The organism is Allobosea sp. 10L417, assembly GCF_056395485.1.
Map to the genome: position 1 here is coordinate 56,208 of NZ_JBFTJP010000015.1, position 44,780 is coordinate 100,987.

Annotated in this window: 42 protein-coding genes and 1 tRNA gene (1 of these 43 only partly in view); 14 read left to right on the forward strand and 29 right to left on the reverse strand. The window is 66.9% G+C overall.

The window, feature by feature from the left end:
• Nucleotides 1-73 carry the 3' portion of a D-cysteine desulfhydrase family protein gene (locus AC1DE3_RS25890; RefSeq protein ID WP_476780742.1) on the forward strand. Its footprint begins 899 nt before the window's first position, so the window shows 73 of its 972 coding nt (coding positions 900-972); the start codon falls outside the window, past its left edge; the stop codon is at nucleotides 71-73.
• A 31-nt stretch (nucleotides 74-104) separates the two neighbouring features.
• Here AC1DE3_RS25890 and AC1DE3_RS25895 read toward each other — a convergent pair whose 3' ends face one another.
• The 10 genes from AC1DE3_RS25895 to AC1DE3_RS25940 all read right to left on the reverse strand — a co-directional run bounded on the left by AC1DE3_RS25895 (nucleotide 105) and on the right by AC1DE3_RS25940 (nucleotide 9,310).
• Nucleotides 105-440, reverse strand: coding sequence for a cytochrome C oxidase subunit IV family protein (locus AC1DE3_RS25895; RefSeq protein WP_476780630.1), 336 nt, complete (start codon nucleotides 438-440; stop codon nucleotides 105-107).
• A gap of 9 nt (nucleotides 441-449) precedes the next feature.
• The gene (locus AC1DE3_RS25900) at nucleotides 450-1,172 is read right to left on the reverse strand and encodes a heme-copper oxidase subunit III family protein (protein WP_476780631.1); all 723 of its coding nucleotides are present in this window, start codon (nucleotides 1,170-1,172) and stop codon (nucleotides 450-452) included.
• Between the two features lie 36 nt (nucleotides 1,173-1,208).
• Nucleotides 1,209-1,925: a cytochrome c oxidase subunit 3 gene (locus AC1DE3_RS25905; protein WP_476780632.1), complete on the reverse strand. Its 717-nt coding sequence runs from the start codon at nucleotides 1,923-1,925 to the stop codon at nucleotides 1,209-1,211.
• Between the two features lie 12 nt (nucleotides 1,926-1,937).
• Nucleotides 1,938-3,698: a cbb3-type cytochrome c oxidase subunit I gene (locus AC1DE3_RS25910; RefSeq protein ID WP_476852890.1), complete on the reverse strand. Its 1,761-nt coding sequence runs from the start codon at nucleotides 3,696-3,698 to the stop codon at nucleotides 1,938-1,940.
• Between the two features lie 63 nt (nucleotides 3,699-3,761).
• Nucleotides 3,762-4,577, reverse strand: a complete 816-nt coding sequence (locus tag AC1DE3_RS25915) for a cytochrome c oxidase subunit II (RefSeq protein ID WP_476780634.1) — start codon at nucleotides 4,575-4,577, stop codon at nucleotides 3,762-3,764.
• A 439-nt stretch (nucleotides 4,578-5,016) separates the two neighbouring features.
• Nucleotides 5,017-5,349, reverse strand: a complete 333-nt coding sequence (locus AC1DE3_RS25920; protein ID WP_476780635.1) for a c-type cytochrome — start codon at nucleotides 5,347-5,349, stop codon at nucleotides 5,017-5,019.
• Nucleotides 5,350-5,674: 325 nt separating this feature from the next.
• Nucleotides 5,675-6,475 (reverse strand): amino acid ABC transporter ATP-binding protein, encoded by an 801-nt coding sequence (locus AC1DE3_RS25925; protein ID WP_441509679.1) that lies wholly within the window; start codon nucleotides 6,473-6,475, stop codon nucleotides 5,675-5,677.
• A complete protein-coding gene (locus AC1DE3_RS25930) occupies nucleotides 6,472-7,383 on the reverse strand; it encodes an amino acid ABC transporter permease (RefSeq protein WP_476780636.1) in 912 nt (303 codons plus the stop codon). The genes AC1DE3_RS25925 and AC1DE3_RS25930 overlap by 4 nt, the downstream gene beginning before the upstream one ends.
• A 13-nt stretch (nucleotides 7,384-7,396) precedes the next feature.
• Nucleotides 7,397-8,242, reverse strand: coding sequence for an ABC transporter substrate-binding protein (locus tag AC1DE3_RS25935; RefSeq protein WP_476780743.1), 846 nt, complete (start codon nucleotides 8,240-8,242; stop codon nucleotides 7,397-7,399).
• Between the two features lie 93 nt (nucleotides 8,243-8,335).
• Nucleotides 8,336-9,310, reverse strand: a complete 975-nt coding sequence (locus AC1DE3_RS25940; RefSeq protein ID WP_476780637.1) for a substrate-binding domain-containing protein — start codon at nucleotides 9,308-9,310, stop codon at nucleotides 8,336-8,338.
• Between the two features lie 97 nt (nucleotides 9,311-9,407).
• Here AC1DE3_RS25940 and AC1DE3_RS25945 point away from each other — a divergent pair, with 97 nt between their 5' ends.
• Nucleotides 9,408-10,739 (forward strand): aminotransferase-like domain-containing protein, encoded by a 1,332-nt coding sequence (locus AC1DE3_RS25945; protein WP_476852891.1) that lies wholly within the window; start codon nucleotides 9,408-9,410, stop codon nucleotides 10,737-10,739.
• Nucleotides 10,740-10,866: 127 nt separating this feature from the next.
• On the opposite strand, the gene AC1DE3_RS25950 is transcribed toward AC1DE3_RS25945, so the two are convergent.
• On the reverse strand, nucleotides 10,867-11,472 hold the full coding sequence (locus AC1DE3_RS25950; RefSeq protein WP_476780639.1) for an FMN-dependent NADH-azoreductase: 606 nt from the start codon (nucleotides 11,470-11,472) through the stop codon (nucleotides 10,867-10,869).
• Nucleotides 11,473-11,584: 112 nt separating this feature from the next.
• Between AC1DE3_RS25950 and AC1DE3_RS25955 the strand changes: the two genes are divergently transcribed.
• Both AC1DE3_RS25955 and AC1DE3_RS25960 read left to right on the forward strand, forming a co-directional pair.
• The gene (locus AC1DE3_RS25955; RefSeq protein ID WP_476780640.1) at nucleotides 11,585-12,577 is read left to right on the forward strand and encodes a LysR family transcriptional regulator; all 993 of its coding nucleotides are present in this window, start codon (nucleotides 11,585-11,587) and stop codon (nucleotides 12,575-12,577) included.
• Between the two features lie 180 nt (nucleotides 12,578-12,757).
• Nucleotides 12,758-13,366 carry a glutathione S-transferase family protein gene (locus AC1DE3_RS25960; protein WP_476780641.1) on the forward strand — a complete coding sequence of 203 codons (609 nt, stop codon included), beginning with the start codon at nucleotides 12,758-12,760 and terminating at the stop codon, nucleotides 13,364-13,366.
• Between the two features lie 125 nt (nucleotides 13,367-13,491).
• On the opposite strand, the gene AC1DE3_RS25965 is transcribed toward AC1DE3_RS25960, so the two are convergent.
• From AC1DE3_RS25965 to AC1DE3_RS25975, 3 genes are all read right to left on the reverse strand, one after another.
• On the reverse strand, nucleotides 13,492-15,246 hold the full coding sequence (locus tag AC1DE3_RS25965) for a peptidoglycan L,D-endopeptidase MepK (protein ID WP_476852892.1): 1,755 nt from the start codon (nucleotides 15,244-15,246) through the stop codon (nucleotides 13,492-13,494).
• Between the two features lie 235 nt (nucleotides 15,247-15,481).
• Nucleotides 15,482-17,398 (reverse strand): L,D-transpeptidase family protein, encoded by a 1,917-nt coding sequence (locus AC1DE3_RS25970; protein ID WP_476852893.1) that lies wholly within the window; start codon nucleotides 17,396-17,398, stop codon nucleotides 15,482-15,484.
• Between the two features lie 221 nt (nucleotides 17,399-17,619).
• Nucleotides 17,620-19,116 (reverse strand): sigma-54-dependent transcriptional regulator, encoded by a 1,497-nt coding sequence (locus AC1DE3_RS25975; RefSeq protein ID WP_441509670.1) that lies wholly within the window; start codon nucleotides 19,114-19,116, stop codon nucleotides 17,620-17,622.
• A 188-nt stretch (nucleotides 19,117-19,304) separates the two neighbouring features.
• Here AC1DE3_RS25975 and AC1DE3_RS25980 point away from each other — a divergent pair, with 188 nt between their 5' ends.
• Nucleotides 19,305-21,158: a M3 family oligoendopeptidase gene (locus tag AC1DE3_RS25980; protein WP_476780644.1), complete on the forward strand. Its 1,854-nt coding sequence runs from the start codon at nucleotides 19,305-19,307 to the stop codon at nucleotides 21,156-21,158.
• Between the two features lie 116 nt (nucleotides 21,159-21,274).
• Here AC1DE3_RS25980 and AC1DE3_RS25985 read toward each other — a convergent pair whose 3' ends face one another.
• Nucleotides 21,275-22,807, reverse strand: a complete 1,533-nt coding sequence (locus AC1DE3_RS25985; protein WP_476780645.1) for an outer membrane beta-barrel protein — start codon at nucleotides 22,805-22,807, stop codon at nucleotides 21,275-21,277.
• 258 nt (nucleotides 22,808-23,065) lie between these two features.
• Between AC1DE3_RS25985 and AC1DE3_RS25990 the strand changes: the two genes are divergently transcribed.
• The 6 genes from AC1DE3_RS25990 to AC1DE3_RS26015 all read left to right on the forward strand — a co-directional run bounded on the left by AC1DE3_RS25990 (nucleotide 23,066) and on the right by AC1DE3_RS26015 (nucleotide 30,151).
• Nucleotides 23,066-24,040: a KpsF/GutQ family sugar-phosphate isomerase gene (locus AC1DE3_RS25990; protein WP_476780646.1), complete on the forward strand. Its 975-nt coding sequence runs from the start codon at nucleotides 23,066-23,068 to the stop codon at nucleotides 24,038-24,040.
• Between the two features lie 200 nt (nucleotides 24,041-24,240).
• On the forward strand, nucleotides 24,241-24,687 hold the full coding sequence (locus tag AC1DE3_RS25995; protein WP_441509666.1) for a MerR family transcriptional regulator: 447 nt from the start codon (nucleotides 24,241-24,243) through the stop codon (nucleotides 24,685-24,687).
• Nucleotides 24,688-24,964: 277 nt separating this feature from the next.
• Complete coding sequence (locus tag AC1DE3_RS26000; protein WP_476852894.1) at nucleotides 24,965-28,339, forward strand: helicase-related protein; 3,375 nt, start codon at nucleotides 24,965-24,967, stop codon at nucleotides 28,337-28,339.
• Nucleotides 28,340-28,363: 24 nt separating this feature from the next.
• The gene (locus AC1DE3_RS26005) at nucleotides 28,364-28,672 is read left to right on the forward strand and encodes an RNA-binding S4 domain-containing protein (RefSeq protein WP_476852895.1); all 309 of its coding nucleotides are present in this window, start codon (nucleotides 28,364-28,366) and stop codon (nucleotides 28,670-28,672) included.
• 169 nt (nucleotides 28,673-28,841) lie between these two features.
• Nucleotides 28,842-29,177 (forward strand): ferredoxin FdxA, encoded by a 336-nt coding sequence (gene fdxA / locus AC1DE3_RS26010; protein ID WP_441509663.1) that lies wholly within the window; start codon nucleotides 28,842-28,844, stop codon nucleotides 29,175-29,177.
• Nucleotides 29,178-29,551: 374 nt separating this feature from the next.
• Nucleotides 29,552-30,151 (forward strand): CarD family transcriptional regulator, encoded by a 600-nt coding sequence (locus AC1DE3_RS26015; RefSeq protein WP_441509662.1) that lies wholly within the window; start codon nucleotides 29,552-29,554, stop codon nucleotides 30,149-30,151.
• 193 nt (nucleotides 30,152-30,344) lie between these two features.
• Here AC1DE3_RS26015 and AC1DE3_RS26020 read toward each other — a convergent pair whose 3' ends face one another.
• The 3 genes from AC1DE3_RS26020 to AC1DE3_RS26030 form a co-directional block, all read right to left on the reverse strand.
• Nucleotides 30,345-31,214: a dienelactone hydrolase family protein gene (locus AC1DE3_RS26020; protein WP_476852896.1), complete on the reverse strand. Its 870-nt coding sequence runs from the start codon at nucleotides 31,212-31,214 to the stop codon at nucleotides 30,345-30,347.
• Between the two features lie 94 nt (nucleotides 31,215-31,308).
• Nucleotides 31,309-32,787 carry a M48 family metalloprotease gene (locus AC1DE3_RS26025; RefSeq protein WP_476780649.1) on the reverse strand — a complete coding sequence of 493 codons (1,479 nt, stop codon included), beginning with the start codon at nucleotides 32,785-32,787 and terminating at the stop codon, nucleotides 31,309-31,311.
• A gap of 4 nt (nucleotides 32,788-32,791) precedes the next feature.
• The gene (locus AC1DE3_RS26030) at nucleotides 32,792-33,562 is read right to left on the reverse strand and encodes a hypothetical protein (RefSeq protein ID WP_476852897.1); all 771 of its coding nucleotides are present in this window, start codon (nucleotides 33,560-33,562) and stop codon (nucleotides 32,792-32,794) included.
• Between the two features lie 28 nt (nucleotides 33,563-33,590).
• Here AC1DE3_RS26030 and AC1DE3_RS26035 point away from each other — a divergent pair.
• Together AC1DE3_RS26035 and AC1DE3_RS26040 are read left to right on the forward strand one after the other, a co-directional pair.
• Nucleotides 33,591-33,667, forward strand: a tRNA-Arg gene (locus AC1DE3_RS26035).
• Nucleotides 33,668-33,952: 285 nt separating this feature from the next.
• A complete protein-coding gene (locus AC1DE3_RS26040; protein WP_476780651.1) occupies nucleotides 33,953-34,189 on the forward strand; it encodes a hypothetical protein in 237 nt (78 codons plus the stop codon).
• A gap of 9 nt (nucleotides 34,190-34,198) precedes the next feature.
• Here the strand turns inward: AC1DE3_RS26040 and AC1DE3_RS26045 are convergent, their stop codons facing one another.
• Both AC1DE3_RS26045 and AC1DE3_RS26050 read right to left on the reverse strand, forming a co-directional pair.
• Nucleotides 34,199-34,435: a hypothetical protein gene (locus AC1DE3_RS26045; RefSeq protein WP_441509657.1), complete on the reverse strand. Its 237-nt coding sequence runs from the start codon at nucleotides 34,433-34,435 to the stop codon at nucleotides 34,199-34,201.
• A 115-nt stretch (nucleotides 34,436-34,550) separates the two neighbouring features.
• Nucleotides 34,551-34,760 (reverse strand): cold-shock protein, encoded by a 210-nt coding sequence (locus AC1DE3_RS26050; protein WP_038358045.1) that lies wholly within the window; start codon nucleotides 34,758-34,760, stop codon nucleotides 34,551-34,553.
• Nucleotides 34,761-35,162: 402 nt separating this feature from the next.
• Here AC1DE3_RS26050 and AC1DE3_RS26055 point away from each other — a divergent pair, with 402 nt between their 5' ends.
• Nucleotides 35,163-35,750, forward strand: a complete 588-nt coding sequence (locus AC1DE3_RS26055) for a hypothetical protein (RefSeq protein WP_476780652.1) — start codon at nucleotides 35,163-35,165, stop codon at nucleotides 35,748-35,750.
• A gap of 115 nt (nucleotides 35,751-35,865) precedes the next feature.
• On the opposite strand, the gene AC1DE3_RS26060 is transcribed toward AC1DE3_RS26055, so the two are convergent.
• The 9 genes from AC1DE3_RS26060 to proB form a co-directional block, all read right to left on the reverse strand.
• Nucleotides 35,866-36,375 carry an RNA pyrophosphohydrolase gene (locus tag AC1DE3_RS26060; protein ID WP_476780653.1) on the reverse strand — a complete coding sequence of 170 codons (510 nt, stop codon included), beginning with the start codon at nucleotides 36,373-36,375 and terminating at the stop codon, nucleotides 35,866-35,868.
• Nucleotides 36,372-37,541, reverse strand: a complete 1,170-nt coding sequence (locus AC1DE3_RS26065) for a divergent polysaccharide deacetylase family protein (protein ID WP_476780654.1) — start codon at nucleotides 37,539-37,541, stop codon at nucleotides 36,372-36,374. Before AC1DE3_RS26065 ends, AC1DE3_RS26060 begins: the two co-directional genes overlap by 4 nt.
• Before the next feature lie 159 nt (nucleotides 37,542-37,700).
• The gene (locus AC1DE3_RS26070; RefSeq protein ID WP_476780744.1) at nucleotides 37,701-39,086 is read right to left on the reverse strand and encodes a S41 family peptidase; all 1,386 of its coding nucleotides are present in this window, start codon (nucleotides 39,084-39,086) and stop codon (nucleotides 37,701-37,703) included.
• On the reverse strand, nucleotides 39,086-40,447 hold the full coding sequence (locus AC1DE3_RS26075; RefSeq protein WP_476852898.1) for a murein hydrolase activator EnvC family protein: 1,362 nt from the start codon (nucleotides 40,445-40,447) through the stop codon (nucleotides 39,086-39,088). The genes AC1DE3_RS26070 and AC1DE3_RS26075 overlap by 1 nt, the downstream gene beginning before the upstream one ends.
• Nucleotides 40,444-40,923 carry a 23S rRNA (pseudouridine(1915)-N(3))-methyltransferase RlmH gene (rlmH, locus tag AC1DE3_RS26080; RefSeq protein ID WP_476780656.1) on the reverse strand — a complete coding sequence of 160 codons (480 nt, stop codon included), beginning with the start codon at nucleotides 40,921-40,923 and terminating at the stop codon, nucleotides 40,444-40,446. Before rlmH ends, AC1DE3_RS26075 begins: the two co-directional genes overlap by 4 nt.
• Before the next feature lie 12 nt (nucleotides 40,924-40,935).
• Nucleotides 40,936-41,292, reverse strand: a complete 357-nt coding sequence (gene rsfS, locus AC1DE3_RS26085; RefSeq protein ID WP_441510107.1) for a ribosome silencing factor — start codon at nucleotides 41,290-41,292, stop codon at nucleotides 40,936-40,938.
• A 124-nt stretch (nucleotides 41,293-41,416) separates the two neighbouring features.
• On the reverse strand, nucleotides 41,417-42,028 hold the full coding sequence (locus tag AC1DE3_RS26090; protein ID WP_476780657.1) for a nicotinate-nucleotide adenylyltransferase: 612 nt from the start codon (nucleotides 42,026-42,028) through the stop codon (nucleotides 41,417-41,419).
• 14 nt (nucleotides 42,029-42,042) lie between these two features.
• Nucleotides 42,043-43,284 carry a glutamate-5-semialdehyde dehydrogenase gene (locus AC1DE3_RS26095; RefSeq protein ID WP_476780745.1) on the reverse strand — a complete coding sequence of 414 codons (1,242 nt, stop codon included), beginning with the start codon at nucleotides 43,282-43,284 and terminating at the stop codon, nucleotides 42,043-42,045.
• A 112-nt stretch (nucleotides 43,285-43,396) separates the two neighbouring features.
• Entirely contained in the window at nucleotides 43,397-44,521 is a 1,125-nt protein-coding gene (proB, locus tag AC1DE3_RS26100) for a glutamate 5-kinase (protein ID WP_441509649.1), read from the reverse strand.
• Nucleotides 44,522-44,780: the final 259 nt, after the last annotated feature.

Here is a 44,780-nt window from a genome sequence, read left to right on the forward strand (position 1 = left end):
CGAGACCGTCGTTTTCTGGCACACGGGCGGTGCGCCCGGTCTCTTTGCCTATCCGGAGGTGTTTCAGCGGTAGAGACATCCAGGCCGGGTTCGGGAACTTCGCGTCACGAGCCAGCCGCGAAGAAGGTCAGCCGGCTGAAGAGCGTGTAGTGCGACTCGAACATCATGATGCCGACGAAGATGATGAGCGCCAGCGGCGGGGTGAGGATCGCATAGGTCAGCGCCAGCCGCTCCCAGGCCATATGCATGAAGACCGCGACGATCAGGCCGGCTTTCAACATCATGAAGAGAAGGATCAGCGACCAGCGCAGGTAGCCGACGAGGCCGAAATAATCGACCAGGTAGGAGCAGGTGCTGAGGATGAACAGCCAGACCCAGACCACGAGGTAGAGCCTGATCGGGTGCTGTTGCGCGTCGTTGTGAGCTGCAGGCTGTGCCATGTCGCCACCTCACCAGAGATAGAACAGCGCGAAGATGAAAACCCAGACGAGATCGACGAAGTGCCAGTAGAGGCCGGTGATCTCGACGATCTCGTAACGACCCTTCCGGCTCGTGAAGAAGCCGTGCCGACCCTGGTCGAAATCGCCGCGCCAGACCTTGCGGGCGATGATGAGGAGGAAGATCACGCCGATCGTGACATGAGTGCCGTGGAAGCCGGTGATCATGAAGAAGCTGGAGCCGAACTGGTCGGCGCCCCAGGGGTTCCCCCATGGGCGCACGCCTTCCCGGATAAGCTTCGTCCATTCGAAGGCCTGCATGCCGACGAAGGTCGCGCCGAGCAGAGCGGTCGCGAGCATCAGGATCGCCGTCTTCCTGCGGTCGCGGCGATAGCCGAAATTGACCGCCATCGCCATCGTGCCGCTGCTGCTGATCAGGACGAAGGTCATGATCGCGATCAGGATCAGCGGAAGGTGGTGGCCGCCGATCTCGAGCGCGAAGACCTCGCTCGGATTGGGCCAGGGCACCACCGTCGATATTCGGACCGTCATGTAGGAGATGAGGAAGGTGCCGAAGATGAACGTGTCGCTGAGGAGGAAGATCCACATCATGGCCTTCCCCCAGGAGACGTTCTTGAAGGCCCGCTGATCGGACGACCAATCGGCCGCGATACCGCGCCAGCCGGTGGGGCGGGCGATGTCCGTGTTTACGGCAGTCGGCGCAATCTCATTCATCGGCCCCTCCTCGATGGGAGCTCATGAGGCCAGGCTCTAGGTCAGCAATCCCCGGCAGATCTCGATGAGGTCGTCGGTCCAGCGCATCAGCAGGCTGAACAGGACGAGCCAGACCAGCAGCAGGAAATGCCAATAGATGGCGCAGAGCTCGACGCTGAGGGTCAGCTCACGCGGAATCTTCGGTGCAAGGTCCTTCGGCGTAGCGAAGGCGCTGACGGAGGTTCGGCCAAGCGCGACGAGCCCGCCGAGCACATGCGCTCCGTGAATGGCTGTGACCAGATAGAAGAAGGCGCTGGCGGGGTTGGTCGCGGCGAAATAGCCGGAGACGACAAGCTCACGCCATGCCAGTGCCTGCGTCGAGAGGAAGGCGAGCGAGCAGACGCCCGCGGCGAGAAGGCTGGAGCGGAGCGGGCCCGGCTCGTCGCAACGCGCGGCGACCACCGCCATGTGCAGGGCGATGCTCGCCAGGATCAGCAGCCCGGTGCTGAACCAGAGCACGGTCGGCATCGGCAGCGCGCGCCAATCCGCCATGCTCATGCGCATCGAATAGGCGCTGATGAGAAGCGCGAAGAGCGAGCTGGCGACGACGAGGAAGGTGCCGAGGCCGAGCTTCGCCGTCATGGGCGAGGTCGGCTCGGCCGCGTCGCCGATCACGCCGACCTCGAGCCAGGGCTTTGCCGTCAGGCGTTGACGCGAGAGCCACCAGCCGGCGAAGGCTGCCACGACGACGATGAAGCTGAGGACCACGCCCATGGCGACATCTCCTCACGCGGCCCGCGGATCCGGCGGCTGGTTCTGCGGCAGGAAATCCTCCGCCGCACCGGGCACGCTGTAGTCATAGGGCCAGCGGTAGACCACGGGCAGGGTCTTGCCCCAGTTGCCATGGGCGGGCGGCGTCTGCGGCGTCTGCCATTCCAGCGTGGTCGCGCGCCAGGGGTTGCCGCCGGCGGGCCGGCCGTGCCGGAGGCTCCAGATGAGATTGAACAGGAAGACGAGCTGGGTGGCGCCGACGATCAGCGCGACGACCGTGATGAATTCGTTCAGCGTTGCCGCCGACGACGGAACGAGGGCTATCCCGCCGATCTCGTGATAGCGCCGCGGCACGCCCATCAATCCGATATAGTGCATCGGGAAGAAGATCAGATAGGCCCCGAGGAAGGTGACCCAGAAATGGAGCTTTCCGAGCCGATCGTCGAGCATGCGCCCGGTAACCTTCGGATACCAATGGTAGATCGCTCCGAAGATCACCAGGATCGGCGCGACGCCCATCACCATATGGAAATGGGCCACGACGAACATCGTGTCGGAGAGCGGCACGTCGACGACGACATTGCCGAGGAACAGGCCGGTGAGCCCGCCATTCACGAAGGTGACGATGAAGCCGAGCGCGAACAGCATCGGGACGGTGAAGTGTATATCGCCCTGCCAGAGGGTCAGCACCCAGTTGTAGACCTTGATCGCGGTGGGGATCGCGATGATCAGCGTCGTGGTGGCGAAGAAGAACCCGAAGGCGGGATACATGCCGCTGACATACATATGGTGCGCCCAGACGACGAAGCTGAGCGCGCCGATCGCGATCAGCGCCCAGACCATCATGCGATAGCCGAAGATGTTCTTGCGCGCATGGGTGCTGATCAGGTCGGAGACGATGCCGAAGGCCGGCAGCGCCACGATGTAGACCTCCGGGTGCCCGAAGAACCAGAACAGGTGCTGGAATAGCAGTGGGCTGCCGCCCTTGTAGGCCAGCGGCTCGCCCATCGCGATGATGGCCGGCATGAAGAAGCTGGTGCCGATCAGCCGGTCGAGCAGCATCATCACGGCGCCGACGAAGAGCGCGGGAAAGGCGAGCAGCGCCATGACGGTCGCCGTGAAGATGCCCCAGATCGTCAATGGCATGCGCATCAGCGTCATGCCCCGGGCGCGCCCTTGCAGCACCGTCACGACGTAGTTCAGCCCACCCATGGTGAAACCGATGATGAAGAGGATCAGCGATGACAGCATCACGATGATGCCCCATTGCTGGCCGGGCGTGTTGGCGAGGATCGCCTGCGGCGGGTAGAGGGTCCATCCGGCTCCGGTCGGGCCGCCCGGCAGGAAGAAGCCGCCGAGGAGCACGAGCACGGCGAGGAAATAGATCCAGAAACTCAGCATGTTCACATAGGGGAACACCATGTCCCGCGCGCCGAGCATCAGCGGGATGAGATAGTTGCCGAAGCCGCCGAGGAAGAGGGCGGTCAGCAGATAGATCACCATGATCATCCCGTGCATGGTGATGAGCTGGTAGTAGCGATCGGGGTCGATGAAGGGCAGCGCGCCGGGGAAGCCGAGCTGCAGCCGCATCAGCCAGGACAGGACCAGCGCGACCAGCCCGATCGCCAGCGCCACGCTCGAATACTGGATGGCGATGACCTTGGCATCCTGGGAGAAGACGTATTTCGTGATCCAGCTCCTCGGATGATAGAGCTCGACATCGTCGATCTCGGCCGCCGGTAGCGGTTCGGGGACGCCGTGCATCACGTCGACCATCGGGCCATCTCCCACGCCTCGCAGGACGAAATCCCCGTTCGGAGCTCGCCCCCTCGCTCATCCCTAGTTTTTCGCCTGCGTCCTCGTTGAGCTCTGGAGTTGGGCGAAGGTTTTCTGCTGCTGCAACCAGTCGCGGTACTGGCTCTCGGGCTCGACCACGACGCCGCCGCGCATGAAGGTGTGGCCGGTGCTGCACAGCTCGGAGCACAGCGCCTCGAAGGTGCCCGCGCGTGTCGGCGTGAGCCAGTAATAGGTCACTGTGCCCGGGATCATGTCCATCTTGGCCCGGAATTCCGGGACGTAGAAATCATGCACCACGTCGAGCGAGCGCAGCAGCAGCTTGACCGGCTTGTCGAGCTGCAGGTGGAGCTGATCGCCCTGAATGACGATGTCGTCCTGCCCGCGCGGGTCTTTCGGATCGATGCCGAGCGGGTTCTCGGGCGTGACTTGGGCGATGTCGGTGGCGCCGAGCTGGCCGTCCGCGCCCGGGAGCCGATAGGCCCATTGCCATTGCTGGCCGACGACCTCGACGACGGAAGCGTCCTTCGGCACCGTGACGAACCGGTGCCAGACGACGAGGCCGGGCGCCAGCATCGCTGCGACGCCAATTCCCGTGCCGATCGCGAGCCACCATTCCAGTCGCTTGTTCTCCGGCTCGTAGGCGGCGCGGCGGCCTTCGCGATGGCGGAACCGGAAGACGCAATAGGCCATGAACAGCACGACCGCGGTGAAGACCGCGCCGGTGATCCAGAACGTGATGATCATGGTGTCGTCGATATAGCGCCAGTTGGAGGCGATCGGCGTCCACCACCACGGACTCAGGAAGTGGAAGACCACCGAGCCGATCACGACCAGAGCCAGGACGACCGCGATACCCATCCCTTTTCATCCTTGCCGAGGGCGGCGATGAACAGGAGCAAGGCAACGCTGCGGCGCAGGAAAATGCGCCGCAGCGCTAGGCAGACGAACTCATCTTCGACATCGAAACAACGCTGCAGCCCGCGGCCGGCCGGATCCTCTGCTCGAAACGAACGAGGCCGATACGATCGGGGGTGGAGCAAGGCATCTGCCGGGCGCGAACGCCGCCGAGCGGAGTGGAAGGCTCAGCCTTGTGCTTCCTGCTCGCCATCGCCGAACCCTCGGCCCGCCTCGGCAATCACGCGCCGCCAGCGGGGGCATACACTTCGGACCGGGTCACGGGGCAGTCAAGTCTCCGGCCAAAAGTCATCATCATGTTGTCGCCCTGCGTGCGGGAGTTGTCAATCGACACTGCACCGCAGAACAGCTTGGTCGCAGCCGAAACCGGGAGGGGAACCGGCTATTTTTTCTTTCCGTCAGCATCGAATTGCTTGAGGAACGCGACGACGTCGTCGATTTCCTGGTCGGACTTGAGGCCCGGGAACGTCATCTTGGTGCCTGGGATCTTGGCCTGCGGTGCCTTGATGTAATCCCGGAATGTCGGCTCGTCCCAGACGATGCCGGAGTTCTTGTTGGCGGGGGAATAGCTGTAGCCCTCGATCGAGCCCGAGTGGCGGCCGAAAAGGCCATTCAGCTTTGGCCCGACGGCGTTCCTCGCGGTCTCGCCGATCTGGTGACAGGCCCGGCATCTCAGGAAGATCTTCTCGCCTGCGGCGGTGTCGCCGGCCGCCATGGCTGAATGAGGCCATACGGCCAGTATCGACAATGCTATCACGGCCCTGCATGCCATCGGACACACTCCTCAAGAAACAGAGGTGATCCTTCCGTCAGACCCGTCGACCGCGCCGCATTCGCGGTATGTTTATACTGCCAATACTTGATCGCTCCAAATCGCCTGAGAGACCGTCTGGAAACTCCGGCCCTCATCCCGAGGAGCCGCGTGAGCAGCGTCTCGAAGGATGAGGGCTCGGGGGATTCTCAAACGGTCTCTGAGGGCGTTTTGTCGGCGAGCTTTTCCGGCGTTGGCGCTGTCGTCAGCGCTCCTGCGGCGTCACGCCTCAAACCGCTTCGCGAATGAAGCGGCTCAGGAACAAGCGCGTGCGGCTATGCTTGGGAGAGGCGAGCACCTCGCCCGGCGGCCCCTGTTCGACGACGACACCGCCATCCATGAAGACGACACGGTCGGCCGCCTCGCGCGCGAAGCCGATCTCATGGGTGACGACGATCATCGTCAGCCCCTGTCTGGCGAGATCGCGCATCGTCGCCAGCACTTCGCCGACGAGCTCGGGGTCGAGCGCGGAAGTCGGCTCGTCGAACAGCATCAGCTTCGGACGGATGGCGAGCGCCCGCGCGATGGCGACGCGCTGCTGCTGGCCGCCCGAGAGCTGGCGCGGATAGGCATGCGCCTTCTCGGTCAGGCCGATGCGGCCGAGCAGCTCCATGGCGTAGTCGGTCGCCTCCTTGCGGCTGTGACCGTGGACGCCGACGGGCGCCTCGATGATGTTCTCCAGCGCCGTCATATGCGGGTAGAGGTTGAACTGCTGGAAGACCATGCCGATCTGGCGGCGCTGCGCCGCGATCGCCCGGTTCGACAGCTTGATCAGGCGCTCGCCGGAGAGCCGGTAGCCGATCTGCTCGCCGGTGACCATGATCGAGCCGCGATCGATCGCCTCGAGATGGTTGATGCAGCGCAGGAAGGTCGACTTGCCCGAGCCTGACGGTCCGAGGATCACCACGACCTCTCCGGGCGCGACATCGAGGTCGATGCCCTTCAGCACCTCGTTGGCGCCGAAGGATTTGTGGACGTTGCGGGCGCTGACCAGCGGCGCGGCCCCGGCCTTGATAGCGTCGCGGCTCATGGCGTCGGCTCCGCGATGACGGGTTTGGCCTGCGTCGCGCCGCGCTCGCCGCGGGCGTAGTAGCGCTCGATGAAGCCCTGGCCGATATTCAGCACCGAGGTAATCGCGAGATACCAGATCACCGCCACCATCAGCATGGGGATGACCTCGAAGGTGCGGTTGTAGACCGCCTGCACGGAATAGAGCAGATCGGCCATGGCGATGACGCTGACCAGCGAGGTCGCCTTGATCATGCTGATGAGCTGGTTGCCGGTGGGCGGCACGATCGAGCGCATCGCCTGCGGGATGATGACGCGGCGCAGCGCCCGCCCCCGCGTCATGCCGAAGGCGTCGGTCGCCTCGACCTGTCCCTTGTCGACGGAGATCAGGCCGCCTCGGATGATTTCGGCCATATAGGCGGCCTCGTTCAGCGAAAGCCCGGCGATCGCCGCCGTCATCGGCGTGATCAGGTCATTGGTGTGCCAGCTGACGAGCGTCGGCCCGAAGGGGATGGCGATCGAGATCTCGGGGAACAGCGTCGAGAGGTTGTACCAGAAGATGAGCTGCACCAGCAGAGGCGTACCGCGGAAGAACCAGATGTAGAGACCGGCGACGCCGCTGAACAAGCGGTCCTCCGACAACCGGGCGATGGCCAGCGCCAGCCCGATGGCGACGCCGATCACCATGGCGACGACCGTCAGCCCGAGCGTCACCGAGAGCCCGCGCAGGATCGACTCCGCGGTGAACCATTGCGCCACCACCGGCCAGCCGAAATTAGGATTCCAGGCGACGATCCAGGCGAAGTTGGCTGCGACGGCGAGCACGAAGGCCCAGAGCAGCCAGCGTCCCCACTCGACCGGGCGGTGCGCCTTGGCGACGTCGCGTAGCGCCAGTTCGCGCTCGGGCGTCGCCTGCGTTGCGTTGCTCATTCTGTGCTCGGGCTCAGTTCGCCGACCGGTTGATGCCGGGTTCGTCGATCATGTTGTTCTCGATCCCCCATTTCTTGAAGATCGCGGCATAGGTGCCGTTGGCCTTCAGCGCCTTGATGCCGCCGACCAGAACCTCGCCGAGCGGCGAGCCCTTCGGCACGACGGCGCCCTGGAACAGATCCTGGAAGCCGTTCGCCTTGCCGATAGCCGCCAGCTCGAGATCGCCCTTCGCCTGCTGTACAAAGTAGGTGAGCGGCGCCTGCGACGAGAAGAACGCATCGGCTCGGCGCGAGCGCACCGAGAGGATCGAGGTCGGCTGATCGGTGAAGGACATCACCTCCAGCGCCGGCTTGCCATCGGCAGCGCATTTCTCGGCCTGTGCCTTGATGACCTTCTCGGCCGAGCCGGCGGACATCACGGCGATCTTCTTGCCGCAGCTGTCCTCAAGGCTGTTGATGGCCTTCGGATTGCCCTTCTGCACGGCGAAGACCACGTATTCGCGGACATAGTCGACGAAGTCGTTCGCCTCCTGGCGCGACTTGAAGTCGCCGATCGGGCCCATGGCGAACTGGAAGCGGCCGGCGGCGATGCCGCTCAATGACGAGGCGAGGCCGTTGACCGTGGCATGCTCGATCTTGACGCCGAGAAGTTCCCCGAGCGCCTCGGAGAGATCGGCGCTGGCGCCGATCATCTTGTTGGTGTCGGTGACGATCTCGTAGGGGGGGAAGGAGCCGTTGTTGACCGAGATCATCTTGCCGGCGCTGCGGATCGTCTCCGGCAGCTTGGCGCGCAGGGCCTCGTCGACCTTCTGCTTCGGGATCTGGATCGACTGATCCTGCGCCTGCGCCGCGCCCTGCATGAGCGCAACGGAAAACGCGACGGCACCGGCAAGTTTCACGATCGTCTTCATGGCGGCATTCCCCTGTTCGTTATTTCTCAAATTGGTTCGCGCTCAGGCAGCCTGTTCGGCCCCAGCGCCGGCGGCCGGGAACAGCGTCTCCGGCGTCAGGTCGGTCTCGGCGAGTTCCTGGATCCGCAGCTGTTCCAGGAACGCCGTCACCATCGCCCGGTTCGGGCCGAGGCCGCTCGCATTCCACTCGGCCGGGAGATCATGCCCGCTGCGCACGAGCTCGTCGATCAGCCATGGGCTGGTGTCGGCATAGCGGCGGCGCTTCTCCAGCCAGACGCGCAGGCTCTCGTCGAGCAGGTCGCTGAGGGCCTGCGGCAGCCAGGGCTCGCGCCCCACAAGCTCCGGCTTGAGCCCGATGATGTGCATGCCGGGCACGAAGCCGACCTTGCGGAAATAATCGACCTCAGCCGCCCGGACATCCGGCAGCAGGGCGCGGAATGCCGAGCCCGGCGCGAAGAAACCGTTGGGCATGAATGGCATCAACACGGCGTCGATCTCGCCGGCGGCGAGCAGGTCGAGCAGCGGCGGCTGGCCGGGCAGCGCCTCGATCCGGCCCGGCCGCGCATAACGGCCGATGCGATCGGTGACCGGATGGCCCGCCGCGAGGCGGCTGACGGCCCAGAACGCATCCTCGATGCCGATCCCGGCCTCGGCCAGCGCAGCGCGCGTCCAGGTGTTGCCGGAATCCTGCCAGCCGGCGATGCCGATGCGCTTGCCGCGCAGATCCTCGAAGCGCGTCAGCGGGCTCTTCGCCGCCGTGACGACGCAGCGATGCCGGAAGCCGCGCATGATGAAGTTCGGAATGCCGAAGACGCCGGTCTCGCCCCGCGCTTTCCCGGTCGTGTAGCGGCTGAACGAAATCTCGGAGGCGTCGAAGCGGGTATCGCTGGCGAAATCGTCCGGCAGCGCCGCAAGCCGCTCGATCTTGAGCTCGAATTGGTCGGAGGCGACGTCGCCGAGCAGCAGCGGCGTGATGAAGTCCCAGTCCCGCAGGGCCAGCCGGATGACAGGTTTCAACGCATACCTCGTTCCAAGCCTTGAATATCCGGCAGATTAAATGTTCACTTGGTCTGATCAATCGATATTACGTTCCTGAACATTAATTTCAGAATCGATGAGCACCGAACCCGACGCGACCTGGCTGGCGAGCCGCTTGACGCAACACACCGCACGCGGGATCGCGCTGGAGGTCAGCGCGCTGATCCGCTCGGGCGCACTGCCCGTGGGCACGAGGATGCCGACCGTGCGCGACCTCGCCTTCACCCTCGGCGTCAGCCCCGGCACGATCTCGGAAGCCTGGAGCGAGCTGAAGCGCCAGAAGATCGTCTCGGGGCGCGGCCGCGGCGGCGCCTGGGTCAGCGGCGACAGCGCCACGCCCCGCCCGGCCCGCATGGGCAGCGTCGCCCATTTCGGTCCCGATGTCCTTGACCTCTCGCTCGCCATCCCGGATGCCAGCCTGCTGCCGCCGCTGCGCGCGGCCCTGGCGCATGCGGCCGAAACCGAGAACCTCAACAGCTACGAGCGCACGCCGATCCTGCCGGCGCTGCGGCAGGCCGTACTGCCGCAATGGCCCTATGCCCCCGATGCCTTCCTCGCCACCAATGGCGGCTACAACGCGGTCTATTCGGTGCTGCACGCGACCGTGCTGCCGGGCGCGTGCGTCGCGATCGAGGATCCCACGGCGATGCGCCTCCTCGATATCATCGAGGATCTCGGTGCCGAGCTCCTGCCGATCGGCTGCGATGCGGAGGGGCCGCTGCCCGACCAGCTCGCGGCCGCGCTGTCGCGGCGTCCCGCCGCCTTCATGTTCCAGCCGCGCACCCATTCCGTCACTGGGCGGCATGTCAGTGCGCGACGCCTGCAGGAACTGGCGACGGTGCTAGCCGGCAGCGATACCCTGGTGATCGAGGATGACGGTGTCGGCGACGTCTCCATCCACCCGCCGATCAGCCTGGGCGCGACCATGCCGGAGCGGGTCGTCCATATCCGCTCCTTCTCGAAATCGCTTGCCCCCGACCTGCGGATCGCTGTGCTTTCGGCCCCGGACAAGGTCATCCGCCAGATCCAGTCCTATCGCAGCTTCTCCTCCGGCTGGACGAGCCGGTTGCTGCAGGCCGCCACCGCCTGGCTGCTCGACGATGCGGCGACGACGCAAAGCGTCGCCAATGCGCGCCAGATCTATGCGGAGCGCCGGCGGACCTTCCTGGGACATTTGGCGGAACACGGCATCGCGATGCCGGAGACGGATGGGCTGTGTATCTGGATTCCGGTCGAATCCGAGCAATATGCGCTGGTGACGCTCGCTGCTCATGGCATCGCGGTCCTGCCCGGCAGCAAGTGCTCTCTACAGCCGACCGAGCATGTCCGGCTGGCGACGGCGGTTTTGGCGCAAGGGCATGAGCGGGTCGCCGCCGCCGTGGCGCGCGCCGCGCGTCGCGGCGACTGATCCTGTTGCTACGCCGAGCCGCCGCGCTTCCGTCAGCCCATCTTCGGTGGCGCTTGGAGTGGACGATGTAGACGACAGAAAGCCCCGCATCGGGCAACCGATGCGGGGCTTTCTGCGAACGACGTCCTCAGGCGACGAGAGCGAGTTCGGCGTTGGCGTTGCGGATCGCCTCCTCGCGCGCCTCGGCGCCATAGCCCAGCTTCTCGGCCCGAATGAAGGTGACCTCGGTGATGCCGGCGAAGCCGAGCATGGTGCGCAGATGCGGCTCCTGCGAGTCCATCGCCTGGGCCGGGCCGCTGCTGTAGAGGCCGCCGCGGCTCTCGACGATGATGGCGCGCTTGCCCTTGAGCAGGCCCTCGGGGCCGGCTTCGCTGTAACGGAAGGTGACGCCGGCGCGCAGCACGTAGTCGAACCAGCTCTTCAGCGTCGACGGAATGCCGAAATTATACATCGGCGCGCCGATGACGATGGTGTCGGCGGCCTTCAGCTCCTCGACCAGCGCGTTGGAGAGGGCGAGCGCCTCGCGCTGCGCCGCGGTCTCCGTGATGCCGGCGCGTACGGCCGCAGTGGTCTCGGCATTCAGATGCGGGATGGGGTTGGCGTCGAGGTCGCGCTCGACGACATGCACGCCGGGGTTCTGGGCACGCAGCCGGGAGACGGTGCTCTGAACCAGCTGCCTGGAGACCGAATCGGCGCCCGAAGCGCTGCTGTTGAGGACGAGAACGGTAGCCATGATGGAACTTCCTGTTCGGAGGGGTGATTTCGATCACCGCAAGATAGTGGTTCACGGATCGCACCAGAACTCGCATAATCGGCACCAAGCTGTTGCAGCCTGAGGAACACCTATGTCGGAGCTCGATGACATCCGCAGCTTCATCGCCGTGGTCGAGGCCGGTGGTTTCGGCCGGGCGGCGCAGAGCCTCGGCTTGGCGAAGTCGATCGTCAGCCGCCGAGTCAGCCGGCTGGAGGAGGAGCTCGGCACGCGCCTGCTCAGCCGCACCACGCGCGGCGTGAGTGCGACCGAGGCGGGGCTGGAATTCAAGGCGCGCAGCGAGCGCATCCTGGCCGAGCTCGACGAGGCGCGCGAGGCGGTGGCGCAGCAGGCTGGCGGGGTCGCCGGGCGGCTGCGACTCTCGATGCCGCTGACCTTCGGCAACAAGCATGTCGCGCCGCTTCTGGGCGAGCTGGCCCAGAGGTATACGCGGCTCGAGATCGACGTGCAGGCGAGCGACCGCTATGTCGATCTGATCGGCGAGCGCTTCGATGCTGCGATCCGCATCGGCTCGCTGAAGGATTCGAGCCTGATCGCCCGGCGGCTTGCGCCGGTCCATGCCACGGTGATCGGCAGCCCGGCCTATCTCGCGCGGCGCGGGCGCCCCGTCATTCCCGCCGATCTCAATGACCATGACTGTCTGCTCTATAGCGGCACCAACGATCAGGACTGGGTGTTCCGCACCGGCAAGCGCTGGATCACGGTGCGGCCGCCGGGGCGCATGAGCTCCGACAATGGCGACACGCTGTTGTCCTGGGCTGTCGCGGGGCTGGGGCTTGCCGTTCTGCCGACCTTCATCGCCTCCGATGCGATCCGCTCCGGTGCGGTCGAGCCGATCCTGCTCGACTATCCCATGCCGACGCGCGCGCTCTATGTGGTCCGTCCGCCGGGAGCCTATGTCCCCGGCAAGGTCAGGGTGCTGATCGACCTCTTGGTCGAGCGCTTCGGCGGCACGCCCTATTGGGATCCCTGCCAGATGGAGGCGCATGAGCGCGGGATCAGGCTGGATGAACCGCTGAGCGATCAGCTCATGCCGGCCAAGAAGCCCGAGCATCAAGCAGCGTGATCCGGCGCATCACGCGAATTCGCGTGGTTTCTTTCGCGCGTCTGGGCACTGTTGCGCGGCCCTAGAGCATTTTCGAGCGAAGTGGACACCGGTTCGCGTGAAGAAAATGCGATAAAACAAAGACATAGAGCATTTCCGCGATTCCGAGAAGCGCGGAAATGCTCTCGTCAGGAGGAAACGATGCTGCTGGTCGGAATGCTCGATAGCCCCTATGTCCGCCGCGCGGCGATCACCGGCACGCTGCTGGAGGTGCCGTTCGAGCATCGCTCGGTCTCTGTGTTCCGGCATATGGACGCTTTCCGGGCGATCAACCCGCTGATCAAGGCGCCGACGCTCGTCACCGACGACGGCATCGCCATCAGCGAATCCCTGCTGATCATCCAGCATTTCGAGGATGTCGCCGGCCGCTCGCTGCGGCCGATCGAAGGCGTGGCGCGCCGGCGCGACCTCGCGCTCACCGGCATCGGCATCGTCGCGGCCGACAAGGCGGTCTCGGTCGAATACGAGCGCAAGCGGCCTGAGGCGCAGCGCTACGCACCCTGGCAGGAGCGCATCGTCAGCCAACTGCATGTTGCGCTCGACCTGCTCGACAAAGCGGCGAAGGAGGGCGAGCTGACGGCCGGACCGGAACTACTGCCGAGCGACATCGCCGCTGCGATCGCCTGGGGCTTCTGCCGCTTCGTCATCCCGGAATTCGTGCCGGAAGAGCGCTGGCCGGCGCTCTCGGAGCAGGCGGGCGCCTGCGAGGCGCTCGACGTCTTCAAGGCCTGGCCGATCGACCGGGAGTAGCCGAACTGCCAGGCGTCATTCTCGGGCGACCGCAGGGAGACCCGAGAATCTCGAGCCGAAAGGGGCTTCGGGTTCATGGCACGAGATGCGCGGGTCGAGCCCGAGCATCACGGGCAAGCGAGTGCTCAGTTCTGCACGAAGCTCGTCGGCAGCGGGCGCACCGCCGGGCCGCTGAAGGCGCCGGGCTTCGGCGCGCCGGAATCGGCATGGCTGAAGCCGAGCGCGGCGGCGGGGCTCGGGCCGGCGATCGGAGCGGCGGAGGACCCCGTGGTCCTGGCGCGCGCGGTTGCGACATTCACCGGCTTGCCTGCGGAAACGCTGGTGCGCGTGACCGTCGCGAACAGCGAGTTCAGGCCGGAGCGGTCCATGTCCGCGGGTTCCTCAGGCTCGGCCGCGACGGGGACTGAGCGTTGGCTGGCCGGAACGAAGGTGACGCCGCCTTCACGTGGCCGGACGGGGGGCAGAGCGGCCGTCACGAGGCGGCCCTCGGGCGCTGCAGCCGAAGCCTGTTCCGGGGCGCCGGTGCCGCGCAGGCTGGCGATGGCGGAGTCGGCCAGCGCCGTCGGCCGGATCGGCGGCAATGGCGCGTTGATCGGGCTGCCGGCCGGGCTGCCGGCAAGGGCGGAAGTGGTTGCCGCGACCACCTCGTCGGGCCGCCGCGGCGGCAGCGAGGCGAGGATGAGACGCGGCTCGGCCGCGGCGCCCGATTGCGGCGCGAAGGCGAGCGCGCCGCCGGTCGCGGGCAGGGCCGCGACCTGGACCGGATCGTCTCCCGGCAGGGAGAGACCGCGTGGCCGCGCCAGAGGCAGCGGCGCATCCATGAACTGCGGCCTGCTCTCAGGCGCGCGCTGCTGCGGCGCGGGCAGGATGGTTGGTTCCGGAGCTGGAGCGGGGGCGGGGGCGGCCGGCGCGGGAGGCGGCGCTGCAGCTGCCTGCGGAGCGAGCCGCTCGGAGCGTTCGCGCGCGAGCGTCCGCGTCGTCGGCTCCGGTGCCATGGCGACGGCGAAACGGCCGCCATCGCCCGAGTTGCTGTCGGCATAGCCGGGGCTGGCATAAGCGATGACGGCCGGCTGTTGGCGCGGCGCGGCGCGGCGGCCACCGCGGGCCGGCCGGGCATCGGCCTCCTCATCGTCGCCGCCGAAGAGCGAYGCCCAGAGGCTCTTGCCGCCGGAGGCCGCGACCGCGCCCTCGTCGGCATCGGCGACCGCATAGCCGCCCACTGACCCGCCGCTGGAGAGGACCTCTGCCTTGGCGAGTTCGTAGCCAGCAAGGGGTTGGCCGTCGGCCGGGATATGGACCGTCTTCTCGTCCGGGAAGAGGCGCACGAGCTGGTCGCGCGTCATGCGTGGCCAGGAGCGGACCGAACCGACATCGAGATGGACGAAGGGGGTATGGGCGTTGGGGTAGAAGCCGACGCCGCCGCGCTGGAGCCGCATGCCGATCTCGCGGATGCGCGCCGTGGGAACGTCGGGCAGGTAGAAGTCCATCGCCTTGCCGAGCATGTGCTGGCTGTGCTTGGCCACCGCGCGCGAGCGCCGCCGCAGCATGGCGTTGGTGTTGGGCGAGCGATAGGCGGAGACGACGTGGAAGGGCTGGTCGGAACCGAGCTGGCGCTGCACCTCCCAGACCACGTCGAACAGGCGCGGATCCATGCGTATCGGCTCGTCGCTGCGCCAGTCGCGCAGGGCCCAGTTCAGCTTCTCCAGCGCCGAGGAATCGTAACGGCCATCACGCTTGAAGGTGATGGTCGTCTCTTCCTTGGTGTGCATGTGCCGGATGGTGATGGTGCGGGTGTCGCCGTTGGCGATGGCGTCCTGCGTGCTGCGGACGGCCAGGAACGAAGCGGCGCAGGCCAGGCCGAGGGACAGGACGCGCCGCATGGCTGGCTTAAGGCCGGACGGCAACCATCCTGCAAGCTTGGCGTTGATCCTGCCCAATCTGTCTGACCCGTCTCGGTGCCCCCGCCGAAGCGGTACGATGAACGTGAACGAACAGTTGCGGAGAAGCGTTAACGGCTCGTTAGCGAGCCGACAATCACTGCGTCGGAAATTGCTGTGACGAGTTGGCTAAAGACGGATCATGGCAAAAAGGTGCCCGCCTTGCGGCGGGCCCATTTCAGCCACGTTGTTCGAGCGCCTGGCGAACGAGCCGGTGGAAGCCGTAGACATCGTCGAACCGGGTGATCCTGCCGTCCGCGCCGACGACGATGGTGTTGTAGACGAGGTGGATCGGCAGCGGCTGCGGCAGGTTGATTCGCCGCTCACCCGAGCCGATCAGCCGCTTCAGCCGCTCATGCGTCCATTCAGGGCCAAGCACCTGATCCGCCAGCGCGAAGGGGTTCTCGACGCGCACGCAGCCATGGCTGAGCGCCCGCCGCTCGCCGGCGAAGAGCCGGCGGTTCGGCGTGTCGTGCAGATAGACGGCGTGCTCGTTCGGGAACATGAACTTGATCCAGCCGAGCGCGTTGCGCTCGCCCGGCGGCTGGCGCACCGAAATGCCGCCGCCCTTGGTGCGGGTGACGACATAGCCGCGCTTGGCCGCATAATCGGGATCGGCGGCGAGGCCCGGCAGGAATTCCTTCTTCAGGATCGAGGGCGGCACATACCAGGACGGGTTGACGATGACGTGGTCCATCTTGTGCGAGAAGATGGGCGTCGCCGATTCCGGCTTGCCGATAATGGTGCGGGCCTCGTGCACCACCTTGCCGGAGCGGATCACGCGGACGCGCATCTCCGGCACGTTGACCATGATGTGGTCTGTGCCGAGATCGGGCGGCAGCCAGCGCCAGCGCTCCATCTGGGCGACGATATCCTCCTCGCCGCGGGCGGCGGCGGGCTTGCCCAGCGCCGCGAGCGTGCGCTCGCTCAGGATGCCGTTGGCGGGGAGCCCGGCCTTCTTCTGGAAATCGGCCAGCGCCAGCGAGGTCGAGCGGTCGAAGACCTGATCCTCGTTCGGCCCGAGGCCGAGGCGAGCCCGCACCAGCGGGACGCGCTCGTCGCGCATGCCGAGCTTGAGCGGCGGCCCGGCGGGAATGCGCACCAGCGGCGTGTCGTCGAGATGCTCGCGCATCTCCGCGAGCTTGGCCTTGAGGCGCTGATAGCCCTCATGCGGCGGGTTGTAGGCGGCGAGCACCGCGCCGGCGTCGGTCGCACCGGCGAGCTCGGAGAGCACCTCGGTGGCCGAGGGCAGGTAGAGGGTCGGCGTGATCAGCTTCGAGAGGCGGCGCGGATCGATGCGGCCGCCGCGCGCATCGCGGGCATAGAGCACGGCGAGCGCCGAGAGGCGGATATCGGCCTCGGCAAGCTTGGCCTTGTCGCTCGCCTCGAAGACCGGAAGCGGATAGTCGGTGGGCCGCAGGCCGTCCTCGGAGGCGCGGCCGAGCTGCGCGGCGATGCGCTTGCCCGCCTCGTTCCAGCCCTTTCCGTCGATCCAGAACGGCTTGTTCTCATTGGCCTGATAGGCGGCGATGATCTCGTTGCGCTCGCGCTCGGACAGCCGCGGGACCGCAACCGCGTCCTGAAGGTGCTCGGCCACGGCCGCCGCGAATTCCAGGCCCGGCGGAACCGTGATCACGACCTGCGGCATCTCGGGCGGCGGCACCAGCGGCTCGACGCTCTGCAGAGGGCCGGTCTGCGGAGCAGGCGGCGGCGCCGGCTCGACGGCCTTCGAGGCCGGGACAAGCGCCGGATCGGCCGCCGGCATCTCGATTGCCGGAATGTCGAGCGTGACCGGCTCGTCCTCCGCGTCCGCGGGCGCAGTGGCGTCGAACTTGGCCGGATCGCGCAAGCGGCTGCCGGCCGAGACCGTGCCGGTGACGATCTCCGGCTCCGAGGCGGCGCCGGAATGGGCGGTCGCGGCAGGTGAGGAGGCCGGGTGCTCCGAATCGAGCAGCTTCAGCTCCGGCTGCTCGGGCAGCGGAACGCCGAGCGTGGCGTCGATCTGGATCGGCGTTTCGGCACGGAGCGGGAGGCATCCCATCATGATGGCCAAGGCGGATGCCGAGGTCAGTTTCGCCCAATGGCGAGGACGCATGGTCACTTTCCCGATCGCTGTCGAAGTCGCGCCATTCCTGCGTGACTCGGTTGGTTGATACAAGATGCGGCGGCGCAACAGGCCGCTGCATTCGGCAGGAGCCGGCCCCGCCCGCCGGGCCGAACCGGCCTGAGCGGTAAATCCGCCTCCAACTTTCTTAAGAGAACGCTTAAGCCGGCCGGATTGCTCCGCGATCTGGTCGGCGCGTGCTCTTGCGCGGCTCAGGCCGCGTCGGTTTCATCGGCGCCGTTCTCGTTCTCGATCAGCCCGTATTCCTTGAGCTTGCGGTAGAGCGTCGAGCGGCCGATGCCGAGCTTGCGCGAGACCTCGGACATGTGCCCGCGGTAATGCGCTAGCGCGAAAGTGATGATCTCGCGCTCGAGCTCGTCGAGCTTGCGCATGTCGGAGCCGGCGACAAGGTCGAGGGCGTTGGGGTCGCGCACCGGCATCTGGATGATGCGCGGCGGCGGCTCGCCCTGCGCTTCGCCGCGGGCGATAGGGGCCGGCGCCGGCGGAATGCTGACGTCGTAGCCTTCCATCTGCGCGGCGATCTGTGGGAACTCGCTGACTCCGAGCTCGTCGCCATCGGCGAGGACAACGGCCCGGAACACCGCGTTTTCGAGCTGCCGGACATTGCCCGGCCAGTCATAGCTGCTGATCAGGGCGACGGCTTCCGATGTGATGCCGCTGAGCTTGCGCCCCTCTTCTGCGGCGAAGCGGGCAAGGAAGCCGCGCGCCAGATCGGCAATGTCCTCGCGGCGCTGTCGCAGCGGCGGCAGCGTGATCGGGAAGACGTTGAGGCGGTAATAGAGATCCTCGCGGAACTCGCCACGCTTCACCTGGTCCAGCAGGCTCTTGTTGGTGGCGGAGATCAGCCGGATGTCGACGCGGACCGATTTCTTGCCGCCGACCGGATCGACCTCGCCCTCCTGGATGGCGCGCAGCAGCTTCACCTGCGCGTCGAGCGGCAATTCACCGACCTCGTCGAGGAAGAGCGTGCCGCCATTGGCCTCGACGAATTTGCCGAGATGGCGCTCGGTCGCGCCGGTGAAGGCGCCCTTTTCGTGGCCGAACAGGATCGACTCGACGAGATTATGCGGGATCGCGCCGCAATTCACGGTGACGAAGGGCTTGCCCCGGCGGTCGCTGGAGCCTTGGATGGCGCGGGCCAGGACTTCCTTGCCAACGCCGGATTCGCCTTCGATCAGCACGGGAATGTTGGACTTCGCCGCGCGCTCGGAGAGCCTGACGACGCGCCCCATATCGGGGCTCTTGGTCGCGAGATCGCGGAAACCCAGCGTGTTCAAGGCGCGGTGCTTGATATGGCGCAGCTCGTGTTCGAGCGCGCCGAGCTTGAGGACGTTCTTGAGCGAGACCTGCAGACGCTCGGCGCCAACCGGCTTCACCACGAAATCGGCCGCGCCGGCGCGCATCGCCGCAACCACGGTCTCGATCGAGCCGTTCGCGGTCTGGACGATGACGGGGGTCTCGATGCCGCGCTCGCGCAGATTGGCGAGCACGCCCATGCCGTCGAGGCCCGGCATCTGCAAGTCGAGCACGATGGCATCGACCCGTTCGCCGTCCGGCCCGCCGAAGAGGGAGACAGCCGCCTTGCCGTCCTCGGCCACGATCACCTCATAGCCGAAGCGCTTCAGCATCGCGTCGAGCAGGCGGCGTTGGACGGGATCGTCGTCGACGACGAGGACGGTGGCGGTCATGACACCTCGAAAGACGATGCAGTATGAAAGAAATGCTTTGTGCCGACGGAATCACCTGTTCCGTTCTGGGGCATCGTCGGCCAGAAGGGTTAAGCGGGATTTAAACCGCGGCACGCACCGGCGTTGATCCGTGGGCAGAGCCCGGCCTATGGAGTAAGCCCAAGTCAGTGCGGCAAGGTGTCGAGCGAATGAGCTTCCAAGAGACGATCTGGCAAACGGTCCGGCGCTCCGGTGCCAAGGCGGGCGCGGCCAAGCCGGCGAGCACGCCCGGCGATCTGCCGGAATGGGATCTGAGCCACCTCTATCCGGGTGTCGGTTCGCCCGAGCTCAAGAGCGATCTCGAACGGGCGCTCGCCGAGGCACAGGCCCTTGCCGAGCATTATCGCGGCAAGCTCGCGGACCTCGCCGCCCAGTCGGACGGCAGCGAGAAGCTCGCGGAAGCGGTCAAGCGCTATGAGGGCTTGAGTGATTTGCTCGGGCGCATCGGCGCCTATGCCGGCCTCGTCTATTCCGGCGACACCACCGACCCGCAGCGCGCCAAGTTCTATGGCGACACGCAGGACAAGGTGAACGCGGCGATCACCGAACTGCTGTTCTTCGAGCTCGAGCTCAACCGCATCGCGCCCGAGGTGATGGCGAAGGTCGCGGGCGAGGCCCCCCTGTCGCACTGGAAGCCCTGGCTCGACGACCTCGCCAAAGACAAGCCGCATCAGCTCGACGACCAGATCGAGGCGCTGTTCCACGAGAAGTCGATGACGGGCGCGGCCGCCTGGAACCGGCTTTTCGACGAGACGATCGCTTCGCTGCGCTTCGATATCGACGGCGAGGAGCTGACGCTCGAACTGACGCTGAACAAGCTTCAGGACAGCGACGGCGATGTCCGCCGCAAGGCGGCGGAGGCGCTGAGCACTGTCTTCCGCAAGGAGCTGCGCACCTTCGCGCTGATCACCAACACCCTGGCGAAGGACAAGGAAATCTCCGACCGCTGGCGCAAGTTCGAGGATGTCGCGGATTCCCGCCATCTCGCCAACAGAGTCGAGCGCGAGGTCGTGGATGCTCTCGTTTCCGCCGTGCGCGAGGCCTATCCGCGCCTGTCGCACCGCTATTATCGCCTGAAGGCCAAATGGTTCGGCCGCGACGCGCTGGATTTCTGGGATCGCAACGCGCCGCTGCCGCAGGTCGAGCAACGCACCATCCCCTGGACCGAAGCGCGCGACACCGTGCTCTCGGCCTATGGCGCCTTCTCGCCGAAGATGGCGGATATCGCCAGGCGCTTCTTCGACGAGCGCTGGATCGACGCCCCGCCGCGCCCCGGCAAGGCGCCTGGCGCCTTCGCGCACCCTACGGTGCCATCAGCGCATCCCTATGTGCTGCTCAACTACCAGGGCAAGCCGCGCGACGTGATGACGCTGGCGCATGAGCTCGGCCATGGCGTGCATCAGGTGCTGGCGGCGCCGAACGGGGCGCTGATGGCGCCGACGCCGCTCACCCTGGCCGAGACGGCCAGCGTCTTCGGCGAGATGCTGACCTTCCGCCGGCTGCTCGACATGACCACCGACCGCCAGCAGCGCAAGGCGATGCTGGCCGCCAAGGTCGAGGACATGATCAACACGGTCGTGCGCCAGATCGCCTTCTACTCCTTCGAGCGGAAGGTCCATCAGGCCCGCCGCGAGGGCGAGCTGACGCCGGAAGCGCTGTGCGAGATCTGGATGAGCGTGCAGGCGGAGAGCCTCGGCCCGGCGATCCGGCTGACGGCGGGCTACGAGCCGTATTGGTGCTACATCCCGCACTTCATCCATTCGCCCTTCTACGTCTACGCCTACGCCTTCGGGGACTGCCTGGTGAACTCGCTCTACGGCGTCTACCAGAACGCCGCGGAAGGCTTCCAGGAGCGCTATTTCGCGCTGCTCTCGGCCGGCGGCAGCAAGCCCTATGGCGAGCTGCTCGCGCCATTCGGGCTGGATGCGAAGGATCCGGGCTTCTGGCAGATCGGCCTGAGGATGATCGAGGGCATGATCATCGAGCTCGAAGGGATGGAGTGAGGCGGAACGTCATTCCCGGGCGAAGCGAAGCGCAGACCCGGGAATCTCCCGCAGGAACGGCGCTGGCACCGCTGGTCGTGAGATGCTCGGATCAGGCCCGAGCATGACGACGCCGGTCAGAACTGCATCCTGAGCCCGACCATCGAGACGTTCGCGGTGTAGTCGTTGCCTGGCTGCGTCGAGTTCAGGCGCTCGTGGGTGAAGCTGGCGCGGATCGCGAAGGTGCGGGTCAGCTTGTACTCGATCCGCGCGCCGACACTCATCTGGTTCTCGCGCAGGTTCTGCCCCTCATAGTCGGTGCGGACGAAGCCGGTGAAGCCGGTGACCGTGAGGTTGCGGCGCAGAGCGTGTGCGATTTCGAGCCCCACCCCGCGCACCGTCGTGCCCGAGGAACCGGCAACGGTGGTATCGCCGAGCGTGGCTGAGCCGCGCAGCGTCACGGTCGTGAGCGGGGTCGGCGACCACAGCACCGCCGCATCGCCGACGAAGCCGCGCAGATTCTTCAGGCGCGGGTCCTCGTAGCTGCGGTTCTGGTAGCCGCCTGAGATCTCGCCGGTGAGCTGCCGGCTGACCTCGAAGGTCGAGCCGATGCGGCCGCCCACCCCGTTCGACGAACGCATATAGCCGCCAGCGTCGATCTTGTCGTCGTATTCGCGCTGGTCGATTTCGCCCTGGATGAAGGGCCTGAGGCCCGGTGTGACCTCATAAGCGGCGCGCAGGCGCAGGCCGTACTGCGTCTGGTTGCGGTCCTGCTGGGAGAGGATCGCGCCGTTGGTGAGCTGCGCGTTCTCATAGTCGGCGCGATCGACCGAGCCGCGCAGGGTCAGTTGCAGCCGGTTGAAGTCATGTGTCACGCCGGCTGAGCCGCCATATTGCCAGACCAGCGGCCGGCCTTCGACGGCGGCGGTCAGGTCGGGGGAGCCGGGACGCTGCGTATCGAGCCGCAACCGCGTTTCGAGCAGGATGCGGGTGTCGCGCGTGGCGTCCAGGCGCAGGTCGAGATTGCCTTCGGCATCGGGGCGCGAGGCCTGGCTGTCCCTGAAATACTGGAAATAGCCGCCGCGCAGCCGGCCGCTGAGCTGATGCACGTTCCAGTCGGACTGGATGTCAAGATCGCCCTCGTAGCGGGCGAAGGGCGAGCCCTTCACGCCGGGCGGGGCAATGCGCTGCGGGTTGGTGTCGTAGCCGATCGAGTTGGTGAAACCGGGCCGCAGCGTCACCGAGCCGATGCGCACCCCCAGCGCGGCATAAGGGTCCTCCTCCGCGGCGGTGCGGCGACGAGGGGGCGGCGGCGGGAGAGGCGGTGCCGGCTGCGGCAGCATCGCCACCGCGGGTGGGGGAGCGCGGAATTGGCGTTGCGTGACGCCGCGCAGGGCCGGCGCCTGGACGGGTTGGCTGGCGCGGGAAGGCTGGCGCGTCGAGACGGCCGAGCCGGGAGGCTGGGCTGGAGCGGCCGGATCGCGCCGGGCGCCGGGCTCGGTCGAGCTCGGGTCGAAGGGCGCCTCCGTCGAGGCCGGCTGCTGCGCGATATAGATCGGCGTGCCCGTCCGGAGCGCGTTTGCCTGCTGCGCCGCGGCCGTCGTCCAGCCGAACGCAATTCCGGCCAGGGCGGTGCCGGATAGAAGCAGGATCGTCGTGCGAGCGGACACGGGGTTCGCCAGGCTCCAGGCAACAGCTCACGCGCCCTGGAGGGGCGCGCATGGTTAACGGAGTTAGAACGAACAGGGTTAAGGACCCGTCAACGAAGCGGCCGCGCTGAGCAGCTTCCGGAAAGCGGCCGCACGGTTTCCGCCCGGGATCAGCGACAAATCGAGCGGCCCCGGGGGAGCGTTGTTTGGCTTGGCGACGAATCTCTGCCGAGCCTCGGCGGTGGCAATCGCGGGCCTCCCCGTGCTAGAGCGCCGGCCATGATCGCCGATATCCGCGCCTCCGCCCTTCGCACCGTTGCCACCGAGCGCGCCGGCCTCGACGCGCTCCATGACGCGCTCGCCGACGGGCTCGGCCAGCCCTTTGCCGATGCCGTCGCGATGATCCGGGCCGCGAGCGGGCGCGTGATCGTCTCAGGGATGGGCAAGTCCGGCCATGTCGGCCGCAAGCTCGCCGCGACGCTGGCCTCCACCGGCACGCCCGCGCATTTCGTCCACCCGGCAGAGGCGAGCCATGGCGACCTTGGCATGGTGCAGCCGGAGGATGTGGTGATCGCTCTGTCCTGGTCGGGGGAAGCGGCAGAACTCGCCGCGCTCGTCGGCTATACCCGGCGCTTCCGGGTCGGGCTGATCGCCATCACCGCCAATCCCGAGAGCACGCTCGGCAAGGAGGCCGATATCGCGCTCGTGCTGCCCAAGTCCGCGGAAGCCTGCCCGAACGGGCTTGCGCCGACGACCTCGACGACCATGCAGATCGCGCTGGGCGATGCTCTCGCCGTGGCGCTGCTGGAGGCACGCGGCTTCTCGCGGCAGGACTTTTTCGTCTATCACCCCGGCGGCAAGCTCGGCGCGCAGCTCAAGACCGTCGAGAGCATCATGCATCGCGGCGCCGAATTGCCGCTGATCGGGCTCGACACGCTCCTGCCGGACGTGATCGCGATGATCTCGGAGAAGAGCTTCGGCTGCGCCGTCGTGATGGATCTGGACGGCAGGCTTGCCGGGGTCGTCACCGACGGCGATCTGCGCCGCAAGGCGGCGATGGGCGGCGGCGGCTCGCTGCGCGCCCGCGATATCATGACGGCAAACCCCCGGCGCATCGGGCTTGATACGCTCGCCGTCGAGGCGCTGGAGCTGGTTAACCGCATGCGGATCACCGCGTTGATCGTGGTGGACGAGCAGGACAGGCCGGTCGGGCTGGTACATGTCCACGACCTGCTGGCGATGGGCGTGGCGTAGTCTTCGCGCATCATGCTCGGGCTTGACCCGAGCATCTCCTGACGCGGAGGCTGCGGAGCTTGTCTTGTCCAGGATTCTCGGGTCTGCGCTTCGCTGCGCCCGCAAATGACGATGCGGTTCGTTTCGCGCGAAGTGCTCTTGCCACGGGCACACTGCGACCTATCTGAAGCTGTAGAGACTATAGCTTCAGAGGGAGCGCCATGGCTGCACTGGACAAGCTCGAACGCGTAATGCCGATCGGCACCCTTGCCGAGCGCACCGGCGTCAAGGTCGAGACGATCCGCTACTACGAGCAGGTCGGCCTGCTGCCGCCGCCGGAGCGGTCCGAGGGCAACCAGCGCCGTTACGGCCGGCGCCATGCCGAGCGGCTCGCCTTCATCAAGCATGCGCGCGATCTCGGCTTTGCCGTCGACAACATCCGCACGCTACTCAGGCTCTCCGACACGCCCGGCATCGCCTGCGACGAGGCGCATGCGATCTCCGTCTCGCATCTCGAAGAGGTGCGGGACAAGATTGCGAAATTGCGCTCGCTGGAGAAGGAGCTGGAGCGGATCGCCACCACCTGTTCGGGCGGCGTCGCGGCCTGCGACTGCGCGATCATCGAGGCGCTGGCCGACCACGGGCAGTGCGACCATGCACGCCATTGAAGCTGGCCAGCGGCCTTAAATGTCGATTGCCCCTCGTTTCAGGAGCGGAAGGGTTTAAATAGGCATCGTGCCGAGCGGCCTTTTGCGCCGCCACGGCGGTTCTGTGGGAGGGCGCGCTATGCCGGGATGGCCCATGCCGAAGGGAGGGCAGCCCCGAACGGGGAACAAATCCCGATTCTGCCGGAGTCCGCGATTCGGCCTCGCTTCGTTCCAGAGGCGTTCTCGCCAGACCCGTTCCTGATTCCCGTCCACGCTCCCGCCCGCATGGGCGGGCGAGATGATCGGCTCCGTCGCCTTGCTTCCGTTTCGTTCGCTGCCGCCCGCCGCCCGCGCCCATGGCGTCACCGCGGTCCTAGGCCCCACCAATACCGGTAAGACCCATCTGGCCATCGAGCGCATGGTCGCTCATCCCACCGGGATGATCGGCCTGCCGCTGCGCCTGCTCGCGCGCGAGGTCTACCAGCGCGTGGTCGACAAGGTCGGCCCCGAGGCCGTGGCCCTCGTCACCGGCGAGGAGAAGATCAAGCCGGAGCGACCGCGCTTCTGGGTCTGCACGGTCGAGGCGATGCCGCGCGACCTCGCGGTCGATTTCGTCGCGATCGACGAGATCCAGCTCGCTTCCGACCTCGACCGCGGCCATGTCTTCACCGATCGGCTGCTCAACCGCCGCGGCCGGGCCGAAACCATGCTGATCGGCGCGGCGACCATGCGCCCGCTGATCGAGCAGCTCATCCCCGGCGTCAACGTCGTCACGCGCCCGCGCCTCTCCAGCCTGACCTTCGCCGGTGACCGCAAGATCACCCGGCTGCCGCCGCGCTCGGCCATCGTCGCCTTCTCGGTCGAGGAGGTCTACGCGATCGCCGAGCTGATCCGCCGGCAGAAGGGCGGGGCGGCCGTCGTGCTCGGCGCGCTCTCGCCGCGCACCCGCAACGCGCAGGTCGATATCTATCAGTCCGGCGATGTCGACTACCTCGTCGCCACCGATGCGATCGGCATGGGGCTCAACCTCGACGTCAATCACATCGCCTTTGCCGCCGACCGGAAATTCGACGGGCATCACTACCGCAAGCTCAACCCGGCCGAGTTGGGCCAGGTCGCCGGCCGCGCGGGGCGGCATTTGCGAGACGGCACCTTCGGCACCAGCGGGCGCTGCCCGCCCTTCGACGCGGAATTGGTCGAGGCGATCGAGAATCACCGCTTCGAGCCGGTGCGCCAGATGCAGTGGCGCAATTCCGACCTCGACCTGCGCTCGATCGCCGGCCTCCTCGATACGCTCAATATCCAGCCCTCGGAACCCGGCCTGACCCGGGCGCTGATCGCCGAGGACATGACGACGCTCGAGGTGTTGGCGAGAGACCCGGATGTCGCGTCGCTGGCGCATGGGCGTGCTGCGGTCGAGCGGCTCTGGGAGGTCTGCGGCCTGCCCGATTACCGCAAGATCTCGCCGATGCAGCATGCCGATCTTGCGACCACGCTGTATCTCAGGCTGATGCGCCATGGTCGGCTCGACGCCGACTGGTATGCGGTGCAACTCGCCTCGCTCGACCGCACCGATGGCGAGATCGACACGCTCTCCGCCAGGATCGCGCAGGTCAGGACTTGGACCTATGTTGCCAATCGTCCTGACTGGTTACCTGATCCTGAGCATTGGCAGGGCATGGCTCGTCTTGTAGAGGACAAACTGTCGGACGCTCTGCATGAGCGTCTGGCCCACCGATTTGTCGATCGGCGCACCAGCGTGCTGATGCGCCGCTTGCGGGAGAATGCGATGTTGGAGGCTGAGGTCACCGCGACGGGCGACGTGCTCGTCGAGGGCCAGCATGTGGGAATGCTGCAGGGCTTCCGCTTTACGGCGGACCCGAAGGCGGGAGGCGCCGAGGTCAAGGCGCTGAACCTGGCGGCGATGAAGGCGCTCGGCGCCGAGATCGAGTCGCGGGCGGCGCGCGTCGTGCTGGCGGGCGATGATGCCTTCGTGCTCTCGCATGACGGGCTGGTCCGCTGGACGGGCGAGCCGGTGGCGCGCCTCGTCGCCGGCGAGAAGGTGCTGGAGCCGCGCCTGCGCCTTCTCGTGGAGGAACACCTCTCCGGCGGAGCGCGCGAACAGGTCGAGGCGCGCCTCAATCTCTGGCTGAAGAATCACATCACCCGCCTGCTCGGCGCGATCCAGATCCTCGAAGCGGCCGAAAGCGTCACCGGCATCGCGCGCGGCATCGCCTATCAGACGGCCGAGGCGCTCGGCGTGCTCGAGCGCTCCAAGGTCGGCGAGGAAATGAAGGCGCTCGATCAGGAGGGCCGCGCCGCGCTGCGCCAGCTCGGCATGCGCTTCGGCGCTTTCCACATCTACATGCCGGCGCTGCTGAAGCCGGCGCCGCGTGCGCTCGCCGCCCAGCTCTGGGCGCTGAAGCATGGCGGGCCGGAGACGGCCGGGCTCGACGATATCGCCCATCTGGCGGCGTCGGGGCGCACCTCCTTCCCGGTCGACAAGGCCGTGCCGAAGGGGCTGTATCGCGCGGCGGGCTACCGCGTCTGCGGCGAGCGGGCCGTGCGCGTCGACATTCTGGAACGCCTCGCCGATCTGATCCGCCCGGCGATCGCCTACCGCCCCGGCGCCACGCAGGGCACCCCGCCCGCCGGCGCTGCCGATCAGGACGGCTTCGTCGCCACCGGCGCCATGACTTCGCTCGTCGGCTGCGCCGGCGAGGACTTCGCTTCGATCTTGCGCTCGCTCGGCTATGTGTCGGTGAAGCGTCCCGGCCCCGCGATCACGGTGCCGCTGGCGCCGCCTCCGGCCGCGACCGAGCCGGCACGGCCGGTTGAGGCTGGTGAAGCGGCCCCGGAAGCGGCATCTGCCGAGGGCGATGCCGCGGAAGTCTCCCCCGAGGCCGAGGGTGCGGGCGAGCCGGCTGCGGCGCTGAACGCCGATGCGCCGGCGGGCGGCGAGGCGCCTGCCGTCGAGGCTCAGGCCGCCGAGGCTCCGGCGGTCGAGACGGCTGCCACGCCGATCCTGACCGAGGCCGAGACCGAGCTGGAGCAGGAGCGCGAGCCGGATCCGGCCGACGCGCTCGTTGCCCTGCCGGTGGCGGCCGAGGCCGTCGAAGCGGCCTCCGTCGAGGTTGCTGCCGCTGAAGTTCCCGTCGCTGAGACCGCGTCGGCAGAGCCGGAGCTCATCGAGGTCTGGCGGCCGCATCGCCATCAGGGCGGCCGCCGGCCCGAGCATGGCCAGCGCGGCCGGCATGACGGCCCGCGCCGCGAGGGCGAGCGCCGCGGCGGCGACCGCCCGCAGCGCGAAGGTCGTCCCGGCGGTCCGCGTCGCGACGGACGCCCCGAGAACCGGCCGGCGGCAGCGGCGGCTGGCGAAGGGGCGGCACCGCAGCGCCAGGAGCGGCCGCGCCACGACGAGCGTCCCCGCCACGATGAGCGTCCGCGGCGTGACGATCAGCAGCCGCGGCAGGGGCGTCCCGAGGGCGGTCGTGGCCCGCGGCCGGACTTCAAGCGCGAGGGCCGTCCCAGCGGTCCGCGGCGAGAGGAGCGGAACAACGAGCGCTTCCAGCAGCCGCAGCGTTCGCGCCCGGCCAATCGCGAGCCGGATCCAGATTCGCCTTTCGCCAAGCTGGCCGCCCTCAAGGCACAGCTCGAAGGCAGCAAGAACTGAGCGAGCCGGGGAGGCGCTGACCGCTTGCAGGAGCACCGCCAACGCCTCGACAAATGGCTCTGGTTCGCGCGCTTCGCGCGGACCCGGCCTTCTGCTGTGCGTCTGGTGGAGGACGGCCATGTCCGAATCGAGGGGCGGCGCGCCGAGAACCCGGCGCAGGGCATTCGGGTCGGAGCGGTGCTGACCCTCGCGCTGCCGCACGCCACCATGGTCGTGAGGGTCCTGGGCTTTGCCGAGCGGCGCGGCCCCTTCGAGACGGCGCGGGAGCTCTATGAGCGGCTCGACGGGGGCAGCGGCGATGCGCCGCTTGCGGAGGCGGACGGCGAGGTCTAAATCCGCGCCCTGCCATAGGTGGGCGCCGGAATCCGGCTGGGGATGAAAATCGTCTCCACGGTGCCGTCGAAATGAAAAATCGTTCTGCCGAAGATCACGAAAACAGCCTTGAAACCTGCGCTGGGCAAGGGTTTATGGGGCTGTTTAGAAGCGTTGGAAGGGCCGACCCATGACCTATGTGGTCACCGAGAACTGCATCAAGTGCAAGTACATGGATTGCGTCGAGGTCTGCCCGGTCGACTGCTTCTATGAAGGCGAGAACATGCTCGTCATCCATCCCGACGAGTGCATCGACTGCGGCGTCTGCGAGCCGGAATGCCCGGCCGAGGCGATCAAGCCCGACACCGAACCGGGCCTCGAAAGCTGGCTGCAGCTCAACGGGAAATATGCGTCGAGCTGGCCTAACATCACCCAGAAGAAGGAGCCGCCTGCGGACGCAAAGGCGTTCGACGGCGTGGCTGGAAAGCTCGAGATGTTCTCCCCGGAGCCGGGCGAAGGCGACTGATTTAGACCCTCGCACGACCCCTGCGCTGCGTTAACCACGGCTTTGCCATGCCTTCACGAGGGAACGCCCATCGGCGTTTACCTTTGATTCGGCGTGTTTTTTGTGCTACAAGCTAGCCGCAGTCGAATTGGTTCCGCATGCCCCTGCGAGATTTCCACAAATGGGGTGCCCCCAAAAGATCGGAACGACATGATCACCGGCCTCAGAGCCGGATTTTAATTGTCGTTCTTGTCCGGGGCGAATGAAACAGTCGACTAGGGAGCGTGAAGCGGTGCCTTTTCAGCGTCGCGTCAGGCGGAAAGTCTCCGGCCAGCCGGACGGAGACAGATCATCGCGTGCTCGCGTCGAGCGGGCCGGTCAGGAGTCGTAACGGCATGTCCACTGTGAAGAAAGCTGTTGTGCGCCAGGGTTTCAAGACGGGCGAGTACGTCGTCTACCCGTCCCATGGCGTCGGCCAGATCACGGCGATCGAGGAACAGGAAGTCGCAGGCTTCAAGCTTGAACTCTTCGTGGTCAGCTTCTCCAAGGACAAGATGACGTTGCGGGTCCCCACCGCGAAGGCGGCCAGCGTCGGCCTGCGCAAGCTCGCCGACGCCGAATCCGTCGGCAAGGCGCTGACCACGCTCACCGGCCGCGCCCGCATCAAGCGCACCATGTGGTCGCGCCGCGCGCAGGAGTACGAAGCGAAGATCAATTCGGGCGATCTCGTCGCCATCGCCGAGGTCGTGCGCGATCTCTACCGTTCCGAGGCACAGCCCGAGCAGTCCTACTCCGAGCGTCAGCTCTATGAGGCCGCTCTCGACCGCATGACCCGCGAGATCGCGGTGGTCGACGATGTCACCGAGACCGAGGCGCTCAAGAAGATCGAAGGGCAGCTCGCCAAGTCGCCGCGCCGTGCCGGCAAGGCCGAGGCGGCCGATGCCGATGCGGATCTCGAGAACGACAACGAAGATCTGCAGGAAGAGGCCGCCTGAGCGGCGTTTTTCCTTCCAGGATGCGAAACCCGGCGGGCGACCGCCGGGTTTTTTGTTGGCTTGATCGGGGTCATCGGCCCGTCATGCTCGGGCTTCGGCCCGAGCATCTCTCGCCGGAGAAGGCTCCGGCAGCTTCTCATCACGAGATTCTGGGGTCTGCGCTGCTCTCTGCCCGAGAATGACGCTGGCCCTCTCACGTCGTACCCGTTCCCGCCTTGAGGAAGGCGACCGTCCGCTGCCAGGCCTGCTTGGCTGTCGCGGCGTCGTAGCGCTCGGCGCTGGTGTCGTTCATGAAGGCGTGGTCGACATTCGGATAGACGATCGCCTCGAACGGAATGCCGGCTGCTTTCAGCGCCTTCTCGTAATCGGGCAGCATCTGGACAAGGCGCTTGTCGCGCGCGGCCTGCTGGATCAGGAGGCGGGACTTGATCAGCGGCACCTTGGCGAGATCAGGCGAGCGCCCGTAGAAGACGACACCGGCGGCAAGCTCCGGCGCGGAGACGGCGAGATCGTTGACCGCGCCGCCGCCCCAGCAGAAGCCGACGGCCCCGACCTTGCCGTTCGCGTCCGGGCGGGAGGCGAGGTATTTCAGGGCCGCGCGGCCCTGTTGGATGACGGCGTCCGTGGACAGCTGCGGGAAGAGTGCGCGGGCGGCGTCGGCATCAACAGGTGTCCTGCCGAGAGGGGTGAGAAAATCGAGCCCTAGCGCGGTAAAGCCTTCCAGCGCCATGCGCCGGGTGATGTCCTCGATGTGAGGGTTGAGCCCACGGTTCTCGTGGATCACGAGCACGCCGCCGTGCTTGGCCTGGGCCTTCGGCGTGACGAGATAGCCCTTGAGCGTCACGCCATCGACGGTGGTGTCGAGGCGCGATGCCGTAATGCGGGCATCGTCGGCCGAGACCTGTTCGGCCCGTGCGTAGTTCGGCTCGAGCACGGCCAGCGCCGCTTCCGCCGCGGCGGCGGAGCCGGCAATCGCCAGGAGTCGGTTGAAGAAGACGCGCCGGTCGAGCGGCTTGTGGGTGTATTCGTCGTAGAGTTCGACGATCCTGCGATCGAGTGCCATATCCGCTCCCTCTGGCGTTATGGCGGCGATCATAGCGGCGGATTCGCCGCTTGCAGGAGGCCAGCGCCGAAACTCGCGGCCTTGTGAGGAGCGGTTACTCCGCGACGATCTTGTAGCGCTGGCCCGGCATCAGCGCGGTGTTGCGGTCGAGCCCGTTCAGGAGCTGGAAGAGCTCGCCGGGGCGGTCCTGCTCCGGCATGCGCTCGGCCATGCTGGCGATGCTGTCGCCCGCCTCGGCCGCGACCAGCCGGATGACCATGGGCCGCACAGCCTGTGCCTCGGCCGGGGTCAGGATGCGGAAGCTTTCGGCGATGGCACGCATCGCCCGCTCGGGATCGCTCGCGCCGCGCGCGGCGAGGATGAAGCGGTAGACCCGCTCGCCCACCTGCACGGCGGCGAGGCGGAACATCCAGTCCGTGCCCTTGCCATGGGCGATCACGGCCGGCTGCCCGCCGATCTCGATCTTCTCGATGCCGGTCGTCTCGACGCCCTCGATCCAGCCGGCTGCGACATAGGATTCCAGGGTCTGGCCACTCTTCAGCGTCACCGAGTCGAAGCGCAGCGCCTGGGAGCCGCTGGCGCTGACGCCGATCACCATGTCCTGCGCCGCTTCCAGGCTGAAGCCTTCCGGCGCCGTGAAGCCGATGCGCAGGGTGCTGTTGAGATAGCGCCGGCCGCGCACCACGCCGTCGCGCGGATCGTCGCCATAGGCCAGGCCCTCGATCGCGTTGAGCCAGCGATTGGCATCGTGCTCGCCGATGCCCGGAGCGCTGATCTGGCGGGCCGCATTGGTCACGGCGGCGATGCGCTCGGGCGTCTGCGGGTGGCTGGAGAGGATGTCCAGTCGCTTGTCGTCGGCGCTCTGGTTCTGGCCGCTGCTGCGGAAGGCGGTGTTGCGGCCCAGCGTCGCCAGGAAGCGGCTGGCGCCATAAGGATCGTAGCCGGCCCGCGCGATGTTGCGCACGCTGATCTGGTCGGCGGTGAGTTCCTGCTGGCGCGAGAACCGGGCCAGCGAGAGCTTCGAGCCGGCCTTCACCGCTGCGCCCTGGGAGGGGTCCTTGAGGACCTGCGAGACGACCTGGCTCACCAGCGCCGATTCCGCCTCCTTCTCGGCGCGCTCGACGGCGTGCTGCGCGGTGACATGGGCGATTTCATGCGCCAGGACCGAGGCGATCTCGGAGGTGTCGTTGGCAAGCACGAGCAGGCCGCGGGTGACATAGAGCCGGCCGTTGGGCAGGGCGAAGGCATTGACCACCGGCGAGTTCAGGATGGTGATCTCGTAATGGCCGATCTGGCCCTCGCCGGCCTTGGCGAGCCGCTGGACGACCTCGTCCAGCGCCGCCCGGGTCTTGGGCGCGCGATATTCGCCGCCGAAGGCGGAAAGTAGGCGCTGATGCTCCTGGTCCGCAGCGCGCTGGACCGTGTTGATGCGCGGAGCGATCTCGTCGCCCGAGCCCGCCGGCGCGAGCGGGCTCTGGTCGCCGAGGCAGCCGACGAGCAGCAGGCCGGGCAGCATAATGGCCGCCAGCCGCTTCGAATGCCGCGAGAGCGATGTCCGCCAGAGCTTCAGCATATCCTCAGTCGATCAGTTCCAGCGCCGCACGGGATGTCGCCTCCAGCAGGAGGCCATCGCGTCCCGACAGGACGCCATAGGCGCGCACGCGTTTACCGCCGAGGTTGCCCGCGGTCCAGCCGGTGCCCTTCAAATCTCGCCACAAGGCCCGCGAGACGACGATCGAAGCTGCCTCCCCAGGCCGGCGAGAGAAGTTCAGATAGGTCCGCTGGGAGCGTTCGCCGACAGAGGCGATCCTGCCTTCCAGCATGACGTAGCGTCCTTCCTGCGCTTTTACAGCGGCGAGATCATGACCGTCGATGGCCATTGGCCGGGAGGGTGAGGGCGAGGAACTTAACGCTGCCTGAACGGGCGCGACCGGGCAGGGCGACGCCAGCGGCTCGGCGAGCGGAAGGGCTGCACCATCGCGTCGGAGAACGAGAGCCAGCTCCTGCGGCTCTCCGCCCGGGCGATCTGCGGGGATGAACAGCTTCGACGGCCAGCGTCCCCAGCGGTCGGGCTCGCCGACGACGGCGAGATCGAGCGAGCGGTCGCGGAACGGTTCCAGCCCGGCGCGAAAGCGCGCAGCCTCCTCACCGCTCTGACGCGGCGCCAGCCCGATCAGGCGCAGCGTTCTGCCATCGCTCAGGACCGGGTCGCCGGCGGCGTTGAGACCGGCCAGCCGGGCGGCCGTGGTTTCCATCTGCTGGGCGGCTGCGCAATCCGATGCCGCCGCGGCCGGCATGTTCGGCAGCGCTGCGATCATGACAGTTGCAAGAAGGGACTTCACCCGCATCGCGATTATGCTACACGAGTTTTTGTGCGTCCCGGTAGCTCAGCAGGATAGAGCAACGGTTTCCTAAACCGTAGGTCAGGGGTTCGAATCCCTTCCGGGACGCCATGGATTCTACATACGTCATTGAATTATATCGTGAATTTTGGGGTTGATTCGCGACATCCAACATTTGCCCCAACGCCGTCCGAGGCTAGCTGATGCCGAGCGCGAGCTAGGCGAGCGTCCTTCACCAGCTTCTCCAGGGGGAAGCGCGCGACGCAGCGGTTGCCGCTGATCTAGTCCGACTTCGTGGTCTGACGCGATGGCCGCCGCTCAGTCGTGCCTTTGCGGAGATGGCGACGCATGGCGCTCAGGACAGGCAGCCATCGCCGCAGCATTGAGAGCCGATACATGACCAGCGCGCTCGCCCGTCGCCTCGATCGACTGAAAATTGCGCGGAGGCCTCGTATCCCGCTGCGTTGCCTCGTCCTATGCGAGACGATGGACGAGAACCGCGCCGGGTATCGCCGCGTCTTCGCGGAAGGGCGGATCACAGAGCGCGAGCCCGTTCTGATCCTCAATCATTCCGCGGGCTCTCAGCGAACCCTGCAGGTCGGCGAGCGCTTGATTTCTGATATCCGCGAGTGAGATCCAGGGCTATTTGAAGCCCGGACGCCGCCGCGACTTCTTGTTGATCTGTGCTGCGAGCCCGGCCTGTTTGACATTGGCCTCTTTCGCCAAACGGAGCCCGCGCAGTTTGAGCATGTTGTCTTCGCGCTGCTGGGTTAGCTTTTCCGTTTCGGACATGATCCTCGCGTGAGAGAGAGCCCGGGTCTGGATCTTCAAGAACTGATTGTCGGCGGTTAAGCGCTGCTTTGAAATTTCGAACATCATGATTTCCATTCATGTTTGGATTGAAAAGCAAAAAGGCCGAGCAGGTGCCCGGCCTTTCGAGTGGCTAAAGTCGCTGGTGCCAGTACATCCGTGGTCAACGGCGACGATTGCCTAATCACGCAGTCTGGAGCTGTTCCGCGGCCATCTTGCCGGAACGGTTGTCGCGAGCGACTTCGTATCCGAGCTTCTGGCCTTCCTGGAGGTCCCGCATGCCAGCGCGCTCGACGGCGGAGATGTGCACGAACACGTCCTGGCTGCCGTCATCGGGCTGGATGAAGCCGAAACCCTTGGTGGAATTGAACCATTTCACTGTGCCGGTGGTCATGAAAAACCCTCCTTTTGGCAAGACCTGTCGCTCGCCGACAGAATGTTCGACGAGTTCAGAACGATTTCGAAAGGGGGAGTTTATCAGAGCCGCGCCAAAAGCGCGAAAATAACAACGGCCGTCCAAGCAATCTCGATGAGGATATATCTATTTTATTTTGGAGAGGATTTCAATTAGTTTTCCGGGGTGATCTCTTTTATTTATTTTCTTGATCACTTTAACTGTCAGATCGGAGGGCGTTTTCCGGCGAAAATTTCTCTGCATCGCAACCCCATTCAGGCACGTCGCGAGGCATGGAATAGCTGGCGTGATGAAAAGGACCTGGCGGGAGCTGTCAGCCTTGAAAACCGCGTTTTGGGCGGGCGGATTCCCCTTTCCGGCGCGGTGTTCTAAGCAGATCGCATGGAGACGATTTCGCCGCATGAGCTCTTCCCCCATGTCCGCATCGTCATGGGCATGGTCATCGGTCTCGGCATCACCCGGATGCTGACCGGCATCGCCAGCTTCATCCAGCATCCCGACCGCTATCGCCTGTCGCTGCTCCATTTGCTCTGGGTCGGCTCGATCCTGCTGGAGCTGGTGCTGTTCTGGTGGTGGGAGTTCGGGCTCTCGCGTATCCCCGCCTGGAGCTTCGGAATCTATCTCTTCCTGATCGGCTACGCGGTCGTGCTTTACCTGCTCGCTGCGCTGCTCTTCCCGGACAACATTTCCGAATATGCGGGCTACGAGGACTTCTTCATCAAGCGCCGGCGCTGGTTCTTCGGCCTGCTGGCGACAGCCTTCCTGCTCGATATCGTCGATACGCTGATCAAGGGCACCGAGCGCTGGAGCCAGCTCAGCGCCGACTATCTCGTGCAGGTGCCGATCGGGCTGCTGCTTTGCCTCGTGGCCTTCATCTCGGCGCGGCGCTCCGTCCATCTTGCGCTGGCGTCCGTACACATCGCCTATCAGCTCTACTGGCTCGGGCGCGTCGTCTACACGATGGGCTGAGCGCTGCCGACGAGAGCATTTTCGAGCGAGGCGGACGCCCGCTTCGCGTGGGAAAACTGCGACGTAGCGGTCGGTTGGAGCGATTCTGCGATTCGGGAAAGCGCGGCGATGCGGCTCAGCCCTGTGCGAAGGGCGCGAAATGCCTGACGACCTGGCGGTAGACGCCCTGCTTGAACGGGATGATCAACTCCGGTGTCTCGTCGAGCCGCGCCCAGCGCCAGGCGTCGAATTCGGCCTTGTGGCCCCCGGCCGGGGTCAGGATGTTGATCTCGTCATCGGCACCTAGGAAGCGGAAGGCGAACCATTTCTGCGCCTGCCCGCGCCAGCGGCCTTTCCAGGCTTCCTTGCCGATATAATCAGGCAGGTCGTAGCTCAGCCAACCCGGGGCTTCGGCGAGCAATTCGACGGATGTGACGTTGGTTTCCTCCGCCAGCTCGCGGCGGGCCGCCTCCAGCGGCGTCTCGCCCTTGTCGATGCCGCCCTGCGGCATCTGCCAGGCATGGCCCGGCGCGACATGCTCACGCTGGGTCTTGTTGGCGCGCCGGCCGACGAAGACCAGCCCTTCGGTGTTGAAGAGGGCGAGCCCGACGCAGGGACGGTAGCCTTCGGGAGCGCTCTCGGTCATCGCTGTGGTCCGGTTGAAACTGATCCGGTGGTCTTGGGATTGCGGAAGCCGCGGGCTGCGCTGACCGGCACGAGCGCGATCTTCTTGGCTTCCAACGACTGAGCCCAGCGATTGATCCGCTCGATCGAGACCGGCAGGGCACTGGCGGCGGCGACGACGACGCCCTGATCGCGCGCCAGCGCCTCCAGCGTCGCGAGTTCCTTGTCGATGGCATCGGGGCGAGTGACGGCGTCGACGACCCGATCGATCTTGATGGCGGGGATCTGGGCGCGCGTGGCGGAGCTGGCGAGAAGGCTGCGCGCCGAGGAGCCGTCATCGATGACCATGAGGCCACGGCCGGCGAGCTCGCGCAGGAGCGGAGACAGGGCATTTTCATCGGAGGTGAGGCGCCCGCCGAGGAAGTTGACGATGCCGACATAGCCGGTGAAGCGGCCGAGCGACCAGTGCAGCTTGTCGATATTGTCCGAGGCCTTCGGGCCGGTCAGCAGCGTGTGCGGACCGGGATCGTTGTCCGGATAGTCGAACGGCTCCATCGGCAGCTGCAGGAAGACCTCGTGGCCTTCGCCACGGGCGCGTTGGACGGTGCGCTCGAGCTCGGTGCCATAGGGCGCGAAGGCCAGCGAGACCGGCCCCGGCAGCTTGGCGATGGCGTCGGCCGTGCCGGTCTGGCTGATGCCGAGGCCGCCGACGAGCAGGGCGATGCGTCCGGCCGGTTTGACCGAAGGCTCCGGGCCGAGCGGGCGGGCATAGATCTTGGCCGGAGTCGCGCCATCCGGGCCGAGCTTGGGTAGCAGGCCGTAGCGGCTGCGCTCCACCAGACGATTGTCGGGGGCCGGCGCGAGCTTGATCGCGCCCGCTTCATCCGGGACGGTGATGATGATCGCGCCCGGTGCATCCTCGCCCGCGCGCACGACGGTCACGCCGGCGCTGTTCTCGAGCTGGGCAGCGCTCGCCGGGCCGCGCGCGGCAGATAGCGCCGCGTCGGAGCTCGGCGGGGCGGAGGAAACGGGCGCGGCGCGCTTTTCGATGGCCGCATAGCCGACCGGCTCGCCGCCATCGGGGTCGCGGCGCAATGCGGCGACAAGCACGAGACCGAGGATCACGCTGCCGACACAGCCGGCCGCAGCAGTCGCAAGCCAACGGCCCCACGGTTTGCCGGAAGGCACGGCTCGATCCTGGCCGAGCGGCCGATTGAGCTCCGTCAGCGGCGTTCCGGCCAAAGTCAGCCGTCCTCAAAGTTGCGCCGCGGGCCCGAATCAGTGGCCCGCGCGCTAGTCTTGTCGCCTAAGCGGCCCGGCGTCGAGCCCGAAGGCTCCCGTCAGGGCTCAGTTCTTCGGCGCTTCCGGGGCCGCGGGGGTCGGCGCCGTCGGCGCCGCCGGGGCCGGGGCGGCCTCGGTCGCCGGCTTCTCGACGATCTGGGCGGTGTCCTTCTTGATGCCGCGCAGCTGGTTGAAGGCGGCGATCAGCTGGGTGTCCTTCGCCGGATCGTTCGGGACGTAGGAAGCGGAGCCGGACTGCTCCTCGCCCTCGCCGGCCTTGAGATGGCCCTTGAGCGCGGCTTCGCCCTTGTTGTCGACGAGCTTGTCCTTGATCTCCTGCGGGATGTCCTGCTGGACCTCGATGTCCGGCGTGATACCCTTGGCCTGGATCGAGTTGCCCGACGGCGTGTAGTAGCGCGCCGTGGTCAGACGCAGGCCGCCATTCGAGCCGAGCGGGATCACCGTCTGCACCGAGCCCTTGCCGAAGGAGCGCGTGCCCATCACGACCGCGCGCTTGTGGTCCTGCAGCGCGCCGGCGACGATCTCCGCCGCCGAGGCGGACGAGCCGTTGATCAGCACGACGAGCGGCTTGCCCTTTGTCAGATCCCCCGACTTGGCGTTGAAGACCTGGGTCTCCTCGGCGTTGCGGCCACGGGTCGAGACGATCTTGCCGCGCTCGAGGAAGGCGTCAGAGACCAGCACGGACTGGTCGAGGCGCCCGCCGCGATTGTTGCGGAGGTCGATGACATAGCCCTTGAGCTTGTCCTGGCCGATGTCGTTCGAGAGCTTGTCGATGGCCTTGCGCAGGCCGTCATAAGTCTGCTCGGAGAAAGTACCGATGCGGATATAGCCGATATCGCCTTCGACCCGCTCCTCGACCGCGGGCACGACGATGGTCGAGCGGGTCAGGGTGAATTCGAGCGGGTCGGTCTTGCCCGGCCGCTCGATCTTGAGCGTGACCTGGGTGTTGATCAGCCCGCGCATCTTCTCGACCGCCTGGGTCAGGGACAGGCCCTTCACCTCGGTGCCGTCGATCTGGCGGATGATGTCGTTGGCGAGGATGCCGGCCTTGGAGGCGGGCGTGTCCTTGATCGGCTTGGCGACCTTGAGGACGCCGTCCTCCATCGTCACCTCTATGCCGAGCCCGCCGAACTGGCCGCGCATGTCGGTGTCCATATCGCGGAACGCCTTGGCGTCGAGATAGGACGAATGCGGGTCGAGCGAGGAGACCATGCCGTTGATGGCGGCCTCGATCAGCTTCTGCTCGTCGGGCTTGTCGACGTAATCGGTGCGGATCTTCTCGAAGATGTCACCAAAGAGGTTCAGGCTGCGATAGACCTCGGCCGAAGCGGCGACAGCGCTGGTCGAGCTGAGCAGCCTGGTCTGAGTGGCGAGTCCGGTCAGGCCCGCGCCCATGATGGCGCCGGCGAGAACGAGGGAAACCTTGCGCATCATCCGCGAACCTTTTCGCCTTGCGATTTCGTCCACCACGGAGTCGGGTCGACCGAAACACCGTCTTTTCTGAATTCGATATAGAGGACCGGCTGCCCGGTTCCTACTCCTACTGTCGTCGCGGCAGCTTCCGATGTTTCGCCCATCGTCGCAACCGGTTCCCCCGCCAGGACGAACTGATTGAGCGCGACATCGATCCGCTGCATGCCGGCAAGCAAAATGTAGTATCCACCCCCTGCGTTCAGGATCAAGAGTTGCCCGAACGAACGAAACGGCCCCGCGTAAACAACCCAACCGTCAGAAGGCGCCGAAACTAGGGCGTTCGGCCGGGTTTCCAGTGAAATTCCGCGAATTGTGCCGCCGGCGCCGTCGGCGTCGCCAAAACCACGCAATCGTGATCCCGCGACAGGCAGCGAGAGCAGTCCCTTGGCGTCGGCGAAGGCGATCTTGGGGGCGAGGCGCGCCGGGTCCTTGAAGGCGAGCGCCGTCATGCGCTCGCGCTGCTCGCGCGTCTCCTGCTCGATGGCCTGGCGGGCCGCCTCCGCCGCCCTGTTGGCAACGGAGATCTCCTTCTCGATCTTCTCGACGAAGTCGCGCATCGAGCGGGCCTGGCCGGCGAGTTCGTTGCCGAGCGCGCGCTGGGCTTCGACATCCTTGGCGGCGCTGGCTTCGCGCGCGCGCCTGGCATCGATCAGCGACGCCAGCCGCTGCCGTTCGCCTGCGAGCTGCTCCATCTCCGTGCCGATCTTGAGCTTCTCTGCGGCGATGTTGGCGCGCAGCCGCACCAGCTCGCCGAGATCCGTGGCGAGGATTTCGATCTCCTGGCGCAGATCGGGCACGACGGCGCCGAGCAGCATCGAGGCGCGCACGGCTTCGAGGATATCCTCCGGCCGCACGAGCACTGCAGGCGGAGGGGCCCGGCCGATGCGCTGCAAGGCGGCGAGCACTTCTGCGATCAGGCCGCGCCGACCCTCGAGGGAGCGGCGGATCGCCGTCTCGCTGGATTGCAGCAGCGCGAGGCGCTTCTCCAGCGCACCCAGCCGTTCCTCGCCGGCCTGCGTCTTCGCGGTGGCGTCGAGCAGGGCGTTGTTGAGCGCGGCACGGTCGGCGCGGATCGCGGCGATTTCTTTTTCAAGCCTGGCGCGGGCGTCGGCGTTTCCGGCGAGGCGTTGCTCGATCGCCTTGAGCTCGGCTTCGCGGGCCTGTTTCTCGACGAGCTTCTGCATCGCCTCGCGCGACAGGGCCTCGGGATCGGGCGTGCTCGTCTGAGCGAAGGCCGGCGCAACGAGCGGAGCAGCCAGCAGAGCGGCGAGGCTCAGAAGGCGCAGCCCGGAGCGAATCAGCGGCGCGGCGAAGGTCATGCGCGATGATAGGGGTGCCCGGCGATGATCGTCATCGCCCGATAGAGCTGTTCCAGCACGAGCGCCCGGACGATCTGGTGCGGGATGGTCAGCGCGCCGAAGGCGAGCGTGATGTCGGCCTTGTCGCGAATCTCCTCGCTCAAGCCGTCGGCGCCGCCGATGATCAGGCTGGCATGGCCGGTTCCGGCGTCTCGGGCGGCGGCAATCCGGCTGGCGAAGGCTTCGCTGCCGAGCTGGCGGCCGCGTTCGTCGAGCGCGATCACGAGGCCGGGCAGCGCCTTGGCGAGGATCGCCTGCGCCTCTTCGCGCTTGCGCTCCTCGGGGCGCCGGCCCCGGCTTTCGGCGATCTCGACGATGTCGAGTCCGCTCAGGCCGATGCCGCGCCCGAGCGCGACCCCGCGTTCACGATACCGCTCGCAGAGCTCGCGTTCCGGCCCATCCTTGAGCCGGCCGACGGCGATGACAGCGAGCCGCATCCGCGAACGACGTCAGCTATCGAGGCGTTCGTTCGGCCGGTCGGTGCCCCACATCTTCTCGAGATTGTAGAATTGGCGCACTTCGGGTCGGAAGACGTGGATGATGATGTCGCCGGTATCGATCAGGACCCAGTCGCAGGCAGGCATGCCTTCGACGTTCGGCGTGGGAAGTCCGGAGCCCTTGAGGGCTTCGATCAGGGCATCCGAGATGGCGGCGACATGGCGGTTGACGTTGCCGGACGCGATAATCATCGCGTCGGCCAGCGACGTCTTGCCAACGAGGTCGATCACCGTGATGTCCTCGGCCTTCATATCCTCGAGGACACGTTGCGCGAGGGCGATGCTATCGGCAGAGGGATTTTCCGAGATAGCGGCCTGGGGAAGCGGCTTCGGCTCGGCCTCACCAAGGGTTTGACGGGTCAGTGACGTATCCTCTCGATCCAGACGCACTCTCGGCGCGACACAGGCAAAATAAGCCGGGTAGCCTCGGAATTCAATCGCGGCCGGCCTGAAGGCGCAGCATGGTGGAGGATAACGTCGAGCGCTTGCCGTGCAGGAAAACCCAGGCCGGAGGCCGGGAGCGGGGCAGACTCGCAGCCTGATTTTCCGAAATGCGCCAGCGCGACAGCCAGTTGGCGGCGGGCGAGGCCATGGCGCTGTGGGTCGAGCCCGGCCGGTCGATCACCGCAATCGGCATCATGCGGGCGATTGTCCGCCACTCCGCCCAGCGGTGGAAGCCGGCGAGATTGTCGGACCCCATGATCCAGACGAAGTTGACGCCCGGGCAGCGTCGCTTCAGCGCGCGCAGCGTGTCGGCGGTGTAGCGCGTGCGCAGCGTCGCCTCGATGCCGGTGACGTTGATGCGGGCATGGTTGGCGACATCGCGCGCCTGCCGCAGGCGCTCGCCGAGCGGCGGAAGCTTCGCATTGTCCTTCAGCGGGTTGCCTGGGGTGACCAGCCACCAGATGCGGTCGAGCTGCAGGCGTCGCAGCGCCGTCAGGCTCGCCAGCCTGTGGCCGTCATGGGCAGGGTTGAAACTGCCGCCGAACAGGCCGATGCACAGGCCCGGCGCATGGGGCGGCAGGCGCAGATGCTCGCTCGTCATCCGTGCTGCACGGCTCAGGGGCGCGTCTGGCCCGCGCCATGGACGCGGTACTTGAATGAGCAGAGCTGCTCGACGCCGACGGGGCCGCGCGCATGCATGCGGCCCGTGGCGATGCCGATCTCGGCGCCGAAGCCGAACTCGCCGCCATCGGCGAACTGGGTCGAGGCATTGTGGATGACGATGGCCGAATCGACCTCTGCCAGGAAGCGGGCGGCGGCGGCTTCGTCGGCGGTGACGATCGCGTCGGTATGATGCGAACCGTAGCGCTCGATATGGTCGATTGCGGCTTCGAGCCCCGGCACGACCTTCGCCGCGATGATCGTGTCGAGATATTCGGTCGCCCAGTCTTCCTCGCTGGCGGGCGTCACGCGCGGGTCGACGGCCCGCACGGCCGCATCGCCGCGCACGGCGCAGCCGGCATCGAGCAGGGCTCTGACGAGCGGGGCGAGATGGGTCGCCGCACAGGCCTGGTCGACGAGCAGCGTCTCGGCCGCGCCGCAGACGCCGGTGCGGCGCAGTTTGGCGTTGAGCAGGATCTCGCGGGCCATGGCGAGATCGGCCTTCGCGTCCGCATAGACATGGCAGTTGCCGTCGAGATGGGCGAAGACCGGCACGCGCGCCTCGCTCTGGACGCGGGCGACGAGGCTCTTGCCCCCGCGCGGGACGACCACGTCGACGTTCCCGTCAAGGCCGGTAAGGATTTCACCGACCGCAGCGCGGTCGCGCGTCGGCGCGAGCTGTATGGCATCGCCCGGCAGGCCGGCGGCCTCCAGCCCCTCGCGCATCGCGGCTGCGATCTCGGTCGAGGAGCGGAAGGAATCCGAGCCCGCGCGCAGGATCGAGGCATTGCCGCTCTTCAGGCAGAGCGCGCCGGCATCGGCTGTGACGTTGGGGCGGCTCTCGAAGATCACGGCGATGACGCCAAGCGGCGTGGCGACACGCTCGAAGCGCAGTCCGTTCGGCCGCGTCCATTCCGCCAGTACGCGTCCGAGCGGATCGGGCAGGTCGGCGACCTCGGCGACGGCATCGGCAATGGCGGCGAGGCGCTTCTCGTCAAGGGCGAGGCGGTCCATGAAAGAGGCGCTGAGACCCGCCGCTCTGCCGTCGGCGAGATCTTGAGCATTCGCAGCGAGGATGCGGGCGCTGCGGGCGCGCAGCGCATCGGCCATGGCGATGAGGGCGGCGTTGCGCTGCTCGGTGGGGCTGAGCGCGACCTTGCGTGCGGCGGCGCGGGCGCGCCGGCCGACCTCCTGCATCACGAGCCGGACATCGCCGGTCTCGTTCGTCGCGATGATGCGCAATGCGCTGTCGCCCGTCATCTCACCCAGCCCAAAAACCCCGCCGGCAAAAGCCGGCCCGGAAGAAAGCTTAGCCTAGCCCGAGCGCCATGTCGTCCCGGTGGATCATCTCGGCGCGTCCGGGGTAGCCGAGCGCGCTTTCGATGTCCCGCGAGGCCTTGCCGAGCACGAGCGCGGCCTCGGCCGCATCATAGGCGACGAGGCCGCGCCCGAGCAGCTGTCCGTCGGGATCGCGGATCAGCACGGCGTCGCCGCGCGCGAACTCGCCTTCGATGCGGGCAACGCCGACCGGCAGCAGGCTGGCGCCGCCGCGCAGAGCGCGTGCCGCGCCGGCATCGACATGCAGCGTGCCGCGCGGCTCCAGCGTGCCGGCGATCCAGGTCTTGCGCGCCGTCGCGGGTGTCGAGGCGGAGAGGAACCAGGTGCAGCGCCCGCCGGCGGCCACGCTCGCCAGCGGATTCTTGGCTCGCCCGTCGGCGATCAACATGTGGGTGCCGCCTGCAGCGGCGATCTTGCCGGCCTCGATCTTGGTGCGCATGCCGCCGCGTGACAGCTCGGAGGCCGCGCCGCCGGCCATGGCATCGATCTCCGGCGTGATGCGCTCGACCACGGGGATATGCCGCGCGCTCGGGTCCTTGTTCGGCGGGGCCGTATAGAGCCCGTCGATATCGGAGAACAGCACCAGAAGGTCGGCGCCGGCCATGGTTGCGACGCGGGCGGCGAGCCGGTCGTTATCGCCATAGCGGATCTCGGTGGTGGCGACGGTGTCGTTCTCGTTGATGACGGGGATGGCGCGCAGGTCGAGCAGGCGCCCGAGCGTCGCGCGCGCGTTAAGATAACGGCGTCGCTGTTCGGTATCGGCCAGAGTCAGCAGGATCTGCCCGGCGGTAAGGCCGTGGGCGGCCAGCGCCTCGGCCCAGTTGCGGGCGAGCGCGATCTGTCCGACGGCGGCGGCGGCCTGGCTCTCTTCCAGCCGCAGCGGGCCCGAAGGCAGGTTGAGCACGGTGCGCCCGAGCGCGATCGCGCCGGAGGAGACGACGAGCACGTCGGCTCCACGCTGGTGCAGCTCGGCGAGATCCTCGGCGAGGGCGGCCAGCCAGGCATGGCGCAGGCGGCTGCGGGCCCGGTCGACCAGCAGGCTGGAGCCGACCTTCACGACGATGCGGCGGAAATCGGAAAGCGAAGGCGTCTTCACGGGACACACGATCTGTTGCAGCGACCCCCTGCCTGTTGGGGAAAACCCGGCGATTGTAAAGCGGTGGGACCATCGGGGCCGGCGTGCCCGGCGTGCATCTGCAGTCGATCCCGTTCTCTAACGGGTCAAGGTCTGGCAGCTTGGTCCTGAGCGGTTGATGCCGTTGGGTGCCTGCGTTCTCTGCGTGCTCATCGGCACTTGATGGGGTCAGCTGGGTGCAAGGTGGCTTGGTTGAAAGCGCAGTCGGCCGACCTGGTCG

Coding starts and splice junctions, on each gene's coding strand:
- AC1DE3_RS25895 (WP_476780630.1), bottom strand. CDS start 440: ATGGCACAGCCTGCAGCTCACAACGACGCGCAACAGCACCCGATCAGG.
- AC1DE3_RS25900 (WP_476780631.1), bottom strand. CDS start 1,172: ATGAATGAGATTGCGCCGACTGCCGTAAACACGGACATCGCCCGCCCC.
- AC1DE3_RS25905 (WP_476780632.1), bottom strand. CDS start 1,925: ATGGGCGTGGTCCTCAGCTTCATCGTCGTCGTGGCAGCCTTCGCCGGC.
- AC1DE3_RS25910 (WP_476852890.1), bottom strand. CDS start 3,698: ATGGTCGACGTGATGCACGGCGTCCCCGAACCGCTACCGGCGGCCGAG.
- AC1DE3_RS25915 (WP_476780634.1), bottom strand. CDS start 4,577: ATGGGTATCGCGGTCGTCCTGGCTCTGGTCGTGATCGGCTCGGTGGTC.
- AC1DE3_RS25920 (WP_476780635.1), bottom strand. CDS start 5,349: ATGGCGGCCGGCGACACCGCCGCAGGCGAGAAGATCTTCCTGAGATGC.
- AC1DE3_RS25925 (WP_441509679.1), bottom strand. CDS start 6,475: ATGAGCCGCGACGCTATCAAGGCCGGGGCCGCGCCGCTGGTCAGCGCC.
- AC1DE3_RS25930 (WP_476780636.1), bottom strand. CDS start 7,383: ATGAGCAACGCAACGCAGGCGACGCCCGAGCGCGAACTGGCGCTACGC.
- AC1DE3_RS25935 (WP_476780743.1), bottom strand. CDS start 8,242: ATGCAGGGCGCGGCGCAGGCGCAGGATCAGTCGATCCAGATCCCGAAG.
- AC1DE3_RS25945 (WP_476852891.1), top strand. CDS start 9,408: ATGAGCACCGAACCCGACGCGACCTGGCTGGCGAGCCGCTTGACGCAA.
- AC1DE3_RS25950 (WP_476780639.1), bottom strand. CDS start 11,472: ATGGCTACCGTTCTCGTCCTCAACAGCAGCGCTTCGGGCGCCGATTCG.
- AC1DE3_RS25955 (WP_476780640.1), top strand. CDS start 11,585: ATGTCGGAGCTCGATGACATCCGCAGCTTCATCGCCGTGGTCGAGGCC.
- AC1DE3_RS25960 (WP_476780641.1), top strand. CDS start 12,758: ATGCTGCTGGTCGGAATGCTCGATAGCCCCTATGTCCGCCGCGCGGCG.
- AC1DE3_RS25970 (WP_476852893.1), bottom strand. CDS start 17,398: ATGCGTCCTCGCCATTGGGCGAAACTGACCTCGGCATCCGCCTTGGCC.
- AC1DE3_RS25975 (WP_441509670.1), bottom strand. CDS start 19,116: ATGACCGCCACCGTCCTCGTCGTCGACGACGATCCCGTCCAACGCCGC.
- AC1DE3_RS25980 (WP_476780644.1), top strand. CDS start 19,305: ATGAGCTTCCAAGAGACGATCTGGCAAACGGTCCGGCGCTCCGGTGCC.
- AC1DE3_RS25990 (WP_476780646.1), top strand. CDS start 23,066: ATGATCGCCGATATCCGCGCCTCCGCCCTTCGCACCGTTGCCACCGAG.
- AC1DE3_RS25995 (WP_441509666.1), top strand. CDS start 24,241: ATGGCTGCACTGGACAAGCTCGAACGCGTAATGCCGATCGGCACCCTT.
- AC1DE3_RS26000 (WP_476852894.1), top strand. CDS start 24,965: ATGATCGGCTCCGTCGCCTTGCTTCCGTTTCGTTCGCTGCCGCCCGCC.
- fdxA (WP_441509663.1), top strand. CDS start 28,842: ATGACCTATGTGGTCACCGAGAACTGCATCAAGTGCAAGTACATGGAT.
- AC1DE3_RS26015 (WP_441509662.1), top strand. CDS start 29,552: ATGTCCACTGTGAAGAAAGCTGTTGTGCGCCAGGGTTTCAAGACGGGC.
- AC1DE3_RS26020 (WP_476852896.1), bottom strand. CDS start 31,214: ATGGCACTCGATCGCAGGATCGTCGAACTCTACGACGAATACACCCAC.
- AC1DE3_RS26025 (WP_476780649.1), bottom strand. CDS start 32,787: ATGCTGAAGCTCTGGCGGACATCGCTCTCGCGGCATTCGAAGCGGCTG.
- AC1DE3_RS26030 (WP_476852897.1), bottom strand. CDS start 33,562: ATGCGGGTGAAGTCCCTTCTTGCAACTGTCATGATCGCAGCGCTGCCG.
- AC1DE3_RS26040 (WP_476780651.1), top strand. CDS start 33,953: ATGACCAGCGCGCTCGCCCGTCGCCTCGATCGACTGAAAATTGCGCGG.
- AC1DE3_RS26045 (WP_441509657.1), bottom strand. CDS start 34,435: ATGATGTTCGAAATTTCAAAGCAGCGCTTAACCGCCGACAATCAGTTC.
- AC1DE3_RS26050 (WP_038358045.1), bottom strand. CDS start 34,760: ATGACCACCGGCACAGTGAAATGGTTCAATTCCACCAAGGGTTTCGGC.
- AC1DE3_RS26055 (WP_476780652.1), top strand. CDS start 35,163: ATGGAGACGATTTCGCCGCATGAGCTCTTCCCCCATGTCCGCATCGTC.
- AC1DE3_RS26060 (WP_476780653.1), bottom strand. CDS start 36,375: ATGACCGAGAGCGCTCCCGAAGGCTACCGTCCCTGCGTCGGGCTCGCC.
- AC1DE3_RS26070 (WP_476780744.1), bottom strand. CDS start 39,086: ATGCGCAAGGTTTCCCTCGTTCTCGCCGGCGCCATCATGGGCGCGGGC.
- AC1DE3_RS26075 (WP_476852898.1), bottom strand. CDS start 40,447: ATGACCTTCGCCGCGCCGCTGATTCGCTCCGGGCTGCGCCTTCTGAGC.
- rlmH (WP_476780656.1), bottom strand. CDS start 40,923: ATGCGGCTCGCTGTCATCGCCGTCGGCCGGCTCAAGGATGGGCCGGAA.
- AC1DE3_RS26090 (WP_476780657.1), bottom strand. CDS start 42,028: ATGACGAGCGAGCATCTGCGCCTGCCGCCCCATGCGCCGGGCCTGTGC.
- AC1DE3_RS26095 (WP_476780745.1), bottom strand. CDS start 43,284: ATGCAGGAGGTCGGCCGGCGCGCCCGCGCCGCCGCACGCAAGGTCGCG.